At 64.5% G+C, this 56,601-nt stretch carries 53 protein-coding genes and 1 pseudogene (2 of these 54 cut by a window edge); 19 read left to right on the forward strand and 35 right to left on the reverse strand.

Annotated elements, in window-relative coordinates; genetic code table 11:
• The 3 genes and pseudogenes from AC56QQ_RS25405 to AC56QQ_RS25415 all read left to right on the forward strand — a co-directional run.
• A protein-coding gene (locus tag AC56QQ_RS25405; protein ID WP_497123809.1) for an ABC transporter ATP-binding protein crosses the window boundary here: on the forward strand, positions 1–937 show its 3' portion. It extends 812 nt beyond the left edge of the window; the window shows 937 of its 1,749 coding nt (coding positions 813–1,749); its start codon lies beyond the left edge, outside the window; the stop codon is at positions 935–937.
• A gap of 37 nt (positions 938–974) precedes the next feature.
• A pseudogene (locus AC56QQ_RS25410) lies at positions 975–1,979 on the forward strand (serine hydrolase domain-containing protein).
• A gap of 63 nt (positions 1,980–2,042) precedes the next feature.
• Entirely contained in the window at positions 2,043–3,158 is a 1,116-nt protein-coding gene (locus AC56QQ_RS25415; protein ID WP_091576630.1) for an anhydro-N-acetylmuramic acid kinase, read from the forward strand.
• 62 nt (positions 3,159–3,220) lie between these two features.
• Here the strand turns inward: AC56QQ_RS25415 and AC56QQ_RS25420 are convergent, their stop codons facing one another.
• From AC56QQ_RS25420 to AC56QQ_RS25435, 4 genes are all read right to left on the reverse strand, one after another.
• Positions 3,221–3,649 carry a GNAT family N-acetyltransferase gene (locus AC56QQ_RS25420; RefSeq protein ID WP_497123810.1) on the reverse strand — a complete coding sequence of 143 codons (429 nt, stop codon included), beginning with the start codon at positions 3,647–3,649 and terminating at the stop codon, positions 3,221–3,223.
• Positions 3,650–3,716: 67 nt separating this feature from the next.
• On the reverse strand, positions 3,717–5,108 hold the full coding sequence (locus AC56QQ_RS25425) for a sigma-54-dependent transcriptional regulator (protein WP_497123811.1): 1,392 nt from the start codon (positions 5,106–5,108) through the stop codon (positions 3,717–3,719).
• A complete protein-coding gene (locus AC56QQ_RS25430; protein WP_497123812.1) occupies positions 5,105–5,998 on the reverse strand; it encodes a sensor histidine kinase in 894 nt (297 codons plus the stop codon). The genes AC56QQ_RS25425 and AC56QQ_RS25430 overlap by 4 nt, the downstream gene beginning before the upstream one ends.
• Before the next feature lie 62 nt (positions 5,999–6,060).
• On the reverse strand, positions 6,061–6,909 hold the full coding sequence (locus AC56QQ_RS25435; protein WP_497123813.1) for a cache domain-containing protein: 849 nt from the start codon (positions 6,907–6,909) through the stop codon (positions 6,061–6,063).
• A gap of 323 nt (positions 6,910–7,232) precedes the next feature.
• Between AC56QQ_RS25435 and AC56QQ_RS25440 the strand changes: the two genes are divergently transcribed.
• Positions 7,233–8,561 carry a dicarboxylate/amino acid:cation symporter gene (locus tag AC56QQ_RS25440; protein WP_497123814.1) on the forward strand — a complete coding sequence of 443 codons (1,329 nt, stop codon included), beginning with the start codon at positions 7,233–7,235 and terminating at the stop codon, positions 8,559–8,561.
• Positions 8,562–8,734: 173 nt separating this feature from the next.
• On the opposite strand, the gene AC56QQ_RS25445 is transcribed toward AC56QQ_RS25440, so the two are convergent.
• From AC56QQ_RS25445 to AC56QQ_RS25500, 12 genes are all read right to left on the reverse strand, one after another.
• Complete coding sequence (locus AC56QQ_RS25445; RefSeq protein ID WP_497123815.1) at positions 8,735–9,757, reverse strand: ROK family protein; 1,023 nt, start codon at positions 9,755–9,757, stop codon at positions 8,735–8,737.
• On the reverse strand, positions 9,754–10,476 hold the full coding sequence (locus AC56QQ_RS25450) for a ribulose-phosphate 3-epimerase (RefSeq protein WP_497123816.1): 723 nt from the start codon (positions 10,474–10,476) through the stop codon (positions 9,754–9,756). The genes AC56QQ_RS25445 and AC56QQ_RS25450 overlap by 4 nt, the downstream gene beginning before the upstream one ends.
• Positions 10,473–11,306: an alpha/beta fold hydrolase gene (locus AC56QQ_RS25455; protein ID WP_497123817.1), complete on the reverse strand. Its 834-nt coding sequence runs from the start codon at positions 11,304–11,306 to the stop codon at positions 10,473–10,475. The genes AC56QQ_RS25450 and AC56QQ_RS25455 overlap by 4 nt, the downstream gene beginning before the upstream one ends.
• Positions 11,306–12,124 carry a sugar phosphate isomerase/epimerase family protein gene (locus tag AC56QQ_RS25460; RefSeq protein ID WP_497123818.1) on the reverse strand — a complete coding sequence of 273 codons (819 nt, stop codon included), beginning with the start codon at positions 12,122–12,124 and terminating at the stop codon, positions 11,306–11,308. The genes AC56QQ_RS25455 and AC56QQ_RS25460 overlap by 1 nt, the downstream gene beginning before the upstream one ends.
• Complete coding sequence (locus tag AC56QQ_RS25465) at positions 12,124–13,200, reverse strand: Gfo/Idh/MocA family protein (RefSeq protein WP_497123819.1); 1,077 nt, start codon at positions 13,198–13,200, stop codon at positions 12,124–12,126. Before AC56QQ_RS25465 ends, AC56QQ_RS25460 begins: the two co-directional genes overlap by 1 nt.
• A gap of 11 nt (positions 13,201–13,211) precedes the next feature.
• Positions 13,212–14,033 carry a sugar phosphate isomerase/epimerase family protein gene (locus AC56QQ_RS25470; protein WP_497123820.1) on the reverse strand — a complete coding sequence of 274 codons (822 nt, stop codon included), beginning with the start codon at positions 14,031–14,033 and terminating at the stop codon, positions 13,212–13,214.
• Between the two features lie 63 nt (positions 14,034–14,096).
• Positions 14,097–14,939, reverse strand: a complete 843-nt coding sequence (locus AC56QQ_RS25475; RefSeq protein WP_497123821.1) for a carbohydrate ABC transporter permease — start codon at positions 14,937–14,939, stop codon at positions 14,097–14,099.
• A gap of 5 nt (positions 14,940–14,944) precedes the next feature.
• Positions 14,945–15,841 carry a carbohydrate ABC transporter permease gene (locus AC56QQ_RS25480; RefSeq protein WP_013896871.1) on the reverse strand — a complete coding sequence of 299 codons (897 nt, stop codon included), beginning with the start codon at positions 15,839–15,841 and terminating at the stop codon, positions 14,945–14,947.
• A gap of 133 nt (positions 15,842–15,974) precedes the next feature.
• Positions 15,975–17,222, reverse strand: coding sequence for an ABC transporter substrate-binding protein (locus tag AC56QQ_RS25485; protein WP_497123822.1), 1,248 nt, complete (start codon positions 17,220–17,222; stop codon positions 15,975–15,977).
• Positions 17,223–17,344: 122 nt separating this feature from the next.
• Positions 17,345–18,490, reverse strand: coding sequence for an ABC transporter ATP-binding protein (locus AC56QQ_RS25490; RefSeq protein WP_497123823.1), 1,146 nt, complete (start codon positions 18,488–18,490; stop codon positions 17,345–17,347).
• 88 nt (positions 18,491–18,578) lie between these two features.
• The gene (locus tag AC56QQ_RS25495) at positions 18,579–19,529 is read right to left on the reverse strand and encodes a PfkB family carbohydrate kinase (protein ID WP_497123824.1); all 951 of its coding nucleotides are present in this window, start codon (positions 19,527–19,529) and stop codon (positions 18,579–18,581) included.
• 3 nt (positions 19,530–19,532) lie between these two features.
• Positions 19,533–20,333 carry a beta/alpha barrel domain-containing protein gene (locus AC56QQ_RS25500; protein ID WP_023756676.1) on the reverse strand — a complete coding sequence of 267 codons (801 nt, stop codon included), beginning with the start codon at positions 20,331–20,333 and terminating at the stop codon, positions 19,533–19,535.
• A 162-nt stretch (positions 20,334–20,495) separates the two neighbouring features.
• On the opposite strand from AC56QQ_RS25500, the gene AC56QQ_RS25505 reads away from it, so the two are divergent.
• The 3 genes from AC56QQ_RS25505 to AC56QQ_RS25515 all read left to right on the forward strand — a co-directional run bounded on the left by AC56QQ_RS25505 (position 20,496) and on the right by AC56QQ_RS25515 (position 23,653).
• Positions 20,496–21,257, forward strand: a complete 762-nt coding sequence (locus AC56QQ_RS25505) for a DeoR/GlpR family DNA-binding transcription regulator (RefSeq protein WP_091576910.1) — start codon at positions 20,496–20,498, stop codon at positions 21,255–21,257.
• Positions 21,258–21,525: 268 nt separating this feature from the next.
• Entirely contained in the window at positions 21,526–22,674 is a 1,149-nt protein-coding gene (locus AC56QQ_RS25510) for a Gfo/Idh/MocA family protein (protein ID WP_497123825.1), read from the forward strand.
• A 10-nt stretch (positions 22,675–22,684) separates the two neighbouring features.
• Complete coding sequence (locus AC56QQ_RS25515) at positions 22,685–23,653, forward strand: alpha/beta hydrolase (protein ID WP_497123826.1); 969 nt, start codon at positions 22,685–22,687, stop codon at positions 23,651–23,653.
• On the opposite strand, the gene AC56QQ_RS25520 is transcribed toward AC56QQ_RS25515, so the two are convergent.
• Complete coding sequence (locus AC56QQ_RS25520; protein WP_497123827.1) at positions 23,641–24,675, reverse strand: LacI family DNA-binding transcriptional regulator; 1,035 nt, start codon at positions 24,673–24,675, stop codon at positions 23,641–23,643. The two genes, AC56QQ_RS25515 and AC56QQ_RS25520, sit on opposite strands and share 13 nt — an antisense overlap.
• A gap of 269 nt (positions 24,676–24,944) precedes the next feature.
• Between AC56QQ_RS25520 and AC56QQ_RS25525 the strand changes: the two genes are divergently transcribed.
• Positions 24,945–25,898: a tagatose kinase gene (locus AC56QQ_RS25525; protein ID WP_497123828.1), complete on the forward strand. Its 954-nt coding sequence runs from the start codon at positions 24,945–24,947 to the stop codon at positions 25,896–25,898.
• On the forward strand, positions 25,895–27,178 hold the full coding sequence (locus tag AC56QQ_RS25530) for a D-tagatose-bisphosphate aldolase, class II, non-catalytic subunit (protein ID WP_497123829.1): 1,284 nt from the start codon (positions 25,895–25,897) through the stop codon (positions 27,176–27,178). The genes AC56QQ_RS25525 and AC56QQ_RS25530 overlap by 4 nt, the downstream gene beginning before the upstream one ends.
• An 8-nt stretch (positions 27,179–27,186) precedes the next feature.
• On the opposite strand, the gene AC56QQ_RS25535 is transcribed toward AC56QQ_RS25530, so the two are convergent.
• The 11 genes from AC56QQ_RS25535 to AC56QQ_RS25585 all read right to left on the reverse strand — a co-directional run bounded on the left by AC56QQ_RS25535 (position 27,187) and on the right by AC56QQ_RS25585 (position 41,170).
• Positions 27,187–28,707 carry an SRPBCC family protein gene (locus AC56QQ_RS25535; RefSeq protein ID WP_497123830.1) on the reverse strand — a complete coding sequence of 507 codons (1,521 nt, stop codon included), beginning with the start codon at positions 28,705–28,707 and terminating at the stop codon, positions 27,187–27,189.
• Between the two features lie 9 nt (positions 28,708–28,716).
• The gene (locus AC56QQ_RS25540; protein ID WP_497123831.1) at positions 28,717–29,154 is read right to left on the reverse strand and encodes an SRPBCC family protein; all 438 of its coding nucleotides are present in this window, start codon (positions 29,152–29,154) and stop codon (positions 28,717–28,719) included.
• A 306-nt stretch (positions 29,155–29,460) separates the two neighbouring features.
• Positions 29,461–31,647, reverse strand: coding sequence for a flotillin domain-containing protein (locus AC56QQ_RS25545; protein ID WP_497123832.1), 2,187 nt, complete (start codon positions 31,645–31,647; stop codon positions 29,461–29,463).
• A gap of 89 nt (positions 31,648–31,736) precedes the next feature.
• The gene (locus AC56QQ_RS25550; RefSeq protein WP_497123833.1) at positions 31,737–33,962 is read right to left on the reverse strand and encodes an ABC transporter permease; all 2,226 of its coding nucleotides are present in this window, start codon (positions 33,960–33,962) and stop codon (positions 31,737–31,739) included.
• Complete coding sequence (locus AC56QQ_RS25555; protein ID WP_091576667.1) at positions 33,955–34,740, reverse strand: ABC transporter ATP-binding protein; 786 nt, start codon at positions 34,738–34,740, stop codon at positions 33,955–33,957. Before AC56QQ_RS25555 ends, AC56QQ_RS25550 begins: the two co-directional genes overlap by 8 nt.
• Before the next feature lie 24 nt (positions 34,741–34,764).
• Positions 34,765–36,012, reverse strand: coding sequence for an ABC transporter substrate-binding protein (locus AC56QQ_RS25560; protein ID WP_497123834.1), 1,248 nt, complete (start codon positions 36,010–36,012; stop codon positions 34,765–34,767).
• Between the two features lie 51 nt (positions 36,013–36,063).
• Positions 36,064–37,092 (reverse strand): branched-chain amino acid ABC transporter permease, encoded by a 1,029-nt coding sequence (locus AC56QQ_RS25565; RefSeq protein ID WP_497123835.1) that lies wholly within the window; start codon positions 37,090–37,092, stop codon positions 36,064–36,066.
• A complete protein-coding gene (locus AC56QQ_RS25570) occupies positions 37,089–38,138 on the reverse strand; it encodes a branched-chain amino acid ABC transporter permease (protein ID WP_489860229.1) in 1,050 nt (349 codons plus the stop codon). Before AC56QQ_RS25570 ends, AC56QQ_RS25565 begins: the two co-directional genes overlap by 4 nt.
• Positions 38,135–39,463, reverse strand: coding sequence for a metal-dependent hydrolase family protein (locus tag AC56QQ_RS25575; protein WP_091576674.1), 1,329 nt, complete (start codon positions 39,461–39,463; stop codon positions 38,135–38,137). The genes AC56QQ_RS25570 and AC56QQ_RS25575 overlap by 4 nt, the downstream gene beginning before the upstream one ends.
• A gap of 52 nt (positions 39,464–39,515) precedes the next feature.
• Entirely contained in the window at positions 39,516–40,295 is a 780-nt protein-coding gene (locus AC56QQ_RS25580; RefSeq protein ID WP_497123836.1) for an alpha/beta fold hydrolase, read from the reverse strand.
• The gene (locus tag AC56QQ_RS25585) at positions 40,292–41,170 is read right to left on the reverse strand and encodes a fumarylacetoacetate hydrolase family protein (RefSeq protein WP_497123837.1); all 879 of its coding nucleotides are present in this window, start codon (positions 41,168–41,170) and stop codon (positions 40,292–40,294) included. Before AC56QQ_RS25585 ends, AC56QQ_RS25580 begins: the two co-directional genes overlap by 4 nt.
• A gap of 206 nt (positions 41,171–41,376) precedes the next feature.
• Here AC56QQ_RS25585 and AC56QQ_RS25590 point away from each other — a divergent pair, with 206 nt between their 5' ends.
• Entirely contained in the window at positions 41,377–42,048 is a 672-nt protein-coding gene (locus AC56QQ_RS25590) for a FadR/GntR family transcriptional regulator (RefSeq protein ID WP_497123838.1), read from the forward strand.
• 23 nt (positions 42,049–42,071) lie between these two features.
• On the opposite strand, the gene pobA is transcribed toward AC56QQ_RS25590, so the two are convergent.
• From pobA to pcaD, 6 genes are read right to left on the reverse strand one after another with little or no spacing between them, the layout of a single operon-like run.
• Entirely contained in the window at positions 42,072–43,244 is a 1,173-nt protein-coding gene (pobA, locus tag AC56QQ_RS25595; protein WP_497123839.1) for a 4-hydroxybenzoate 3-monooxygenase, read from the reverse strand.
• Positions 43,244–44,296: a 3-carboxy-cis,cis-muconate cycloisomerase gene (locus AC56QQ_RS25600; protein WP_497123840.1), complete on the reverse strand. Its 1,053-nt coding sequence runs from the start codon at positions 44,294–44,296 to the stop codon at positions 43,244–43,246. The genes pobA and AC56QQ_RS25600 overlap by 1 nt, the downstream gene beginning before the upstream one ends.
• Before the next feature lie 19 nt (positions 44,297–44,315).
• Complete coding sequence (gene pcaG / locus AC56QQ_RS25605) at positions 44,316–44,930, reverse strand: protocatechuate 3,4-dioxygenase subunit alpha (protein ID WP_497123841.1); 615 nt, start codon at positions 44,928–44,930, stop codon at positions 44,316–44,318.
• A complete protein-coding gene (pcaH, locus tag AC56QQ_RS25610) occupies positions 44,930–45,685 on the reverse strand; it encodes a protocatechuate 3,4-dioxygenase subunit beta (protein ID WP_497123842.1) in 756 nt (251 codons plus the stop codon). Before pcaH ends, pcaG begins: the two co-directional genes overlap by 1 nt.
• On the reverse strand, positions 45,675–46,082 hold the full coding sequence (gene pcaC, locus AC56QQ_RS25615; protein WP_489860221.1) for a 4-carboxymuconolactone decarboxylase: 408 nt from the start codon (positions 46,080–46,082) through the stop codon (positions 45,675–45,677). Before pcaC ends, pcaH begins: the two co-directional genes overlap by 11 nt.
• Complete coding sequence (pcaD, locus tag AC56QQ_RS25620) at positions 46,075–46,884, reverse strand: 3-oxoadipate enol-lactonase (protein ID WP_497123843.1); 810 nt, start codon at positions 46,882–46,884, stop codon at positions 46,075–46,077. Before pcaD ends, pcaC begins: the two co-directional genes overlap by 8 nt.
• 93 nt (positions 46,885–46,977) lie before the next feature.
• Here pcaD and pcaQ point away from each other — a divergent pair, with 93 nt between their 5' ends.
• The 8 genes from pcaQ to AC56QQ_RS25660 all read left to right on the forward strand — a co-directional run bounded on the left by pcaQ (position 46,978) and on the right by AC56QQ_RS25660 (position 55,078).
• The gene (gene pcaQ, locus AC56QQ_RS25625; protein ID WP_256749974.1) at positions 46,978–47,895 is read left to right on the forward strand and encodes a pca operon transcription factor PcaQ; all 918 of its coding nucleotides are present in this window, start codon (positions 46,978–46,980) and stop codon (positions 47,893–47,895) included.
• Positions 47,896–48,037: 142 nt separating this feature from the next.
• Positions 48,038–49,354, forward strand: a complete 1,317-nt coding sequence (locus tag AC56QQ_RS25630) for an ABC transporter substrate-binding protein (protein WP_497123844.1) — start codon at positions 48,038–48,040, stop codon at positions 49,352–49,354.
• A gap of 117 nt (positions 49,355–49,471) precedes the next feature.
• Positions 49,472–50,119 carry an ABC transporter ATP-binding protein gene (locus AC56QQ_RS25635; RefSeq protein WP_497129116.1) on the forward strand — a complete coding sequence of 216 codons (648 nt, stop codon included), beginning with the start codon at positions 49,472–49,474 and terminating at the stop codon, positions 50,117–50,119.
• Positions 50,116–50,844, forward strand: coding sequence for an ABC transporter ATP-binding protein (locus tag AC56QQ_RS25640; protein WP_497123845.1), 729 nt, complete (start codon positions 50,116–50,118; stop codon positions 50,842–50,844). Before AC56QQ_RS25635 ends, AC56QQ_RS25640 begins: the two co-directional genes overlap by 4 nt.
• A complete protein-coding gene (locus AC56QQ_RS25645) occupies positions 50,841–51,737 on the forward strand; it encodes a branched-chain amino acid ABC transporter permease (RefSeq protein WP_497123846.1) in 897 nt (298 codons plus the stop codon). Before AC56QQ_RS25640 ends, AC56QQ_RS25645 begins: the two co-directional genes overlap by 4 nt.
• Positions 51,734–52,804: a branched-chain amino acid ABC transporter permease gene (locus tag AC56QQ_RS25650; RefSeq protein ID WP_497123847.1), complete on the forward strand. Its 1,071-nt coding sequence runs from the start codon at positions 51,734–51,736 to the stop codon at positions 52,802–52,804. The genes AC56QQ_RS25645 and AC56QQ_RS25650 overlap by 4 nt, the downstream gene beginning before the upstream one ends.
• A 2-nt stretch (positions 52,805–52,806) precedes the next feature.
• Positions 52,807–53,592 carry a coniferyl-alcohol dehydrogenase gene (locus AC56QQ_RS25655; RefSeq protein WP_497129118.1) on the forward strand — a complete coding sequence of 262 codons (786 nt, stop codon included), beginning with the start codon at positions 52,807–52,809 and terminating at the stop codon, positions 53,590–53,592.
• Between the two features lie 40 nt (positions 53,593–53,632).
• Positions 53,633–55,078: an aldehyde dehydrogenase gene (locus AC56QQ_RS25660; protein ID WP_497123848.1), complete on the forward strand. Its 1,446-nt coding sequence runs from the start codon at positions 53,633–53,635 to the stop codon at positions 55,076–55,078.
• A gap of 34 nt (positions 55,079–55,112) precedes the next feature.
• Here AC56QQ_RS25660 and AC56QQ_RS25665 read toward each other — a convergent pair whose 3' ends face one another.
• The gene (locus AC56QQ_RS25665; RefSeq protein ID WP_497123849.1) at positions 55,113–56,042 is read right to left on the reverse strand and encodes an aldose 1-epimerase; all 930 of its coding nucleotides are present in this window, start codon (positions 56,040–56,042) and stop codon (positions 55,113–55,115) included.
• A gap of 52 nt (positions 56,043–56,094) precedes the next feature.
• On the opposite strand from AC56QQ_RS25665, the gene AC56QQ_RS25670 reads away from it, so the two are divergent.
• Positions 56,095–56,601: the 5' portion of a FadR/GntR family transcriptional regulator gene (locus AC56QQ_RS25670; protein WP_497123850.1), read on the forward strand. The gene runs 294 nt beyond the window's last position; the window shows 507 of its 801 coding nt (coding positions 1–507); its start codon is at positions 56,095–56,097; its stop codon lies beyond the right edge, outside the window.

Consider the following 56,601-nt stretch of genomic DNA (forward strand, 5'->3'; position numbering starts at 1 on the left):
CGCGACGCGCGTCGACGGACGGCGCGACAAGGGCGCAAGCACGGAACCAGCCTTGAAAGTCGATGGCCTGGTGGTGCGGTTTCCGCTCAAGAGCAGTTTCTTCAGCCGCGCCACGGGCGCGGTGCATGCCGTCGACGGCGTCGACTTCGACCTGATGCCAGGCGAGACGCTGGCCATCGTCGGTGAGAGCGGCTCGGGCAAATCGACCACCGCGCGCGCGGTGCTGGGGCTGGTGCGATCGACGCGCGGCAGCTTCACGGTCGGTGCGCGAAAGGCTTCGGCGGCGCAAAGCGCCCTGCCCGTTCAGATGGTGTTCCAGAACCCCTACGCCTCGCTCAACCCGAGGCTCACCATCGAAAGCATTCTGGCTGAGCCGGTGATCGCCACCGGCGGCCGCGTGGATGCCGGAACACGGGCGAGAATGGCGAGCCTGCTCGAACGCGTCGGCCTGCCAAGAAACAGCCTGGAACGCTACCCGCACGAATTCTCGGGCGGCCAGCGGCAAAGGCTGTGCATCGCGCGGGCGCTGATGCTCAACCCATCCGTCGTTGTTCTCGATGAAGCGGTTTCGGCGCTCGATGTGTCGGTGCAGGCCAAGGTGCTGGAGCTGCTGGTCGACCTGCAGCGCGAGTTCGGGCTGGCCTATCTCTTCATCTCGCACGATATGGCTGTCGTCGAGCGGATCGCCCACCGGATCGCCGTCATCTATGCCGGCCAGATCGTCGAAATCGGCGACGCGACCTCGGTGCTGTCGAAGCCGAAGCATTCCTATACGAACAAACTCATTGCAGCCGTTCCGACCATCGACCGTCGTCATGAGCATTTCGAGCTCGACACGCGCCAGGTTCCCTCGCTTGTACGCCCGCAGGGATTTGAGCCGGCTGCGGCCAGATGGGAGCAGTTTGGGCCGGACCATCGAGCGAGGGTGGAGGCGTGATGCTTGTCATCAGGGCATTTCCAGACGGAGGCGGGCATTGAGCAACCTCGCTCCGCTCCTCGATCGCGCGTTCCAACCGCTAGCAGCGGCGGTTGCCTCGGCGCGCATTCCCGGCGGCGTGCTCGGCATTGTGAACAAAAAGGGCGAACGCATCGTCAGGTCGATCGGCTCGGCCCAGCTGGTGCCGAAGTCGCGACCGATGCAGGACGAGACGTGGTTCGACCTCGGCGTCGCTGACCAAGGTCATCTTCACGACGCCGCGCATCCTGGCACTGGCCGAAGACGGCGTCATCGATCTCGACGCGCCCCTGATCTCGGTGCTGCCGGACCTTCGCCAGTATGATGCGGAGGCCTGGGAGCGGAAGGTGACGTTCCGCCAGTGCCTCGGCCACCAGACACCGTTTCCGGCCGTCGAGCCCATCTACACCTACGGGCGCGATCCCGAGCTGCTGCGCGCCTTCATCCTGCAGCGCGAATGGCGGGCACGGGAACCAGTCTACTCCCACATCAACTTCATACTGCTCGGCTTTGCACTTGAGCGGCTGTCCGCAAAGACCATCAGGGACATGGATCCCGGCCCTGGCTTTGCTTTCTCGGCGGAGCCGGATGCGTCGGCCGCCACCGAGGACTGCACCGGCGCCACCGCGTGCTGTCCGGCGAGGTCCACGACGACAATTGCTCGGCGCTGCAAGGCTCGGGGCACGCCGGCCTGTTTGGAACGGCCGCTTCCGTACTCGATTTCGCGCAAGGGCTGCTGGATGGCACGGGTGCATCCGAGCGTTCGATCGCACTGATGCGGACCCCCTTGTCCGCCACCCGCACCCATGGCTGGGAGCGTCCCTATGACGGCTGGTCCGGCGGGTCCTTGTGCAGTCCGGGAACCATCGGCCATACCGGCTTTACCGGCACCGGACTGTGGATCAACTTCGACAGAGGCAGGGCATGGACCTTGCTCACCAACCGGATCCATCCGACACGTCATTTCGACAGCGGAATCGTTTCGCTTCGGCAGGCGGTCGGCGATCTCGTCAACGGAGCATGATCCCCAAAGGTGGACCAGGTTTGGGATAGGATCATGCTCAAGGCAAAGAGGCAGAGCTCAACAATGAAACCAATCTGGGCCGTCGGCCTGATGACCGGCACCGTGCTTGACGGCAACATCGATGTCGCGCTGATCAAGACGGATGGCGAGCGGATCGACGATTTCGGCACCTACCGGCTGATGCCCTACCCGCAATCGATCCGCTCGCTGCTGGAAGAGACGCTGAAGGAGGCAAGGGCCTGGAATTTTGTCGGGCCGGAGCCGGTGATATTCCGCAAGGCGGAGGAAGCCCTGACGCGTGCCCAGTCGGCGGCGGTCAAGGAACTCGTCGAAGGCTACGGGATGACGATGGCCGATATCGGCGTCGTCGGCTTTCACGGCCAGACCGTGCTGCATCGCGCGCCACAGGTCGGCCGGCTTGGCCAGACCCGGCAGCTCGGTGACGGCGAACTGATGCATGCGATCCTCGGCACCAAGGTCGCCTACGATTTCCGCTCGGCCGACATGCGCGCCGGCGGGCAAGGCGCGCCATTGGCGGCCGCCTATCACACCGCGCTGATGCGCAGTGCCGGCGCCAGTGGCGAGGTGGCCGTTCTCAATCTCGGCGGCGTCGCCAACATCACCTGGTGGGATGGCGCCGACAATGTCATTGCCTTCGACACCGGCCCTGCCAACGCGCCGCTCAACGATTTCATCAAATCGAAAGGGCTCGGCGAAATGGACCGCGACGGCGCGCTTGGCCGCGCGGGAACGGTCGACGAGGCAAGGCTCGCCAAGCTGCTGCAGCACCCCTATCTGACCAAGCCCTATCCCAAATCGCTGGACCGTTTCGATTTTGGCGCCGCCATGGCGGACGGTTTGAACGCCGAGGATGGTGCGGCCCTGCTCACCGCCTTCACCGCCGCCGCGGTCGGCAAGGCACTCGACCTTCTGCCGCGTCGGCCCAGGAAACTGGTGGTCAGCGGTGGCGGCCGCCACAACCCGACGATGATGGCGATGCTGGCCAGCCGCGCCGGTGTCGAGGTGGTGCAGGCCGAGACCCTTGGCTGGAGCGGCGACGCGGTGGAGGCGGAGTGCTTTGCCTTCCTCGCGGTTCGCGTGCTGCGCGGCCTGCCTATCAGCTTCCCGAGCACGACCGGCGCGCCGCAGCCTATGCGCGGCGGAAAGCTCGCCGGATAGACTCTTGTCTTGACGCAATTTCCAAGGGGAAGCGCCTCACACTTTTGCTGGAATTGCCCTGATCAAGCCGGCGACAGTTTCTTCTGCAGGAAGATGCGGCTGCGGCCGATGGGGAAATCGGCAAGCGTTCCGAAGGTCTGATAACCCTGGCGCTGGTAGACCTTGGCCGCGTTTGGATTGAAGGTGTCGATCCAGGCGCCTTGGCAGCCGCGCGCCATGGCTTCCTGTTCGGCCGCGTCCAGCATCCTGCCGGCCATATGCTGGCCGCGCAGCCTTTCATCGACCCACAGCCATTGCACGTAAAGCCAGCCCCAGGCGGTGTAGCCCGAAATGCCAGCGACGACCGCGCCGTCGTCGTCACGCACGAACACCGCCAGGGCCTTCCTCTCGGAAGCGCCGACATCGCCGTCGTTGAACGCCGTCAGGCGCTCGCCGAGAAAGGCGAGTTCTTCCGGCAAGGGATCGGCGGTCGTTTCAAGTGTCGTGTTCATGGTTCTTTCCGACATGCGCTCAGGATACGAATGCAGCGTTACGAAGGGCGGCGCACTCGCGCAACTTCTATATCTGGCCTCGAACAGGTTGCGCATCCGCATCGCCGCCATTGCGAAATTCGGACGCGACAATGCCGTAGCGCTTGAGCTTGTCGTAGAACGTCTTGCGCGGCACGCCGAGCGCGTCGATGGCGCCGCGCACATCGCCGCCATGATCGCGCAACGCGTCGCGGATGAGTTGCGCCTCGTAGTGGCCAACCCGTTCGGGCAGTGTCGCCTCGGGCTTTGGCAAACGCGCGGGAGCCACTTTCGTCTCGTCGTCTGGGCCGAGACCGAGCGCGACGCGATCGGCGAAATGCGCGAGCTCGCGCACATTGCCCGGCCAGGCATGCGACTGGAGATGGTCGCTCACCGCTACGTTCACCTTGGCGACAGGCCGGCCGAAACGCTCCGCCGCCTTGCCGAGGAAATGCCCGAACAGCATCGGGATGTCGCCGCGCCGCTCGCGCAAGGGCGGGATGCGCAGCGTCACCACGTTGAGGCGAAAATAGAGATCCTCGCGAAAATCGCCGCGCTGGTCCGGCTGGCCGAGATCCACCTTCGTCGCCGCGACCACCCTGAGGTCGATGCGCCGGATCTCGTTCGAGCCAAGCGGCGTGAGGCTGCGCGTCTCGAGCACCCGCAGCAGCTTGACCTGGAGGGCCGGCGGCATGGATTCGATCTCGTCGAGGAAGAGCGTGCCGCCGCTGGCATGCTCTATGCGGCCGATGCGGCGCCGCTGCGCGCCGGTGAAGGCGCCTGCCTCGTGGCCGAACAGCTCGCTTTCGATGACGGTCTCCGGCAGCGCGCCGCAATTCAGCGCCACGAAGGGTTTCGCGCGCCTCCGCCCCCATCTGTGCAGGAGGTCCGCCACCACTTCCTTGCCGGTTCCCGTCTCCCCTTCCACCAGCACGTCGACATCCATGTCGGCGATCTGGCGCAAGGTCTCGCGCAGCCGTCGGATGGCGGGCGCCTCGCCGATCAGCGGCAGGCCGTCGGCGGCTAGCGCCGCGGCCTCGCGCAGCCGCCGGTTCTCCATCACCAGCCGCCGCTTCTCGCTCGCCCGTTTCAATGCCTCGACAAGGCGATCGCTGGCATAGGGCTTCGGGATGAAATCGTAGACGCCGTCCTTGAGCGCGGCCACGGCAAGATCGACATCGCCATGCCCGGTGACCAGGATCACCGGTATGTCGGGGTCGATCGCCTTGACGCGATCGAACAGCTGCAGCCCGTTCATGCCAGGCATGCGGATGTCGCTGACGACCACGCCCTCGAAATTCCTGTCGATGATGGCGAGCGCGCCCTCGGCTGCGTCGAGCGCGCTCACGCTGAAGCCGGCAAGCTCGAGCAATTGCGTGGTGGCGTGAAGTAGGTCCGCATCGTCGTCGACGAGCGCCACCAACCCTGATCCCTGCGTCATTCAATTCGCCTCAAATCGATGGTGAAGGACGCGCCACTGACGACGTCGGGATCGAGCCGCAGCGTGCCGCCCAGTTCCTGGGCGATCTCCTGCGAGATCACCAGCCCGAGGCCAAGCCCCTTCTCCTTGGTGGTCTGGAACGGCATGAACAAATTGCCGGCCGCTTCCGGACCGAGGCCGGGGCCATTGTCCCGCACCGAAATCAGCACCCGGTCGTCGCGCTCGGCAATTTCGATCTCGATGCGAGGATGGGGCTGGTCCTTCATGGCGTCCAGCGCGTTCTGCAACAGGTTGACGAGGATCTGCTCGAGCCGGATGCGGCTCGCCATGACTGTCGGCGACGCGTTGCCGCGCGGCTTGACGATGGTCACGCCGGAATCGCGGATGCGGCCGGACAGAAGCGACAGCGCGCCGTCGATCGCCTCGCGCACTGGCAGTGGCGAGGCGGCAACGCCGGGCCGGCGGGCGAAGGTGCGCAAGGTGCTGGTGATCGCGCCGATGCGTTCGGTCATCGAAACGATCGATGTCAGATTGCCGCTGACTGGTTCGGTCCTGCCGTCGGCGAGAAAGCGGCCGGCATTCTCGGCATAAGTGCGGATCGCGGCGACCGGCTGGTTGATCTCATGCGCCACGCCTGCCGCGATCTGCCCGAGAATGGAAAGCCGGTTGGCCTGGGCGAGATCGTCACGTAGCCGGCGGACCTTGGCTTCGGCATTCTCACGCTCGGCGATTTCGCCGGCAAGGGCGGTATTGGAGCGCGTCAGCTCGGCCGTTCGCGTGCTGACCCGGCTCTCCAGTTCGACATTCATGCGCGCCAGCGCCTCCTGCCTCAGCCGGCGCGCGCGCTGGCGTCGGGTGAGCACGAAGGCCAGCAAGCCGGTGAGCAACAACCCGAGCAGCGTGGTCAGGCGCGCCGTGTTGGCGGCGGACGACAGAGCAGTGTCGGCGGGCGTCAGCAGCCAGAGACGCCAGCCGGGAACCGCACCGGCAGATCCTGCACCACTTCGACGAACTGGCGCGACTTGCCGAGGCCATCGATGATGGCCAGACCGTCCCCGGCACCGCGTCGTATCGGCAAGGGTTCGAAGGCGGCGTCCGTCAGCTGCAGTTGCTCATGGGCGGCGGCGGCATCCTGGGCGGAGAGCGGCGCCAGCGCATGAAACCGCCATTCGGGCTCACTGGTAGCCAGCACGACGCCGCGTTCGTCGGTGACGAAAACGAGGAAGCCGCTGGAGCGCCAATTAGCTTCGACGCCGTCGAGTTCGACCTTCAGCACCGCAACGCCCAGCGGTTTGCCGTTGTCATCGACGCGGCTCGAAAGATAGAGTCCCGGCCGGCCGCTGATCGTGCCGAGGCCATACTGACTGGCAGAGCCTTTCGCCATCGCCTCATTGAAGTAATGGCGAAAATTGTAGTCGATGCCGACAAAGCTCGTCGGCTCGCCGGCATTGCTGGCGGCGATTGCGATGCCGGCCGTATCGATGACATAGATGGCGGACGCCGAGGCATCGCCGGCAATCGCCCTGAGCTTGTCGTTGAGGGCCGCTTCCTGCATCTTTCCGGCCCGGCGCAGCGCCCCGCGCACCGCATCGTCGCGGGCCAGCACCAAGGGAACCAGGCGCTGCTTTTCGATTTCGCCAGTCAGCGTTCCCGCCGCCAGCGGCAAGGCGGCAAGCGCCCCGTCGCGCAGATTGTCGGCCGCCTGGCTGGAGGCGATGCGCCCGGCAATGGCGATCGCGCCCGCCAGAACCGCGAGGGCGATGAGGGCGACAAGCCAGCGGCCATCGCGCAGCCGGACCACCGCCTCGCGCAGCAGATCCCGGCCGGCAATCCCTATTGACCTGCTATCGGTGCCTGCTTGTGGCGTCCGCCTCTTCCTTCTTCCTCGCGCCTAATGACCAGTCTAATGCGAAATTCCGCCCAGGCAAACGTTGCGTGTGCGGAAATCCGCACAGATATCCGCCGAAGGATGCTGGACAACCCCCGGAATCCGGGGATTCCGGCCTTTCCCCAATCTGGCACAGCGCTTGCAAAAGTTCCTGCAGCGGCGTGCGACCGGAGCGCCGCGACGGGAGAAGTCACGCAGGGCGGTGCATTTCCGCCCCATCCGGCAGGGAGAGTTCGATGCACATCGCAGACCAATCAGGCGCGCCTTCCGCGCAGCGCAAGCCTTTCTATGCCCAACTCTACGTGCAGGTGCTCGTCGCGATCACCGTCGGTATCCTGCTCGGCCACTATTATCCGTCGATCGGCGAAAGCATGAAGCCGCTCGGCGACGCCTTTATCAAGCTGGTCAAGATGATCATCGCCCCGGTCATCTTCCTGACCGTAGCGACAGGCATCGCCGGCATGAGCGACCTGCAGAAGGTCGGCCGTGTCGCCGGCAAGGCGATGCTCTATTTCCTCACCTTCTCCACGCTCGCCCTCATCATCGGCCTCGTCGTGGCCAATGTCGTGCAGCCGGGCGCCGGCTTCAACATCGACCCGGCGACGCTCGATGCGTCCACCGTCAGCACCTACGCCGCCAAGGCGCACGACCAGTCGGTCACCGGCTTCCTGATGAACATCATCCCGACGACCATCGTCGGCGCCTTCGCCGATGGCGACATCCTGCAGGTTCTGTTCTTCTCGGTGCTGTTCGGCATTGCGCTGGCGCTGGTCGGCGACAGGGGCACGCCCGTCCTCAATTTCCTGCATGCGCTGATGGCGCCGATGTTCAAGCTGGTCAGCGTGCTTATGAAGGCCGCGCCCATCGGCGCCTTCGGCGCCATGGCCTTCACCATCGGCAAATACGGTATCGGCTCGGTCATCAACCTCGCGATGCTGGTCGGCACCTTCTACGTGACGTCGCTGCTGTTCGTGTTCGTCGTGCTCGGCGCCGTCTGCCGCTACAACGGGTTCTCCATCCTGGCGCTGATCCGTTACATCAAGGAGGAGTTGCTGCTGGTGCTGGGCACCTCCTCGTCGGAAGCCGCCCTGCCCTCGCTGATGGAAAAGATGGAGAAGGCCGGCGCCAAGCGCTCGGTGGTCGGACTGGTGATTCCGACCGGCTATTCCTTCAACCTCGACGGCACCAACATCTACATGACGCTGGCGGCGCTGTTCATCGCGCAGGCGACAAACATCCATCTGTCGATCGGTGACCAGATCCTGCTGCTGCTGGTTGCCATGCTTTCCTCGAAGGGCGCCGCCGGTATCACCGGGGCCGGATTCATCACCCTTGCCGCCACGCTTTCGGTCGTTCCATCGGTGCCGGTCGCCGGCATGGCGCTGATCCTCGGCGTCGACCGCTTCATGTCGGAGTGCCGGGCGCTGACCAATTTCGTCGGCAACGCCGTCGCCACGCTGGTCGTCGCCCGCTGGGAAGGCGAACTCGACGAGGCCAAGCTGGCCAGCGCTCTGGCGGGCACGGCGGACGACAGCCTGCCGGCGGACGTCGTTCCCGCCGAGTAATCGGCGCGCTTTGATGCCAATCAACGGCCGGAGGCCTACAGCCTCTGGCCGTTGCCGTACAAAGATCGTAGTGATGTCAGACGGTACCGGTCTTGCTGAGCGACGCCAGCGCCTTGACACCTTTGATCACCTCCACGCCGCCGTAGGACTTGCGCACACCGCGCATCTTGAGCTCAGCCATTGAAGTCCCTCCTCGCGTCAGGATACGTGCTTGGGCCGACAGGCATGCGTGCTGCCAAAGTGCCGACGTCGTCGAACAGAACGAGGCTGGCGGCGCCGACGAGCCCGGCGTGGCGGCCGAGCTGCGCCTGGACGACCGGCACGTCGCGATAGGCGCGCATGGCCCGCTGCTTGATGGTCGCCTCGATGACAGGCAGCATCAGGTCGAGCCCATTGGCGATGCCGCCGCCGACGACCAGCACATCGGGCGAATAGAGATGCAGCAGATTGGTGAAGCCGACGCCCAGCCAGCGCGCTTCCTCCTCAAGCAGGGCCAAAGCGAGGTGGTCCTGCAGCCGTGCCGCGTCGACCACGTGACGACCTGTCACTTCCGCGTTCGCCGACAGGCGCCGCAAAGTCGAGCCGTCACCAGCGGCCGTGGCGGCAGTCGCACGACGGCCAAGTGCTGTTCCCGAGGCGATGGCCTCGAAGCAGCCGACGACGCCGCACACGCAACGCTCGCCTTCATTGGTGATGGTCATATGGCCGATCTCGGCGGCAAGGCCGCGGCGACCGTGCAGGATGCGCCCATCGACCACGACGCCGCCGCCAATGCCGGTGGAAACCGTGACGAAGACCAGCGAGCGCGCGCCGTGGCCGGCACCGAAACGCCATTCGCCTAGCGCGGCGGCGTTGGCGTCGTTCTCCAGCCGCACCGGCAGGCCAAGCCGCCGTTCGAGGATATCGGCGAGCGGCACATCCAGCCAGCCGGCGAGCGTCGGCGGCCCGACCGCGATACCGGCGAGCGGATCGAGTGGTCCCGGCGCACCGACGCCGACGCCGACGACGGCGAGCCCCGGTGCCTCGGCATGAACGGTCGCGGCCAACGCCTCGATCTGGCCGATCACCACGTCGGGGCCGGCCTGCGCCTGCGTCGGCACCGCCGCGAATGCCAGGATCTTGCCGTCGCGGTCGACCAGGGCGGCGCGAAGCTCGGTGCCGCCGAGATCGATCGCGAGGGCGGCTTCAGTGCTCATGCCGCTACCTTCAGGCCGTGCAGCCAGCCAATGCGGCCGGCCAGATCCTTGTCGCCAAAGGCGAGCGAACCGAGAACCACCGTCTCGGCGCCGGCGGCACGCAGCAACGGCACGGTCTCGTGGCGGATACCGCCGTCGGCGGCCAGAACCACGGCCGCCTCGCGGCCGGCCTTTCTCAGGATGGCGCGGGCGGTGCCCAGCCTGTCACAAGCTTTTTCCGACAGGCTCTGCCCCTTGACGCCGATTGCCGTGCCAAGAAGCGTGACGAAAGCGACCTCGGAGACGAAAGGCGTCACCTCTTCGACCGGCGTCTCCAGCCTCAGCACGACACCGGCTTCGGCGCCGAGCTCGCGGACCAGCCGAACGGCGCGCAATCCCGCCTCGCCATTCTCGGCATGGACGCTGATCATGTCGGCGCCGGCCTCGATGAACTGGCGCGTCTGCGCCTCGACTATGTCGGCATCGACCATCAGGTGGACATGAATCGGTTTCGCCGTGAGCTTCGCGATGCGGGCGACGAGGTCGGGGAAGAACAGGAAGGATGGGGCAAAATGCCCATCCGCCACATCGATGTGATGAAGGTCGACATAGGGCTCGATGCGCTTCAGGTCGCTCTCGAAATTGACGAGGTCGGCGGACCACAGCGAGAATTCTGCGATCATGCGATCGCGTGGCAATGCGGCGATGGCGGCCGGGCCTGAGACTGGTTTCGAGATCATGGCTGGTCCTGTTTGTTGAAACGATCGTCGAGGAAGCGGGTGATGGCGGCGCGGACCTCCGTGAAATGGCGATCCTTGTCGGTGGCCTTCGGCGTCACCTCGACAAAGGCGGCGTTGGGAATGGCGTCTACGAGGCTGCGAGCGATCGCCAGCGGATGAACGAGGTCAATGCCGCTGCCGATGACCAGCGTGGGGATTGCGAGGCCGGAAGCAGCCGCCCGCGTGACGCCAGGCCCATCGTTTGCGATCGCCTGCATGACCTCGGCGAAAACTGTCGCATTTTCACGCGCGAAGAAGCCGAGCAAGGACGCGAGATTGTCCGGGGCTTCAGCGCGAAAGCGGGCGGCGGTGGCGGATGCCGCGAAGGCGTCGCGCGCTTCATCCAGCGGACGGCTGCGGATGAGCTCCGCCACTTCCACGTAAGGGCGCATGTTCGGAGGCGCTGCGTCGAAGGCCCAGGCAGGGCGCACGAGTACCAGGCCAATGACGCGTTCCGGGTAACGGCTCGCCAGGTTCAGCGCGATTGCCGCGCCCATCGAGATGCCGCCGGCGACCAATCGGTCGAGGCCGGCCGCATCGGCGGCGGCCAGCACGTCGTCGGCAAACATGGCGATCGAAAAAGGGCGACGGCCGCCGGAGCCGGAGCCGCCTTGCGCGCGGCATTCGACGGTGAGCCGCCGGCGTGACGGGCTGTCGGGAAAGTTCTGCGCCACCTGCGCTGCATCGCCGCCGAGACCATGCTGGAAGACGACGGAAACACTGCCCTGCCCGGTGTCGAAGACACGAAGTGCTGCATCGTCGCGAAGCATGATCGCCGGCGCGGTATCCATCAGAGGAGCCTCCGCAGGAAGGCGGCAACAGCGGGGGCTTCGTCGGCGGACAGGCCGTGGGTGACGAGCGGCCCGTCGAAACCCGCAGCCTTCAGCCGCGCGACGAAATTCGGAAAATCGACGATGCCTTGTCCTGATGTGGCAAAGCGGCCGTCACCATGGCGGTCCTTGGCATGTGCCATGGCGATGTGACCGGCCGCCTCGTCGATCGCGGCGGCGACGATGGCGCGCGCCTTGTCCGGCGTGGCGTGCTCGAACAGGTTTGCCGGGTCGAGCACGATCTTCAGATGCTTTGATCCCATCTCGCGGATCAGCTTTGTCGCATCCTTCGCCGAGGTGACGATGTTGGCCTGCTCGGGCTCGATGCCGAGATCGACGCCGGCGGCTTCGGCCAGCGTCAGCGCCTTCTCCATCTCGGCGGCCATGTCGGACCAGGCTGCCGGTGTGGCGTTGTCCGGATGGTGCGCCCATTGATCGGCGGCATTGCGCGAGCCGGTGCAGAGCGTGACCAGCGGAATGTCGAGGGCGGCCGCGGTCTCGATAACGACCGCAAGACGGCGAAGACCGTCGTCGCGGACGGCCTTGTCGGGATGCGCCATGTTGTAGGTGCCCGATAGCGCGGCGAGCGAAACACCGGTCGACCGTGCGGCGGCGCGGATCGCCGCGACGGCATCCGCCGACACCGCGTCCGGCATCGATGGCAGGCCGGCGCAAGCGAGATTGAACTGCGTCGCCTCATAGCCCGCCTGTCGCACCGCCATCAGCACCGCGGCCGGTTCGATACCAGGAAAGGTCTTGGCGAAAATGCCGAGACGCATCAGACCGCTCCCGAAACCGAGGCGAGCTCGACCCGCTCGCCGGTCTCCACAGACCGGGCAATCGCGACCATGGCCCGGATCGACGCGATGCCGTCCTCGACATTGGCGCCGCGCATCGGCGCGCCCTCCAGCACGGTTTGGGCAAGCCCCTCCAGCTGCCGGCGGAAGAAATGGCCGTCGGCGCCGAGTGGCTTGTGGGCCGTGGCGGTCTTCTCGTGAAATATCTCGACTTCGCTGGCGCGGAAATACCAGGGGTTGAAGGTCTTGGCGATGATGGAACCGTTCTCGCCATAGAGCTGAAAGCCTTCGTGCCAGTCCATGCGTACGGCGACGGTGAGATCGAGATGGCCGAGCGCGCCGCTGGCGAACTCGGTTTCGACGAACCAGCAATAGGCGCCGAAGCGTTCGTTGAGGCGGGCGCGCACGGCGACGATATCACCGCACAGGAAGCGTGCCGTGTCGACGAGGTGCGAGCCGTGGGCCAGCATGAAGTATTGCCTGAGATCAGCCTTGGGATTGCCCGCCGGCTTCCGCGCGAGCTTGCTGGTGACGGGCAGCGGCTGCACGGCATCGGTGTTGGTGTAGCGATGGGTGGAATCGCAGTACCATGCCTTCAGCGCCAGAACGTCGCCCATCTCGTCGCGGACAAAGTCGCGCGCGGCCTCCAGCGCCGGATCGAAGCGCTTCATGTGCCCGACCTGCAGGACCTTGCCGGAACGCCTGACCGCCTCCGCCAGCGCCTCGCCTTCCTCCACCGAGGTGCCGATCGGCTTTTCGCACAGCACATGCTTGCCGGCATCGAGCGCCTTGATCGACATCGGCACGTGATAGGCGTCCGACGTGGCGACGATCACCGCCTCCAGTTCGGGATCGGCGAGCATGGCATCGTAGTCGGCATACATTTTCTGCGGTTCGTAGGTCGCGCCCATGCGGACGAGCAAATCGGGCGCCGCATCGCAGATGGCGTAGAGATCGGCATTGGCGGCCTTCGTGCAGGATTGCAGATGCGCGAACTGCGCGATCGGGCCGCAGCCGAGCACACCGACCCTGAGGCGTCTGTCTTGTTTCTTGATCATCGTCTCGTTCTTCAGGCGCCGTAGCTGCGCATTGTCTGGCGGTTTGTCTTCACCGCGCCGGCGGGGTCGGCGGCGGCCGTGTCGGATTCCTCTTCGAGCACCAGCCAGCCGTTGAAGCGCGGCGCGGTGTTCGCGATCTCGATGACCGCAGGCGTATCGCAGACGCCTTGGCTCAGCATCGCCCAGGTGCCGTTGGCATCGACGTCCTTCAAATGGATGTAGCGGATGCGGTCGCGATAGGTGCGCAGCGTGTCGGCCATGTCCTTGTGGCCGCGCAGGATATGGCCGGTGTCCGGCACCCAACCGACCAGATCGGGGTCGAGCAAGGCAAAGATCCTGTCGTAGTCGGCGCGGTCGAACAACAGCGTGTTGTGGTGCGAGCTCGGATGCACCGCCACCTGGACGCCGGCCTTGCGCCCGAGCGCGCCGGCCTTGTTGTAAACCTCTGCGGCGATGGCGAACTTGTCGTCGCGCGGCCCGTCGGAGACCACCGTCGCCGAGCCCATCGACACCAGCGCGCCCGGAAAGGCGGCGGCGAAATCGATCCAGCGCTGCGCGGTCTCGAGGTCGGCGCCGACCTGCTCCTTCAGCGTGAAGCCGCTCTTCGAGCCGAAGGCGAAGGAGACGAGCGTCAGCCCGGATGCCTTCAGCGCGGTCGCGAACTCCGCCGGCTTATCGGCATAACGGCCGATCATGGTGTCGGTGATCTCGATGCCGGAATAGCCGCCATCGGCGATCGCCTTCAACAGATCATCGGGGCCGCCAGCAAAACGGTCTCCCAGCATTTCCCAGGTGAAGGTCTGGCAGCCGACTTTGAGGTCTTTCACGTTCATCCTTTCAATCCTTGATACCGCTTATTGCTTGATGCCATTCTGCGTCGCCCTGGGAAGGACATCCTACTTGACCGAGCCGGCGGTCATGCCGGCGAGGAAGTATCTCTGGGCAACGAGGTAGATGAGCAAGAGCGGTAGCGAGCCGAGCACGCTCATCGCCATCATCTGGTTCCATTCGAAGGCGTGCTGCCCCATCAACAGCTGGATGCCGATCGGGACGGTGCGCATGGACGTTGACTTCGTCAGCGTCAGCGCAAAAAGAAATTCGTTCCAGCACAACAGGAAGGTGTAGACCGACGTCGCCACGATACCGGGCAGTGAAATCGGGACGACAACCCGCCAAAGCGCTGTCCAACTGGTGCCGCCATCTACAAGCACGGCTTCATCGAGATCGCGGGGCAAGGTGTTCAGATATCCCGTCATCAGCAGGATCGCGTAGGGCAGCGTGAATACCAGGTAAGTCAGGATCAGTGCGACGTAGGTGTCGAAGATGCCATATGAGACGACAAGCCCGAAGAAAGGGATCAAAAGTGTGATTGGCGGGATCGTCTGCGTGCTGATGATGAGTGTGTTCAGGCTGCCCTTGCCGCGGAAGTTGAAGCGGCTGAACCCGTAGGCCGCCAGCAAGGCGATCAGCACCGTCAGCACGGTCACCGCTCCCGCCACGAAATAGCTGTTGAAGAAGAAGCGCAGCTTTACCGGGTCGCCAAGGATGGCTGCATACGCTTCCAGCGTGAAGGCCTTTGGCAGGATGGTTGGTGGCAGGGCAAAGATTTCGGTGTTCGACTTGAACGAGCTGCTCAGCATCCAGTAGATCGGGAAGGCCGCGAAGAACAGTCCAACCGCAAGAGCAACATGCAGCGCGACGGTGATCAGCTTGTCTTTGCCAGAGTTTCGTTTCCTCATGGTGACTACCGAGCCTTCTGATAACGGATGTAGAACAGCGTCAGGCCGAGGGAGATCAGCAGGATGACCACGGCGCTCGCCGACGCCTGTGACAGGTTGTAGCTCGAAAACGCCAGCTTGTAGGTGTAGGTGCTGAGGACCTCGGTCGAGTAGATCGGGCCGCCGCCCGTCGTTATCCAGATCAACGGGAAGACCTGCATGGTCCAGATGAAGTCGAGCAGCGAGATGCTGATGATGATCGGCATCAGCTGCGGGATGGTGATGAAAATCAGCTTCTGGTAGGCTTTTGCTCCGTCGATATCGGCGGCCTCGTAGAAATCCTTGGGAATGCCCTGCAAACCCGCGAGCAGGCTGACCATGAAGAGCGGATAGCCCGCCCAGATGTTGGCGAAGGTGACGGCGTGCAGCGCGGTCTCGGGCGAGGAAAACCACTCGACCTTGGAACCGATGATGCCCAATTGCATGAGAATGCTGTTCACGACGCCGTTCGGCTCTAGCAGGAGGCGCCAGATCACGGCGATGATCACCGCGGTGAACAGCCAGGGCAGTATGTAGAGCACGCGCAGAATATTGCGCAGTGTCGGATTGATGCGGTCGCTGTTCAGCATGAGCGCAAACACCATGCCGATGGTCATGTGGAAAATGACACTCATGCATGTGAAGTAGAGCGTGTGCCACAGTGAAGCCCAGAAGACCGGGTCGTCGAAGATCGCTTGGTAATGTTTCAGCCCGGCAAAGGATGGGTCACGACGCAGCACCGCGCTGTTCTGGAACGAGTAGGCAATCACCGTCACCATCGGCAGCAGCATCAGAAGCCCGATTATGAGCAGCGATGGCGACAGATAGAGGTAAGGTGCGACCGCTCGTTTCAGCTTGTGGTGGGAGCGCTTTTGCCGGGTCATGTGCCAACCTTGGGATACGCCTTCATGAGAAGGTAAGCTTCAAAAACAGGTCCATCTCAAATTGCCGATCCGTTGTTGCCGGGTGGCCTGCCCGAAGTCAGGCCACCCGGTCGAAAAAACGGGAACAGGCCGATCAGAATTTCGCCATCCAGCCCTTCTGAGCGGCGGCGGCGGCTTGTTCCGGAGACTGCTCGCCGGCGAGCATCTTCTGGGCTTGCACGTCGAACTGGGTCATCAGGTCTTCAGCCACCGGCAGGCCCGTGAACTCGTTGGCGAGATAACCGGTCTTGAAGATTTCAAAAGCCTTGCCGAAAGCCTTGTCCGAGGTCACGAAATCGGGCTTGGCGTTGACGTTACCCGGGAAGGCGTTTGCAAGCGACACGAGCTTGGCGTTCACCTTTTCACTCATCAGATATTGGACGAGTTTCCAGGCCTCCTCCTGATGTTTCGAGGCAGCGGAGATGCCGATGCCCCAGGAGGCATAGGGAAGGCCGCGCTTGCCGGTATAATTTTCCACGACCGGGACCGGGATGAGGTCGAAGTTCAGCTTGGGATTGCGCTTGCGGATGAGGTTCACATGCGCGAGCGAGTCGATCATCATCCCGACGCGGTCGTTGACGAATTCCTCGACCTTTTCCTGCTCGGTCTTGGTGGCGATGCCGGGCGAGATGGTGCCGGCGTCGTTGAGTGATTTGACGAAGGTGAGCATATCCACCACCGGTTTGCCCTCAAGGTCCGGCTTGTCGTTCGCCATCATCGACTGACCCGAAGCCCAAACCCACGACATCATGTCGTTCTGGACGCCGGATGGTGTTTGCAGCGACAGGGGCAGCACCCAGCCATACTGGTTCTTGTCGGCGTGCGTCATCTTCTTGGCGGCTTCGAGAAACTCCGCACGGGTCGACGGCAATTTGGTTACGCCAGCCTGGGCGGCGAGGTCCAAATTCACGAAGACCGGATAGACGAAGGAAGCGACGGGAAACATCACCGCCTTGCCGTCCACCTTGATGATGTCCGCGACTTGGGCTTTGTCGAATTTGCTCGCATCCATCATCGGGTTCATGTCGGCGAGCGCACCCTGCGCATTCAGATTGTTCACCCAGGCGCCGTCGAGCCCGACGACGTCGCTGAGCGTTCCGGTTGCAGCACCAACCGAGATCTGGTCTCGCGTGGTCGCATAGGGGCCGCTGACCAGCGTCACCTTGATGCCGGGATTCGCGGCCTCGAAATCGTCCATGATTTTCCGCAAGGAGCCAGCGGGCAGTTCAGGCTCCCACCATTGGGTGAATTCCAGCGTGGTGTCCGCCATGGCCGCGGTTGCGCCAAGCAACCATGCTGCCGCGGCTATTTTCAGCATCGCGGGCTTTATCCGAAACGTCATTTCTTCTCCTCCTTCTTTGGGATCGACCGCACAATGCAGCCGATCGTCTGCTTCATTCAGAAGTCTTCTTACGAGTACTTCGCCGGCGCCTCACCCTCGCCTGCGGGCTCTGCCACAATTCTTCAGATCGCCAAATGCGTCTCGGGATCGAAGAAATGGAGCTTGGTATCATCCAGGGCCAACCGGATTTCCGAACCGGAGCGGACTGTGCTGTCCGGTTCGAATCTCGCCACCGCATTCGACGTCAGGCCGAAATCCTGCACCGCGTCGGGGTCGCCGGAGTCCACCCTGACCGCGTCGATGTTCAGATGGACGATATGTTCCGACCCGAGTTCTTCGATCGAGGTCACCTTTGCCGGTATCGTCTGATACTTGCGGCCGGATTCGAGGCTGCTGTCATAGAGATCCTCCGGTCGTATCCCGAACACGACCTTGCGCTCCGCATACGACTTCAAACCCGGCCTGCGCACGAAAGCTGCATCCTGCAGCCGAATCGCAAAGGCGCCGGACATCAGTTCGCCGCCCGTCATGGTCGCCTCGAAAAGGTTCATCGAGGGAGAACCGATAAAGCCGGCAACGAAGGCGTTCACCGGCGATTCGTAGAGCCTCTTGGGTGTGTCGACCTGCTGCAGCACGCCGCCCTTCAGCACGGCGACCCTGTCCCCCATCGTCATCGCTTCGGTCTGGTCGTGGGTCACGTAAATGGTCGTCACGCCGAGCTGCTTTTGCAGGCGGGTGATTTCGGCGCGCATCTGCACGCGCAGTTTCGCGTCCAGATTGGAAAGGGGTTCGTCCATGAGAAAGGCTGCCGGCTCGCGCACCATGGCGCGGCCCATGGCAACCCTTTGACGCTGTCCGCCTGAAAGGTTCGCGGGTTTGCTGTCCAGCAGAGACGTCAGTTGAAGGGTCTTGGCGATCTCGTCCACGCGCTTCTTGCGCTCGGCCTTCGGCTTGCCTGCCAGCCGCATCGAAAAGCCGATGTTTTCGAACACCGTCATATGCGGGTAGAGGGCGTAGCTCTGGAAGACCATCGCGATGTCGCGGTCCTTGGGCGGCATGTCGACGACGTCGACTCCGCCGATCCGAAGGCTGCCACTGGTGACGTCCTCCAATCCCGCGATCATCCGCAACGCGGTGGATTTGCCACAGCCGGACGGCCCGACGAGAATCAAGAACTCGCCGTCCTCGACCGACAGGTTCAATTGGTCGATTGCGTGAAAATTGTTCCCGTATGTCTTGCAGATATTCTCAAGAACGACTTCTGCCATATTCCTCCCTCCACAAGTCTAAGCCACTGATTTTTATGATTGTCCTCGGCTTATCTTCACCTGCGAAATACTTCCTCGGATAGTTCGACTATGTTCCGGTATCGAGTTGCGCATATTTCAGTTCGACTGCCGACGGCGCGTTCGTCGATGCCAGGAGTTCCGTTACCTGGTCGTCGGTCGGAAGCGCCTCGCGCCCGCCCCGCCCCGTTATCGAAAGGGCCGCCGCCGCGGCAGCGAATGCCACCCGGCCGGCGGTGTCGGCACCGCGCGTCAATGCATGGGCATAGGCGCCATGAAAGCAGTCACCGGCACCGGTCGAGTCGACGACGGCAACCCGGTGTGGAGGCAGGTGCCAGAACCCTGTCGCATCGCGTCCGCGATAGTAAACGCCCCTGCCACCATCGGTCAGAACCACGGCGGACCGTGACGGCAACCACAATGCATCGAGCATCTCGGCGGGCGATCGGCACCCCGTGGCGGTCCGCGCAAAGCCGAGTGGCAGAATGAGATGGTCGCAGAGCGCGATCAGCCGCTCCGTGGCCGGGCCGCTGCTCCATTCGATATCGCCGAGGATCGCAAGGCCGAGATCGCGAGCCCGAGCCACGACATCCAGCGACCGGATCGCATAGCTATCGACGATCAGGACGGTCGCGCGGCTGAGAACCTCGTCCGGAAAGTCCGGCGCGGTGCCCAGCATCGCTTCGTCGTCATACGCGATGAACCGCTCCCCATCCGAACCGACGGTGATCCGCGAGCGCACCGGGCGCGCGTCCGGGTGGCGCGGCGCGAACGCGGTTTCAACGCCGCTCGCAACGAGATCGCACAACACGGCGTCGTCGGCGGCATTGCCCAGCCATCCGACGAACCCGGCGCTTCCGCCGAGCCGTGCGACGGTGGCAAGCGCCGTCGCGACATTTCCCCCGAACGCCCGGGCACTTTCAAGAACCTTCCCTTTGCCTGCCGACAACGGCTGATCGACATAGACGATGTCGTCGATCGCAATGGCTCCGAAGCCGAGGATTGAAGGGACGGTGGGCATCGATCAGGCACCCGCCTTCGCCAGGGCGTCTTGCGCCGAAAGGCCGTCATGGATGACGCCCCGAAAGGCAATCGCTGCCTTTTCCGGATCGCCATGCCCCCAGAGATTGCGGCCCACCACGGCACCGCGCGCGCCGGCCCGGATGGCGTCCGCCGTCTGCTGAAGCGCGCCGAGCAGCGTATCCGTCTTCGGACCACCCGCGATCACGACCGGCACCGGGCAGGTCCGAACGGTCTCTCGGAACGACTCGAAATCGCCCGTGTAGCCGATCTTGATCACGTCGACGCCGGACTCGTAGCCGATGCGCGCCGCATAGGCGATCTCGTCGGGGGTGAAGACGATTTTTGCCCCGTCGGTGAAATCGCGAGGGTAGATATGCGCCACCACCGGCATGCCATAACGGGCCGCCGCATTCACCGAATCGGTCAGCCAACGTATGTATTTGCCCTCGGTCGCGCCGCGCACCGGAATGGCCACGGCCAACGCATCGGCGCCAGCGCGCACCGCATCCTCGGGCGTCGCAATCAGTTCACTGATGCGATCGTCTGGGGTGAAGCAGCCGGCCTGGATCACCAGGGAAGCCTTGCCCGCGTATTGCGGCCACAGATGGCGTGCGGTGCCAGGCTGGATGCTGACGTAATCGGGTTTGCCCACCATGACGCGTGCAAGCGCGCCCGGCAGGTCGGCAAGACCTCCTTTGCGCACGTCGCCATAGCCGACAAAGTGATCGACCGCGCCGCCAAAAAGATTGCCCGATGGATGTGAGAAGAGGCGCGCCAGGCGCACCTTGGTTCCGAGGCTCATGAGTCCAAAACTTTCCAATCGATTGATTTCAAAATCCCGGACCCAGTGTTTGCGAAAGAAAGGATAAATGCAATCTTTCGAAAGCTTTCGAATTCGCGTATTTTTGGTAGAGTGAACCGAGGCCAGGGCGATCGCCTGGTGCATGGAGGCAAGGACAGGGAAATGTTGTCAGAGCAGAGACGCCAATCGATCCTGGGTGAAGTGCAACGCAGCGGACAGGTTCGCATCAAGGACCTGTCAGACGATTTTGGCGTGTCGGAAGTCACGGTGCGCTCCGACCTCGAGATACTGGACCGCAAGGGACTGCTGACCAAGACCCGTGGAGGGGCGGTGACCCGGACCACGGATTCGACCACGGCCGCGTTCGCCCGGCGGATGCAAACGAACCTCGATGCAAAGAAACGTATCGCCCGGGCAGCGATAGAACTGTTCGAGGACAACCAGTCGGTCATCTTCGACGGCGGCTCGACATTGATGCAGGTTGCCATGCTGTTACCGCCGCTCAGCAATGTCGTGGTCGCGGCCACGGCGATGAATATCGTGCAGCATCTGATGCATCGGCCCGGGCTCGACGTTCACATGATCGGTGGCCGGGTCTATCCAGACACGGTGAGCACGCTGATCACCGATGCCGACACGGCTCTCGGCGGCTTGGTAGCGCATCAGGTCTTTGTTGGAGCGCATGCGATTGACTCATCACTGGATGTGGTCGACGTGAACGAAGACATGGCGCGAACGAAGCGAAACCTCGTGCGCATGGCCCGGCGCGTTGTCCTCCTTGCGGATTCGAGCAAATGGGGCGTCAGCGGGACCTCCAAGGCATTTTCGCTGTCGAGCGTCGATGTCGTGATCACCGACGATGGCCTGTCCGGCCCGATACGCAGCCAGCTTGATAGGACCGGGGTCAAGGTGATCTATGCCTGACCCCGTCGAGATCCGTGGCCGCGACGGCAATATCCAATGCGCGCATGACCCACGGGATTCGCATCGGCGCCCGGCCGTTTTTCAGGTCAGTCATTTTCTCCTCCCAGGGCTGGCAGCCTCCCGATAACGCGCCAGCATTTTCGCATGTTGTATAAAAATTTTACGCGCGTCAATATTTAAAATGTTGTATAGCGCTTTTCGAAGGCGATCCGTTGCCGCCACAATGGATTCGGCAGACCATGACCGCATTGGGGAGGTACGATCAAAAATGCACGGAAGATCAAAGACGAAGCTCGGGATCGGCGTCATCGGATGCGGCAATATCTCGATGACTTATCTGCGCAATGCCGCGCTCTTCGGCGGGATCGAGTTGCGCGCCTGCGCCGATATCTCGGCCGACATGGCGGCGGTGCGGGCGAAGGAATATGGCATCCAGGCGCTCGGCGTCGATGCGCTGCTGGCCGACCCCGAGATCGATCTTGTCCTCAACCTGACCATTCCGGCGGCGCATTTCGACATTTCGTTTTCGGCACTTTCGGCCGGCAAGCACGTCTTCACCGAAAAGCCGTTGGCAACTTCGGCCAGCGACGGACGCCGCCTGGTGGCGGAGGCGGCAAAGCGCGGCCTGCTGCTCGGCTCGGCGCCCGACACCTTCCTTGGCGCCGCCGGACGCCGTGCGCGCCGGCTGATGGACGACGGCGCCATAGGCCGTCCGGTCACCGGCACGGCCTTCATGATGGGCCGCGGCATGGAGCACTGGCACCCCAACCCGCAGTTCTACTACCAGCCGGGCGGCGGGCCGGTGTTCGACATGGGCCCCTACTATCTGACCATGCTGGTCAATCTGCTCGGTCCGGTCGAGCGGGTCATGGCGATGGCGACGCGCGGCCAAGAGGAACGGCTGATCACCGCCGAGGGACCATTCAAGAACACCACATTCAAGGTCGGCACGCCCACCAACGTCTTGTCACTGCTTGAATTCCGTTCCGGCGCGACCGTCACCTTCGGCGCCTCCTGGGATGTCTTTCGCCACTCCAACCACCCGATCGAGTTGCACGGCAAGGAAGGCTCGCTGCGGCTGCCCGACCCCGACACATTCGGCGGCACCGTCTCGCTCTCCGAACGCGGCGCCGAGTGGAAGGATTTCGCCAGCGAAGGCGAACTCTATGGCGCCCGCAACTGGCCTTATGCGGCGCCCGATCGCGCCAACTACCGCATGCTCGGCGTCGCCGATCTGGTGCGCTCGCTCCAAACCGGGAACACGCCCCGCGCCTCTGGCAATCTGGCGCTGCACGTGCTGGAAATCATGGAGGCGATCCTGCGTTCTGGTGAAACACAGGGCTCGGTCGCCGTCGCGGGCGATGTCATCCAGCCGGCCCTGCTGACCGAGGACGAGGCAAGCAGCTTGCTGGCCTGAGGATATGACGATGACACTCGACCCGGATGCGCTGCGCGTCCTCGAAATCGGCCGCACGGCCGGCGGTGAGCCATTCGAGAATGGCAGCGTGGCGGCGGCGCGCGCCGCCTACAACGCTTCGTTCCCGACGCTGCAGGGCGAGCACGAGTCGGTCGCAACGACCTTGGAGCAGCAGATCGACGGGCCGAGCGGTCCTGTCACGATCCGCATCCATCGCGGCATCGGCGCGCCACGAAGCGGGGCGCCGGCGCTGCTCTATCTGCATGGCGGCGACTGGGTCATCGGCCATCTGGATTCGCATGACGAGATCTGCCGCTGGCTGGCCAACCTCGGCGGCGCCGTTGTTGTCTGTCCCGATTATCGCCTGGCGCCGGAACACAAATTTCCCGCCGGGCTGGAGGATGCCCGGGCAACGCTCCGCTTCATGGTGGAGAACGCCGCCGAACTCGGCATCGACCGGACTCGCATCGGCGTTGCCGGCGACAGCGCCGGCGGCAATCTGGCCGCCGTGTTGGCGCTACTCGCCCGCGACGGGCTGGCGCCATCGCTTGCCGCGCAGATCCTGATCTATCCCAACACCGATGCGCGGCAGACGGCCGACAGTTACCGGCGTTTCGGCGACGGCTTCGGGCTTACGGCCGCCACCATGGCATGGTTTCGCGACCACTATGTACGAACGCCCGACGACATCATGGACTGGCGCGTCTCGCCACTGCTGGCGCCTGATCTCGCCGGCGTCGCGCCGGCTTTCGTGGCGCTTGCCGGCTGCGATATCCTTGCCGACGAAGGGGCAGCCTATGGCAAGCGCCTGCAGGCCGCCGGCGTTCCGGTGATCCTGCGGCAATGGCCGGGACAGATCCATGGCTTCGTCTCGATGGGACGCCATATCCCTGCCGCGCGGCAAGTGGTGGCCGAAGGCGTGGCTGCCTGGCGCCGATTCGAACGGGATTCGCTGGCGTCGGCTGCTCAAGCCGACTGACGCATCACCAGGGTGGCATCGAGCTTGACCGTGCGTTCGATGCCTTGCCTTGGCAGGTTGGCTTCGTCCAGAAGCGCCAGCAGTATCTCGACGCTACGGCCAGCCATGGCGGCGAAATCCTGCGCCATGGTGGTCAGCGCCGGACAGGTGTAGCGGCTCAACGGATGATCGTCATGCGCGGCAACGCGCAGATCGCAGTCGGGCCTGCGGCCGATCTTCAGGCCGCGCGAGAACGCCGCCGACATCACGCCGAAGGCCAGACGATCGTTGGCGCATAGGATGGTGCGGCCGGGCAAGGTGCCGGTCTCCAGCATCGCTTCCATCTGCTCGTAGCCCACGCGCTCGAAGTCCCAGGTGTAATCGCGCGCCGCCTCGATGACGACCGGCTCGAACCCGGCCGTCTCCATCGCGATGATGTAGCTTTCCTGCCGTTCGCCGGAGTTGTGGTTGACATGTGGAATGTCGAGATAGGCCGGCGGCTCGCCCGACCGGCACAGATAGTCGACGATGGTCGACACGCTCTGCCGGTTGTCGTTGCCGACGAATGGCGTATCGCCCTCGATATAGGTGTCGAAATAGACGATCGGAATGTCCTGTCCGAGCTTGTCGAAAACGCTGCGGTCGGAGGCCAGGCCCAGCGGCGCGATGATCGCGCCGGCGACCTTCAGTGACAGCAGCGTCCTGACCGATTCCGCTTCCAGCTTCGGCGAGCCGTGCGAGGAGATGACGATCGGCCAATAGCCTTCGTCGCGGCAGCGAAATTCGATGCGGCTGACCATCTCGGCATAGAACGGATCGGTGATCGTCGGCACGACGATGCCGATGTTGCGGGTGCGCTTGCGGTTGAGGTTGCGGGCAAAAAGGTTCGGCTGGTAGTCCGAGGAACGCAGGGCGGCTTCGATGCGCGCCCGCGTCGCCGGCTTCACGCTCGCCGGATCGTCAAAGTACTTCGACAGCGTCGGGCGCGACACGCCACAGGCCTGGGCGAAGTCATCCATCGTGCGGTGCGTCTTCTCCGCCATCGATCTTTCACGTCCTCTTGCCACAATCACCGACCGGAACGATCCGGCCGTCACCAGTCATGCGGCCGTTGCCCGGAAGCGGCAATGCTTGACCGAACTTATTCAGTCAAATTTTCACGTTTCCCAATACAGCGTAAAAACATTACGTGCGTCAAATTATTTATTGACGCTCTAAAACTGACGGCATAGGCTTTCAGACAGCGACAAGACGCAACATGACGCTTCGCATCCGGCCGCCGGCCCGATGCCATCCGGCGAATGGTGAGGACATGAAGAAACTGGTTTGCGCCGGCGAGATCCTGGTCGAGATCATGGCCGAGCGGATCGGCCAGAGTTTCCTTGCTCCCGGGCCACTCGTCGGCCCGTTTCCGTCCGGCGCACCGGCCATTTTCATCGACCAGGCAGCGCGGCTCGGCCAGCCGGCTGGCCTGATCGCCGCGGTCGGCGATGACGATTTCGGCCATTTGAACATCGAGCGCCTGCGCGCCGACGGCGCCGACATCTCGGCCATCAAGGTGCATCGCGGCGCCGCCACCGGAACCGCCTTCGTTACCTACGAGACGGATGGCAGCCGGCATTTCGTCTACAACATCAAGCAAAGTGCTGCCGGCCTGATCGAGATCGGCACCGAGGCGCGCGCGCTGCTGGTCAGCGCCGACCATTTTCACGTCATGGGCACCTCGCTGTTCTCGCCGGAGACGATCGCGGTGGCGCGCACCGGGATCGAAACCGTCAAGGCGCGCGGCGGCACGGTCTCCTTCGACCCCAACATCCGCAAGGAAATGCTCGATTTGCCGGGCCTGCGCGAAGCCTTGCATTTCGTGCTCTCGAAGACGGATCTGTTCCTGCCGAGCGGGCCGGAACTGTTCATCTTCGCCAGGGCGACCGACGAGGAAGGCGCGGTGCGCGAAATGCTGGAACGCGGCATCTCGACGGTGGTCATCAAGAAGGGGGCACAAGGCGCCGTTCACTACGACCAGGCCGGACGCACCGCGTCGCCCGGATTCGTCGTCGACGAAATCGACCCGACCGGCGCCGGCGACTGTTTTGCCGCCGCCTTTGTCTCCTTCTGGCTGCGCGGGGCGACGCCCGAGAAGGCGCTCAGAATCGCCAATGGCTGCGGCGCACTGGCGGTCACGAAGAAGGGGCCGATGGAGGGCATAGCCTCCCTTGCCGCCGTCGAGGCCTTCATCGAGACGGCCGAGACCGGAGAGACGGCGTGAGCCAGGCGACGGACAGGCTGGCTGCCATCGCGACGCGACGCGCGGCCGGCGAGCGCCGCGGCATCGCCTCGATCTGCTCGGCCCATCCGCTCGTCATCGAGGCGGCGCTACGCCACGGCAAGGCGCGCGACGCCGACGTGCTGATCGAGGCCACCTGCAACCAGGTGAACCACGAGGGCGGCTATACCGGCATGACGCCCGGGGACTTCCGGCGTTTCGTCGAGGCGATCGCCGGCAAGGTCGCCTTTCCCCTGGACAGGCTCGTGCTTGGCGGCGACCATCTCGGGCCCAATCCCTGGAAGCACCTGCCCGCGCCGGAGGCCATGCAGAAGGCCTCGGCCATGGTCGAGGCCTATGCGGAAGCCGGCTTCACCAAGATCCATCTCGACGCCAGCATGGGCTGCGCCGGCGAGGGTGCCGCACCGCCCGACGCGACGATTGCGGCGCGCGCGGCGGAACTGGCCGCGATGGCCGAGGCCGCGACCGAACGAGCGGGCGGCGCCAAACCTGTCTACGTCATCGGCACGGAAGTGCCGGTGCACGGCGGTGCCTTCGAGGCGCTGGACCATCTGGCGGTGACGACGCCGGAGGCGGCCCTGGAGACGGTACGCATCCACCGGCAGGCTTTCAGCCGCCGTGGCCTCGACCAGGCTTTTTCGCGCGCGATCGGCGTCGTCGTGCAGCCGGGCGTCGAATTCGGCAATGCCGAGGTGATCGCCTACCGGCCGGAACGCGCCGGCGCCCTGGCCGGAACGCTTCGGGACCTGCCGCAATTCGTCTTCGAGGCTCACTCGACGGACTACCAGCCGGTCGCGGCGCTGACCGCGCTGGTCGACAATGGCTTTGCCATCCTCAAGGTCGGGCCGTGGCTAACCTTCGCCCTGCGCGAGGCGCTCTATGGTCTGAGCCACATCGCCGATATCCTCGCTCCCGATGCGACGCGCGAAAGCCTGCCGGCGGCCATGGAGCGCGCCATGCAGGCTGCGCCCGCCAACTGGAAGAATTATTACCACGGCTCCGAGGCCGAGCAGCGGATAGAACGCCATTTCTCCTACAGCGACCGCATCCGCTACTACTGGCCGGCACCGGCGGCGAAGCAAGCCACGGATGCGCTGATGCAGGCGCTCGGCGACCGCGACATCCCCTCACCCCTCATCAGCCAGTACCTTGGCCATCTCGACCGCGCGGTGGCGAACGGCTCCGTCGCACCAAGGGCCAGGGATCTGCTGATCTGCAGCGTGACACAAGTGCTAGATATCTACGCCAGCGCAATGGGCTGACCCGCCAACTACGGCAGCAAGACCAGGGCCCCCGTCGTGCGGCGGGATTCCAGATCGCGGTGCGCGTCGGCGGCGTTGGCAAGATCGTACCGCGTCGGCGCCTCGACCCTGACGACGCCTTGGCGAAGGGCCTGGAAAAACCTGGCGACATGCGGCGCGAGCTTCTCCGGCGTGTCGGTATAGTGGGCGTAGTTGGGCCGCGAGATGGTGAGCGACCTGGAGGCGAAGCGGCCGATATCCCAATTGCCGACCGGCCCCGAAGCCTGGCCGAAACTGACGAGATGGCCACGCACGGCGAGGGCCGCGAGCGAACCGGCGAAGGTGTCCTTGCCGACCGCGTCATAAGCGACATTGGCGCCCATGCCTGCGGTCAGCCGCATGACGGCCTCGGCGAAATTCTCGCGGGAGTAGACGATGACATGGTGCGCGCCGAGACGCTCGACGATCCGCGCCTTGTCATCGCTCGACACCGTGGCAATCACCGTCGCGCCGAGGTGGCGGGCCCATTGCACCAGCAACTGGCCGATGCCGCCGGCCGCCGCATGGACGAGGACGATGTCGCCGCGCTTCACGACATGGACATCGTGCAGCAGGAAACTCGCGGCAACGCCCTTGAGCAGGCCGGCAGCGGCAATTTCATCTGGAATATCGTCCGAGAGATGAACCAGCAGCTCGGGCGCCATGTTGCGCCGCTCCGCATACGCGCCAACCGGTGGGCAGGCATAGGCGACGCGATCGCCGACCGAAAAGCCCGACACCGCCGAGCCAACCGCCTCGATGACGCCTGCGGCCTCCATGCCCGGCACGCCAGGCGGCTGCAACAGGTCGAAAAAGCCGGTGCGGCAATAGACGTCGATGAAGTTGACGCCGATCACCGTATGACGGATCCGCACCTCGTTCAGCCCCAGTGGCGGCAATCCGATTTCTTTCAGCTGCAACTCCTCCGGTCCGCCATAACGCTCGACCAGGATTGCCTTGGTCGTCGCGGCCTGACCCGGAGCAATCGTTGACACCGCGCGTGGCACGCTTGCGGATGGCATCGGGGCTGCAGCCGCCCGCGATTGTCTCGCGTCGATCGGCGCGCCCACGCTTCCGCGTCGCAAGAGGTTGCGCACGGCCGTGAAGCCGGCCTGATAGATACCTTCGGTGACCAGCTTGACCAGTTCGTCGCGGCGATGCGCCGGCGGGTGGAATTCGGAACGCCATTCCCAAAAGGTCGCGTTGCCATCGGTCACCGGCTTCAGCCGCACCGAGGCGACATAGCCCATCAACGGCAGCGGCGCTTCGAGCAGGCAATAGCTCAACCGATGATCCTTGTCCGACAGCGCCAGCAGTTGCTCGCGCAACTCACCACCGTCGGCGAGCCGGAAATGGCGCACCGCGCCGACCGCATCGACAGGCTCACCACCTTCGATTTCACTAAACGAGATCGCCGGGTGCCAGCGGTCATGACCGTTGAAATCACGCAGGATCGCCCAGACCTCGTCGATCGGCGCATCGATGATCGTGCTCTGGCGAACCTGGACCATCGGCTGATGTCAGCGCCCGAACCGGTGTTTCAACGCGGTCAAGGCGGTCTGGAACACGCCATTGCCGATCTGATGCATCAGGGCAGCTTCGCGGTCGGCGGCGCAGTCGAACTCGGCCTGCCATTCGGCGAGCGTCAAATTGCCGTCGGTGATCGGTGTCAGCGACAGGGTGGCGACATAATTCTCCACCGCCATCGGGCTTTCGAGAATCGCGTAGCTGCAGGATAGATCATAGTCGGACAGCGCCAGCAGCCTTTCACGAATCCGCCCGCCGTCCTTCAGCGTGAAACTTCTGATGCAACCGATCTGGTCGGCCTGCGCGTTCTGCTCGGTGCGGCTCTCGGCGACGAACGGCGCCCAGCCCGGCAAACCATTGAAGTTGCGCACAAGCTTCCAGACTTCCGCCGCCGGAGCGGGGATGACCGAGGACACATAGACCTTGGTCATGCTTGAAAGCCGGCTATGGGCATGGAAGTCCGCGCATACATTGTCTCGCGCCGCGCCAGATCGACCCCCACTCCGTCGAGCTTCGCTCGACACCTCTCCCCCGATCGACGGGGGAGAGGAAGGGCGCGAACCGTCCGCGGCGGGCTCTCTTCCTCGCCCTCCGGACGGGGGAGAGGTGGCGCTGCGAAGCAGCGACGGAGTGGGGGAACCACTTGGCAATCATCGCAAACCGACGCAGCACGGCAATCAGGCGCAAGACATCGTCCCGCACGGCCCAACGAAGCGTAGTGAAACACCGCCCTCACCTCAGTGATCGCGGTCGTCATCGTCGTCCTTGGCGGGCTTGCCCTTGCCCTTCTTGTCGCGGGTCAGGCTTGAAATGTCCTTGGCGTCGCGCAGCACGTCGGTCATGCGGCCGAGCGAGCCGCCTTCGATGCCGATCTCCTTCATCAGATTGTCGATCATCGGCGCCTGCACACGGTAACGCAGCGCCGAGTCGATGACCTCGTCGGTGACGTTGCGGTTGCCGCCGGTGCCACCGTTGATGCCGTCGACATGCAGGATCTTGATGCCCTCGATCTTCTCCATCGGCTTGACGCTCTCGCGGATGATGCCTTCCATGTGGTCGAGCAGCTTGCCACGCAGGCGCCCTGCCCGCGCCTCGTTCGAGAGCAGGTTCTCGGCCTCGTTGAGCTGGCGATGGCCGGCGGCATCGACTTCGTAGCGCTGGGCGGCGGCAAGGGCGTGGATCTTCTCCGATTCCGCGGCCGCTACGGCGGCGATCTTCTGCGCTTCGGCAAGGCTCTTTGCCGCCTTCATCTCCGCATCCGCGGCAGAGACTATGCGCAAGGCGTCACGCTCGGCTTCGCGTTGCGCGCCGATCAGGTCGGTCAGCTTGCGGCGCTCGGCGATCTCGCGCTCGCGGGCGGTGAAGGCCTGTTCCTCGGCCTGGATGGCCTTGGCGCGGACGGCTTCCGAAGCGGCTATGGCCGAGGACCGCTCCTGCGTCTTCTTGGCGATATCGATTGCCTTCTGGATTTCGGCGATCTCGATCTTCTGGTCGCGGTCGACGCCAAGCTGCCTGATATCGCGATCCTTGATCAGCCGGGCCTCCTCGATGCCGCGCTCGGTGGTGATGCGGGCACGCTCGACCTCTTCGCCGGCCGAGATCTCGGCTTCCTCGAAAGCCTGACGCTTGGCGATCTGCAGCGCTTCGAGGTGACGCTCCCTTGCGATCCTGACCTCGTCGATGGCGCGATCCTGCGCGATCCGCGCCGTCTCGGTTGCCTGGTTCTCGACGATCTCGGCGCGGCGCTTTTCCGCCTCGGCCTTCGTCACTTCCAGCGCCTTTTCAGCCAGCGCGATCTGACGCTCCAGCTCCGCGACCTCGAGCAGTTTCCTGCGCTCGATCTCGAGCTGGCTCTGCGTGCCCTCCCGCTCGATGCGGGCCTTTTCCAGCGACAGTTCAAGCGCAATCTGCTCGCGCTCGGTCAGTTCACGCATCTTCATCTCGGTCTCGTCGAGCGAACGGCGCCGCGCAATCTCGCGACGCTGCGTGTCTTCCTCGCTCTTGATGCGCTCCTCGGTGATGTTTCGCTCCTGGTTGAGGCGCGACTTCTCGACGGCTTCGCGCGACGAAAGCTGCGCCTGCTCGGATTGCTGGTCGCGCAGCGCGCGCTCGATGGCGAGTTCCGAACGTTGCGCGGCACGGCGGATCTCGACCTCGCGTTCCTGTTCAAGGCGGGCATATTCGCTGTCGCGGTCGATCTCCAGCACCTTGCGCTGGGTGTCGAGGTTCTGGTTGCGGATATCGACCAGCGTGCGCTGCTCGATCTCGTTGCGCATCCGGCGGCGGGTCTCGATCGATTCCGTCAGCTGCGTCAGGCCCTCGGCGTCGAAGGCGTTGGACGGGTCGAAATATTCGAGGCTGGTCTGGTCGAGATCGACGATGGCGACGCTTTCCAGCTCGAGCCCGTTGGCGGCGAGCGATTCCGAAGCAAGGCTGCGCACCTTGGCGGCGTAGTCGCCGCGCAGTTCGTGCATCTCTTCGAGCGTCATCTGGGCCGCGACCGTGCGCAGGGCGCCGGCGAACTTGCCTTCCAGCAATTCGCGCAGGCTGTCGGGCTGCAGCGTGCGGCGGCCAAGCGTCTGCGCGGCGGCGGCCACCAGGTCACGGTTGGCGCCGACGCGGACGAAGAACTCGGCGATCAGGTCGACGCGCATGCGGTTTTTGGTGATCAGCGCAAAACCATCCTCGCGGCGCACCTCGATGCGCAACACATTCATGTTGACCGGGGTGATCTCGTGCAGCACCGGAATGACGAAGGCGCCGCCATTCACCACCACCTTCTCGCCCATGAAGCCGGTGCGCACGAACGCCGTCTCCTTGGTCGAGCGGCGATAGAGCCAGCGCAAGATGTAGACGGCGATCACCACGACGATCGCGGCAATGATCAGCCACAACAGGAAAGCGCCAAAGGTTTGCGCGTCCATGATCTATCCTCCCCAAGACAATACGGTCGGCACGGGGCGACCGGCGATACTCTCAAACATCCACCCGCACGGTGGCGAAGTCCAATTCTTCATGCCCGCCTCTGCAGCTTCGGCGTAATCGCGTGGAACGCGTTGATCGCCGCGTCGACGAAAGGCGTTTCGTTGATGTTTGCCCGCACCCGCTCGACATGGCGCAACGGGGTCTGGCGAACGGTTTTCTCGATCGCCTCGAACAGGGCGTTGTCGGCTTCCGGATCGTGAAAGGCTTGACCGGGCGCATCGAGCATCGACACGCCGCCTTCCGGCAGCAGGAACCGCACCGGGCCGTTCATGGCGTTGAGCCGCGCGCCGATCCATTCGCCGAAGGCGCGGTTCTCGTCGCGCGTGGTGCGCATCAGGGTGACGTTCGGATTGTGGATGACGAATTTGCGGCTGCGGAATTTCTCCGGCACGCTGTCGCGCGGGCCGAAATTGACCATGTCGAGCGCGCCGGTAGAGCCCACATAAGGCAATCCGGTGCGGATCGCCGCGCCGAAACGATCCTCGGTCGCCGGGAAGACGCCGCCGACGATCATGTCGGCCACTTCGGTGGTAGTCAGGTCGAGGAAGGCCGACAGCAGGCGAGAGTCGCCGAGATTTTCCATGGCCCGTCCACCGATGCCGGTGGCATGGAAGACAAGGCAGTCATAGTCGGCTTCGAGACGTCTGGTCACCGCCTGCACCGCCGGTGTGGTGACGCCGAACATGGTGATGCCGACAGCAGGCCGCGCCAGTTTGCGCCTGGCTTCCCACGCCTCGGCATTGGGCAGTTGCGCGACCATGCCGGCCATGGCGTGCGCGGCGTTGGACAGCACCTGTTCGGTGATCGAGTTCAGCCCCTGCACATCGGCGACCGAATGGAACATCATGATGTCGGCGCCGCCGACATATTTGGCGACATCGCCGGCCGCCACCGTCGACACCATCAGCTTGGGTATGCCGACAGGCAGGACACGCATGCCCGCCGTTGCCAACGTGGTGCCACCGGAGCCACCAGCCGATATGACGCCGCCGATGCGCGACTCGCGCTCGATCCAGCGCGCGAAGGCTTCCGCCATGGCACTGACCGATCCGCCGCGATCATTGGTGAAGACGGCTGACGAACCGCGCGCGTGCATGCCGGCCACCTGCATGGCGGGCACGTCGGCGCTGGTCGGCTTTCCCGACGTCGAGAGATCGACCGTGCGTACCGGAATGCCCAGCGACTTCAGCCGGTCGGCGACGAAGCGCAGTTCCTTGCCCTTGGTGTCGAAGGTGCCGGCGACCAGCACGGTCCGGCCGATACGCTCGGCAAAGGGGATGGCGAAGACCTTTTTCAGATCGTCCTGCGGCGCGGTTCTGTCGACCGCCGCCTGCCGCATTTCCGTCACCGGCACGTTCCAGCGGTTGGGCAAGTCGGTGACCGGACGATAGACGCCATTGCGCGGTATCGGTTCGGCCGAGCCGGCGCCGGTGCGGTCGACGCGATAGACTTCCGCCAGTTGTTCCTTTGCTTGTGCGGCTTCCGCCGGCGTGACGGGCGCTTCCTCGGCATGGCGTCCAACGCCAAGCAGCCGCTGCTGCAACTCGCGGTCGGAGGCGAGTGCCTTTGCATCCATCAGCCGGTTGATGCGGCCATTGACCATGATGGCGACCTGGTTCGACACCGCGGTCGCCACGCCGATATTCTGCTCGATGACCAGCACCGCCATCTCGCCCTCGGCGGCAAGGTTGACCAGCATCTGCTCGACCTGGTCGACGATGATCGGTGCCAGGCCTTCGGTCGGCTCGTCCATGACCAGCAGCTTCGGGTCACTGAGCAGCGCGCGCGAAATCGCCAGCATCTGCTGTTCGCCGCCCGACAGCTGAGAGCCGCCATTTGTCCGACGCTCAGCCAGGCGCGGAAAGGTCTGGTAGACGCGCTCGACCGTCCAGCTGGCATCGCGCCGGTTGCCGGCGGCGAGGCGCAGATGTTCATCGACCGTCAGGCTCGGCCAGACGCGGCGCCCTTGCGGCACATAGCCGACGCCGAGACGGTGGATCTCGTGCGGCTCGAGCGCCGATATCTCGCGGCCATCGACGCGGATCGAACCGGAGCGCGCGCGCTTCAGGCCGACGATGGTGTTGCAGAGCGTCGACTTGCCCATGCCGTTGCGGCCGACCACCGACAGCACGCCGCTTTCCAGCGTCAGCGAAACGCCTTGCAGCGCATGGCTTTCGCCATAGAAGACCTGCAGGTCGTCTATCCGGAGGATGGCCCTGGTCGGCTTGCCGGAAGAGGTTGGGCGCTCAGCCATGCTTGCCCCCGAGATAGATCTCCTGGACCTCGGGATCGGCTTCGATCTCCTGCGGCGTGCCTTCCTTGAACAGGCGGCCATTGTGCATCATCGAGACATATTCCGACACGCGCAGGGCGACATCGAGATCGTGCTCGATGATGATGTAGCCGATGTGCTTCGGCAGCGCGTTGAGAATGGCCACGAGATCGCGGCGCTCGGTCGGCGAAAGGCCGGCCGCCGGCTCGTCGAACAGGATGAAGCGCGGCGCGCCGGCGAGCGCCAGCGCGATCTCCAACTGGCGCTGCTGACCGTGGCTCAGCGTCGCCACCAGCGTGTCGCGATAGGCTTCGAGATGCACGGCGTGGAGGATCGACTCCGCCTGCACCATGTTGACGTCGCTGGCCGCCGGACGCAGCAGCGAAAACCGCCGGCGCGAGACACCCCGGCAGGCGAGAAAGATGGAGTCGAGGACCGACAGGCCCTTGAACAGTTGCGAAATCTGATAGGTGCGCCGCAGGCCGCGCCGGATGCGCTCATGCGGCGGCAGGTCGGTGATGTCCTCGCCGAAGAAGCGGATGCGCCCTGATGTCGGCAGGAAGTCGCCGGTGACGGCATTGAACAGGGTCGTCTTGCCGGCGCCGTTGGAGCCGAGGACCGCGCGCCGTTCGCCGGCCGCGATCCTCATATTGATGCCCGAGAGCGCCACCAGCGCCCCGAAATGCCGCGCCACGCCATCGAGCTCCAACGCATAGGCGCCGGTGCTCTGGAGACGGTTTGCTGCGAAGCTTTCGGTCACTGGCGGCTACACTCGATGTCGCTGTTACGGACAGCTCGGATTGTCGCGGTTGACCGCGCCGAGCTTCATGAACTCGTCTTCGGGAATGCCGAGCGTCTGGTTGACCTGCGGCACCACCTTGACCAGCTTGTTCATGAGATTGCCGTCGGCGCCTTCGGTGACCTCGGTCAGGAAGATGTCGGCGATCGCGTTGCGGTTCTTGTCCAGCGACACCTTGCCGGTCGGCGTGTCGAAGGACAGTTTCGACAGCGCATCGCGCAGCTTCTTGCCACCATCGGAGACATCGCCGCCGACCTGGTCGAGACCGAGCAGCGTCGCCTTCATGTCGACATAGTAGCCATGGGCGAAGAGCGACGGCGAGGGAAAGGCGCCCGGCTGCTTCTTGTAGGCCTCGACGAAGGCCTTCCATGCCGGCGCATCATTGGTGTCGGCGGTCGGCCCGGCCGAGGGCGTGCCCTTCAGCACGTCGCGCAGCTTGCCTTTCGAGGTCAGCACCGTCTGGTCGACGGTGATCGAGCCGCCGATCAGAGGTGCGGATCCGCCGCCCTGCTGGTACTGGGTCAGGAAGTTGACCGCATCGGCGCCGCCGAGCGCGACGTAGATCGCGTCAACGTCTTCGGGGATGGCGGCGATGACCGAAGAAAAGTCCTTGTTGCCGATCGGCACCCAGGATTTCGACGGCACATGGCCGCCCGCCTTGCAGAACTCGGCCATGAAGCCGAACACCTGCGTGTAGGGGAAGGAATAGTCCTCGGCGACCGTGGCGACCTTCTTGTAGCCCTTGTCCTTGAAGGCATAGGTGCCGAGGCCAGCCATCCACTGGGCGCCGTCGGTCGAGAAGCGGAAGAAGTTTTCCGCCGGGTCGCGCAGCGTGGTGTCCTGTGCGGCCGAGGTGCCGTTGATGAAGGTCACGCTTGGCTGCGTCTTGGCGTAGTCCTTGACGGCCAGGCCTTCGTCGCCCGAAAGCGGACCGACCAGCACCTTGACGCCGTCCTGCTCGACCAGCTTGCGCGCGGCGCGCACGGCGCTGTCGGGCGAGGCGTCGGACGAGCCCTTGACGATTTCGATCTTCTTGCCGGCGACGGTGCCGTTCATCTCGGCGACAGCGGTCATCGCACCGCGCTCGCCGTCCTCGCCCAGCACCGTGAACGGTCCCTCGAAGGTGGCGAGCAGGCCGATCTTGATGGTGTCGTCGGCAGCCAGCGCCATCGAAGGCGCGGTCAGCCCGGTGAACACCGCCAAGGCCAGCAATGTACGTCTATGCATCCTCATGACTTTCCTCCCGTTGATTTCGTTTTGCAGTGGTTCATTCCATCCCGGCCGCTACGAGCCGGGACGCAAGGACTCCTGGGCAAGATGTGGCTTGATCCTCCCCCACAACCCAAGAATTCCATCCGGTGAGACGAAAACGATCACCAGAAACACCAGCCCGATCAGAGTGTTGAAGCGCTCGGCGCCGACGATGTCGATGGCGAAGGTCTGCATCAGAATGACGACGACCGCGCCGAGAAATGGCCCGATCGGATGGCGAAGGCCACCGATGACGGCGATGATCAGCACATCGATCGCCGCATCGACGCCGATGGTGCCGGGCGAGACACGGCCGTTGAACCAGACCAGCAGCACGCCGGCCAATCCGGCGATGACGCCGGCCAGCAGCCAGGCGAAGACCTTGTGCGCGGTGACGTGGTAGCCGAGCGCGCGCATGCGGCGCGGATTGTCGCGGATCGCCTGCAAGGTCATGCCGAAGGTCGAGCGCGAGCCGTAGAGCACCGCCGCGTAGGACAGCACGGCCAGGCCAAGGCAGAGATAATAGAAGGGCTTCGGATCACGCCAGCTGATGCCCCAGAAGGCCGGGGCGCGGATGCCGGCATAGCCGGAATGGCCGTTGAAGATGGCGTAGTTCTGCTGGGCGAAATAGTAGGTCGCGGTGGCGATCGCCAACGTGATCATGATCGTGTAGATGCCCTCGGTGCGCACCGAGATCCAGCCGATCAGCGCCGACGCCAGTGCCGCCGCGAGAACCGCGAACGGCACCGCGAGCCACCACGGCCAGCCGAAGCCGAGGATGTTTGAATTGTTGTTGCCAAGGATGGCGATGGCATAAGCGGCGATGCCGGCGACCGTGATCTGCGCCAGGCTGACCATGCCGCCATAGCCGGCGAGCAGCATCAGCGACAGGCCCATCATGCCGAAGATCAGCGAGTAGCCGCCGATCTGCGTCAGGAAGAAATCCGACGCCACCAGCGGATAGAGCACCAGCACCACGGCAAAGATGATGTGGCCGGCGCCCAGCCTCTCCAGCCAGTTCTGCCGCGGTGTCGTGCCGTTCGTGGCGATGGCCAGGCTCATCGGGCTTTCCCCATGATGCCTTGTGGCCGGACCGCCAGCGTCACCACCATGATGACGAAGGTCAGCACGATACCGTAGGTCGGGAAATAGACGAGGCCGATCTGTTCGGCGAGGCCGATCAGCAGCGCGCCGATGGCGGCACCCGTGATCGAGCCCATGCCGCCGACGATGACCACGACCAGCGACGCCAGGAGGTAGCGGACATCCTCGCCGGGCGCGACGGACAGCGCCGAACCGCCGACGACACCGGCAAAGCCGGCGAGCCCGGCACCAACCGCAAAGACGATGGCAAACACCGCGTGCACGTTGACGCCGGAAGCCTGCAGCATGGCACGATCGTCGACGCCGGCACGGATCATCATGCCGACGCGGGTCCGGTGCAGCATCAGCCAAAGCCCGACGCCGATGACGATCGCCGCCGCCAGCACGACCACGCGGTAGAGCGGATAGGTGAGGAAGACCGAGGCGCCGTTGGAGCGCACCGCGGTGATGATTGGCAAGGTCAAGGCGCCGTCGAGCCATTCCGGTGTCGCGATCTGATAGGTGCCGCCCGCCCAGACCGCCAGCATCAGGTCGGCGGCGACGATCGAGATGCCGATGCTGACCAGGGTCTGGCGCAGGTCATCGCCTTCGAGGCGACGGAAAACGAAGACCTGCATGACGACGCCGACGATGGCCAGCACGGCGAAACCGGCAGCGACGCCGAGCAGCCAGTAGCCGGTGCGGCTGGTGACCTCGTAGCCGATATAAGCGCCGAGCAGATAGAGCGAGCCATGCGCCAGATTGACGTTGCGCATCAGGCCGAAGATCAGCGTGAAGCCACTCGCAACCAGGAAATACAGGCCGGCCAGCGTGATGCCGTTGAGGATGGCGCTGACGAACGCCTTCTTCGAGATCAGGATCGCGTTCAGCCAATCCGGCCAGACGGCAAAGACCAGCCATGCGATGACGGCGGCGGCAAGCAGGCCGACGAGGCCCCAGGCCTGCCGGCGTGTCATGCCGCCGCCCGAAAGCGACGGCGAGGATGGCTGGTCGAGCAGGCTCATGCAGTCAGCCGCCGACGCTGCTCGTTCATGCGCGGCGCCTTGTGGAACTTGCCGTCCTTCATGATGGCGAGGATGCGGTTCTTGTCCTGCAGGATGCGCACGTCGGAAATCGGATCGCCGTCGATCAGCAGGATATCGGCGAGGTAGCCTTCCTTGATCAGGCCGAGTTCGTCGCCCATGTTCATGATCTGGCCGCCATATTTGGTGCCGGCCTGGATGGCTTCCATCGGCGAGAAGCCGAGCATTTCGACGAAGGTCTGGATGTCCTTGGCGTTGGTGCCTTGCGGCGTCCAGGCAAAGCCGTAGTCGCCGCCGATGCAGACGCGAATGCCGCGCCGGTGCATCTTCTTCATCGTCTCGATACACATTTCGAGCTCGCGCTCATATTCGAGCGACAGCGGCGAACCCGGCTTGATGCCCCATTGCTCGGCATGGCGCGCGGTGTTGATCAGCCAGGCGATGCCAGGCGCGACGAAGTGCTTGTCCTTGACCGCCTCGAGCATGTCGAGCGCTTCCTCGTCGGCGAAGGAGGCGTGGTAGATGTTCTGGATGCCGTGGCGTATGCACTGCTTGACCGAACCGGACGAGCGCGCATGCGCCGACAGCACCTTGTTGCGGCAGCGCGCCTCGGAAGCCGCCATCGCGACCTCCTCCTCCGACATCGGTGTTTCCTCGGCGCCCATGCCGGTGATGCTCTCGCCCGACAGGTTAAGCTTGATGGAATCGACGCCGTATTTGATCAGCTGGCGCACGGTACGGCGGATTTCCTCGGGGCCGGAAACGACGATGCCGAGGTTCAGCCCTTCATGCGGAATGTGTGAAGGCGCGGAATCGCCGAGACCGCCGACCGTGGTGATTTCCGGACCGGCGGCCAGGTAGCGCGGTCCCGGAAACCGCCCCTGGTTGATGAACTTCTTGGCGACGACGTCGAGACGCGGCTTGGCGGCCGCCGCCCCCCGGCCGGCGGTGAAGCCGGCGTCGAGCACCAGCTTGGCCATCTCCATGGTGACCAGCATGTGCTCCTCGATCTCCATCATCTGGATGGGGTCGATGCCGGGTGCGTTGTTCCACGACAGATGCAGATGCGCGTCGATCATGCCGGGCATCAGCGTCGCGCCCATGCCGTCGATGACGGTTGCGCCACCACTGTAGGAAGATGAAGAGGACGAGCCGAAGCGCGACGAGCCCTTGGTGATCTGCTTGATGCGGTTTCCCTGCACCAGCACCTCACCGGTATATGGATATTCACCTGTCGCGTCGAGCACGCGCACATTGGTGAACAGCGTGCTGCTCGAGCCGTTCCCGTTCCAGCTGTCGTCTGCCATCACAAGCCTCCCAACTTGCCGAGCGCGTAGTTCTACGCCCGATCAGAATTCCTCACCTATCAACCCGTCTCAAAAAATCGGCGAGCTTCTGGCTGCTCTCGCGCGGGCTTTCCACCGTGGCCCAGTGCCCGCACCGATCCAGAGACGAGAATATGGCTCCCTTGATCTTGTCGGCAAGCGCCTGCCCGACACCAGCCGGATTGACCGTGTCGGCGTCGCCAGTGACAAGCAAGGTCGGCACGGAAATCCGCCGCGCGTCGACCGCGGTTGCCTTGGCCAGCGCCTCACAAGTGCGGGCATAGGATTCCGGATCCTGGCGGGTGATCGATTCACGCACGAAGGCGACGGCGGCGGGCGAGGTTTCCCTGGTGTGCGCCGAGATCGCATTGGCGACGATCTGGTCGGCGATATCGGCAATGCCGCCCGAGCGCGCCAGCCGGGCGCGATTGGCAAGCCCCTGCCTGGTCGCTTCCGCCGGTTCCGCCAGCGCGCCGAACAGCGCCAGCGACGCAACCAGCGAGGGCTGCGTTGCGGCAATCTGCTGGCAGATGATGGTGCCCATCGAGTGGCCGACGAAATGCGCTGACGTGACGCCCATGCCGGCCATGGCGCGGATCACCGCCTCGCTCATCAATTCGATGGTCAGCGGCTCGATCGGGCGCGGCGAGCGCCCGGAGCCCGGCAGGTCGAGCCGGATCACGCGATAGCTGGAAAGTGCCGCCATCTGTGGCTGGAACATGTTCGAGGTGCCGCCGAGGCCATGGATCATCACCACGGCCGCACCCTCGCCGACAACCTCCGCGACGACCTGGCCAACCGTCACGGTCGTCATTGCGCATACTCCACGAAGCGGTTTTCCAGCGTGCCGATGCCGTCGATCTCGATGCGCACGACGTCACCGGCCTTGAGATATTTCGGCGGATCAAAGCCGATGCCGACGCCGACCGGCGTGCCGGTGGCGATGATGTCGCCGGGCTTCAGCGTGATGCCTTGCGAGAGCGTCGCGATGATGGTCGGGATGTCGAAGATCAACAGCGATATGCGCGAATCCTGGCGCAGATCCTCGTTGACGAAACAGCGGATGCCGGCGGTCGCCAGGTCGAGTTCATCCTTCGTCACCGCCCAGGGACCCATCGGGCAGAACGTGTCCTGCGATTTGCCGATCAGCCACTGGCTGTATTTGCCTTGCAGGTCGCGGGCGGTGACATCGTTGACGATCGTGTAGCCCCACACATGGTCGAGCGCGTTTTCCTTGGCTATGCCGCGCCCGCCCTTGCCGATGATGACGGCAAGCTCCGCCTCGTAGTCGATGGCCGTCGAGACCGAGGAATCGATCAGCACGCTGGCATGGTTGGCGACGACCGATTCAGGCACCTTGGAAAAGATAATCGGGTGTTTTGGGATCGCGCCGGCGCCGGCGCTGGAATCGAAGCCGCTGCGGGCAAACTCGTGCGCGTGCTCGTGATAGTTCTTACCGACGCAGAAGATGTTGCGGCGCGGCTGCGGGATCGGCGCCTCGATTTCCACCTGCGCCAGCGGGATCGGTGAAAGGGTGCGCGGCAGGCCGGCGCCGTTGCGCTCGATCAGTGCCAGAATGCCGGCCTTGGCCTGATCGACGGCAAAATCGAAAGGAGCGATGGTCTGGGCATCGAGATCGACGATACCCACGCGACGTTCGCCGGCGATCGAAAATGTCGCGACCCGCATCCGATTCCTCCCTGAACCTTTTATGAACCAATACTGGCTCTTTCGTTACACGCTATCGCTGATTGGTTCAGGCTTCAAGAGGGTTTCGGCTCACAAATCAACAAAATAAGTGCCTGCGGTGCCTGTTCTTCGTTTGGACACTGGACCAACCGGCAATCGCTTGATAATATTGGTTCAACATTGGATCAGATAAAAGTTCTCAACGAATGCCGAAGCTCGTCGCCAACGATATCGCCACAATGCTCAAGAAGCGGATTTCCTCGGGCGAGTGGCTTGAGGACGGCCGCATGCCGCCCGAGCGCGACCTCGCGGTCGAGTTCGGCGTCGCGCGCAATACCGTGCGCCGTGCCGTCGGCTTCCTCGAGAACGACGGAACTGTCGTCCGGCATGTCGGGCGCGGCACCTTCCTGACCGCGACCAACCCGACGTCGATCACATCGATGGTCGCGCGGATGGAGGGCACCAGCCCCGCCGACATGATGGAGATCAGGCAGTTGCTCGAACCGGCGGCGGCGGCCTTTGCCGCGACCAATGCCAGCGCGACCGAACTGAACGCGGTTCGCGAAGCGCACCAGACCGCATGCGAAGCCAAGGACATGCCGGATTTCGAGCATTGGGACGCCGAATTCCATCACCGGGTGTTCGCATGCTGCCGCAATGACTTCCTGAAAGAGATCCACAATCTCATGCGCGCCATTCGCAACCAGTCACCCTGGTTCGAAATGAAGAAGCGTTCGTTCTCGGAGGAACGTCGCCAGACCTACTGCGATGAGCACCAGGCGATCCTGGATTGCCTGTTTCACCGCGATCCGGAAGGCGCGAAAAACGCGATGCTGGCGCATCTGAGAACCGTCGAACGCAATCTCCTGGGTCGATAGACCCGCGTAGCGTTTGCCGCCCGTCAGTAAGGCAAGCCGACATAGTTCTCGGCAAGCGCCGTCGATGCCGCCTTGGAATGCACGAGATAGTCGAGCTCGGCCTCCTGGATGCGTTGGCCGAATTCGCCAGTGTCGGGAAAGCGGTGCAACATCGTCGTCATCCACCAGGAAAAGCGCACCGCCTTCCAGACCCGCGCCAGCGCCTTTTGCGAATAGGCATCGATGCCGGCTTGCGATTTCTCGGCATAGAAGTCGCGCAAGCCAGCAAAGAGATAACGCACGTCGCTGGCGGCAAGGTTGAGACCCTTGGCCCCTGTCGGCGGCACGATGTGGGCGGCATCGCCGACCAGGAAAAGCCGGCCGAAACGCATCGGCTCGGCAACGAAGGAGCGCAGCGGCGCGATCGACTTCTCGAAGGATGGCCCGGTGACGACACTTGCTGCCGTCTGCTCCGGCAAGCGGCGGCGCAACTCGTCCCAGAAACGGTCGTCCGACCATGCCTCGACGCGGTCGCCCTCGGGGCACTGCACATAGTAGCGGCTGCGGTGCGTCGAGCGCATCGAGCACAGCGCAAAACCCCTCTCATGATTGGCGTAGACCAGTTCATGATCGGCCGGCGGCACTTCGGCCAGCACGCCGAGCCAGCCAAACGGATACTGCCGCTCGAAGGTTTTTAGCGCGCCCTCCGGCACCGATTTGCGGCTGACACCGTGATAGCCGTCGCAGCCGGCGATGAAGTCGCAGTCGATGCGATGGCTGACGCCATCCTTGTCATAGGTGGCGAAAGGCTCCTCGCTGTCGAAATCGTGCAGTGTGACGTTTGCCGCCTCGTAGACCGTGGTAAGTTCTGCCGCATCGCGCTTGTCCATCAGATCGTGCGTCACTTCGGTCTGGCCATAGACGGTGACATGCCTGCCGCCGGTCAGCGCTGCCAGATCGATGCGATGCAAACGGCCATCGAAGGCAAGTGAGATGCCCGAATGGGGAAGCCCCTCGGCATGCAGCCTGGTGGCAGCGCCGGCCTCATCCAGCAACTCGACGGTGCCTTGTTCGAGCACGCCGGCGCGCACGCGGCCAAGCACGTGATCGCGGCTGGCGCGTTCCAGAATGACCGTCTCGACGCCGATGCCGTGGAGCAATTGTCCGAGCAGCAGACCGGACGGTCCCGAACCGATGATAACAACCTGAGTGCGCATCAGTGCCCGAGACTTTCGATCTGCCCGGCCAGCTCGGCGGCAAGGCGCAGCGACGCGGCGGTGGCGACAGCCATCTGCGGCAGCAGCAGCCACTCCAGCGTCCAGGCGGCGCCGGAACGCTCCTGCTCATGCACGAGCGCCTGATGCATGCCGGAAAGCTGCGTGGCGTTGAAGCGGGCAAGCGCCACCAGCGCCTCCGCCTTCACCGGGTTCTGCTTGTGCGGCATGGCCGACGAACCGCCGCCGCCCGAGAGTTCGATCTCGGTTCCGCCCAGCGCCATCAGAGCGATATCCTGGCCGAACTTGCCGAGGCTGCCGGTCACCAGCGACAGCCAGCCGCTGAAATCGGCGAGCGTATCGCGCTGGCTCTGCCATTGCGGCGCATCGGCAAGGCCGAGCCCGGCGGCAAGGGCCGCGCGCACCGCCGGCCCCTTGTCGCCGAGCTTTTCGAGCGTACCGGCGGCACCGCCGAACTGCACGACCAGCAGGCGGCCCGACTGTTCCGGCAATCTTTCCTGGTGCCGTTGCAGCGGCGCCCGCCACGCACGGACGCGATCCGCCACTTTGATCGGGATCGCAGGTTGCATGCGCGTCACCCCAGCCAGCGCGCTGCCCCCGAAGCGCTCATCGAGCGAAGTGAGCCGTATGATGGTCTCGGTCAGCAGCAGGCCGAGATGCTCGACGACGGATTTCAGCCGAAGCATCAGGCCGGTGTCGATGACATCCTGGCTGGTCGCGCCGAAATGCACTTTCTGGCCATGCGGCTCGCCGACCGCCATCCTGATCTGGCGCACGAGTTCCGGCACCATGATCCCGTCCCCGGCAACCGCGACCCGCAGCAAGGCGGTGTCCGGCCGGAACGAGGACAGGCCCGAGACGATCGCTGCCGCCGCATCCTTGGCGATGATGCCGTTTTCGGCCTGCGCTTGCGCCAGCGCGCCTTCAAATGCCAGCGCCGCCTCGATTTCGGCTTCGACGGAAAAAAGCCGGCGCGCCTCCTCGTCGCCGAGAAGAGCGGAGAGCAGCGGATGGTCGAAGGGCGATACGGTCATGTCCTGCTCCTCCTGGCCATCAGCTGTCGAAGAAGACCGTTTCCTTCTCCCCCTGGAGATGGACATCGAAGACGTAGGTGTCGCCCTTGCGCTCGGCGATCAGGGTCGGCACGCGAACGCGGTGCTCGATGCGCGCCAGGATCGGATCCTCGGCATTGGCCTTTTCCTCGTCGGAAAAATAGAGCCGCGTGTGCAGGCCGAGATTGATGCCGCGGGCGACGATCCAGAGCGTGACATGCGGCGCCATCAGGCGGCCATCCCTGAACGGCACCCGTCCCGGCTTGATCGTCTCGAATGCGCACAGGCCGGTTTCCATGTCAGTCGGGCAACGCCCCCAGCCGGGGAAATTCGGATCGGCGGCACCGCGCATCTCCGCCGGCGAATTGTAGAGCCCGTCCGCATCCGCCTGCCAGATTTCGATCAGAGCGTCCTTGAGCGTCGTGCCGGTGCCGTCGAGCACCCGGATGCGCAGGCCGATGCGTTCGCCTTTGGTCTTCTCGTTGACCATGGTCGCCCCCAGGTCAGTCGCGTAGACGCCGCCGATGCCGCAGAAATTTGGGGTGAGCCCGATATGGACGTAGGGTCCGGCGGTCTGCGAAGGACTTTCCTTCAGCCGGTCGAGCGACTGGACCATCAATTGCCCTCCAGCCTGTTTTCGAACAGCGATGAGCGGCGCCCGCGCAGCACGATGTCGAACTTGTAGGCGCGTGCGTCGAAGGGGATCGTCGCCTGCATGTCGAGCGCGGCGATCAGCGTCTCAACGGCGGCCTTGTCGGGGATGCCGCGCGCGATCGGGCAGTGCCAGATCAACGGGTCACCCTCGAAATACATCTGCGTGATCAGCCGCTGCGCGAAGCCATGGCCGAAGACCGAGAAATGGATGTGCGAAGGCCGCCAGTCATTCGGCCCGTTCGGCCAGGGATAGGGACCGGGCTTGACGGTGCGAAAGGCATAGCCGCCATCCTCGCCGGTGATGGCGCGGCCGCAGCCGCCGAAATTCGGGTCGAGCGGCGCCAGATAGCCGTCCTTCTTGTGGCGATAGCGGCCGCCGGCATTGGCCTGCCAGAATTCGAGCAGCACGCCGGGCACGCCAGCGCCGCGTTCGTCCAGCACGCGGCCATGGACGATGATGCGCTCGCCGAGCGCGCTCTCGCCGGGCCTGGCGAAATTGTGGATCAGGTCGGCGTCGAGTTCGCCCAGCATGGCGTGACCGAAGACCGGGCCTGCAATCTCCGACAGCGTGTTGTCGAAGGCGAGCAGCGCTTTCTGCGGTGAGCGCAGGACGGATGTCTTGTAGTTCGGCGTCAGCGCCGGCGGATGCCATGTCCGGTCGCGCTGGAAAAAGGCGCCGGTCTCAGGCCTCCGGTTCGAGCCGGATTCAGCGGGCATTCTTGGCTCCGTCCATTTCCGAAAACACGTCCTTGGCGATCTTGAAGGCACGGTTGGCGGCCGGCACGCCGGCATAGATGGCGACATGCAGAAACGCCTCGCAGATATCGTCGCGGGTGGCACCGGTGTTGGCGGTGGCGCGCACATGCATGGCGACCTCCTCATCATGGCCGAGCGCGGCCAGCAGCGCCAGCGTGACGATCGAACGTTCGCGCCTGGTGAAGCCGGGCCGTGCCCACACGGTTCCCCAGGCGGCCTCGGTGATCAGCTCCTGGAACGGTTGATCGAAATCGGTGGCGGCAACTTCGGCCCGGTCGACATGGCGGTCGCCGAGGACGGAGCGCCGCACCGCGAGGCCGGCGCGATATCTGGCTGCGTTGCCGGGGACTTCATCCATGGGTTTCTGCTCCAGAGGGAAGCGATGCGATAAACTCGCGGATCAGCGCGACCAGCGCTTCAGGCTGTTCGACGCACGGAATGTGCCCGGCGTCGCGGATGATCTCGAAGCGCGCGCCGGGAATGAGAGCGGCCAGCGAGCGGACGAGATCGGGAGGCGTCGAGCCGTCCTGATCACCAACGACGCAAAGCGTCGGCACCGCGATGCGGCGCGCCGCGTCGGTGAAATCCGCGTCGCGAACCGCTGCGCAAGTCCCAATGTAACCGGCAAGCGCTTGCCGGGTCATCATGTTCCAATAGCCGTCCAGCTCTGGCAAGCGCGCCGCGTGGAAGGCAGGGGTGAACCACACTTTGAGCACGCCATCGGCAATGGCCTGGATGCCCTTGCTTTCGACCGTCGCGATGCGTGTGTTCCAGCTGTCCGTGGTGCCGATCTTGTGTGCCGTGTCGCAGAGGATCAGCGCTTCGACGTCCGCGGGGCGCCTGGCATAGAACCCCTGCGCAATCAGACCACCGACCGACAGGCCGCACAACACCACCTTGCCAAGACCGAAGTGATCGATAAGGCCGCAGAGGTCGTCGACATGATCGTCGATAGACCTGATATCGCCGATGTCGGAGAGCCCGTGGCCGCGCTTGTCGTAGACCAGCAGGGGCATTTCAGCATCAAACGCCGAGACGACATCGTCCCAGATCCGGAAGTCGGTGCCGAGCGAATTGATGAACACTATCGGGCGTGCCTTGCTGTTCGCTTCGACGCGACGATGGTGCAGCGTGATGCCGCCGATGGTGACGAATGGCACGATTTCGATCCTCCATCTCCACATTGCACAAGGCATTTGGTTCGGTAAAATGATATTTTGCGCCATTTCATTAACTCAGAGGTTATCGAATTCATGTCCGAAGGCCGCATCCGATTCCGTCACCTGCAGGCATTCCTTGAAGTTGCGCGGCAGGGAAGCGTGGCGAGAGCGGCCGACTTCCTGCATGTCAGCCCGCCGGCGGTGACCAAGACGTTGCGCGAACTGGAAGAGGCGCTCGGCGTGGCGGTCGTCGAACGCGATGGCCGCGGCATCCGGCTGACGCGCATCGGCGAGATCTTCCTTCGCCATGCCGGCACGGCCATCACGGCGCTGAAGCAAGGCGTCGATTCCGTCAGGCAGGATGGCGCGGTCAACCGGCACCCGATCCGCATCGGCGCGTTGCCGACGGTTTCGGCGCGCGTGATGCCGCTCGCCATGAGCCTGTTCCTCAAGGAGAGCACCGGCGCTGCGATCAAGATCGTAACCGGCGAGAATGCGGTGCTGCTCGAGCAGTTGCGTGTCGGAGCGCTCGATCTCGTTGTCGGACGGCTGGCGGCGCCGGAGAACATGACCGGCTTCTTCTTCGAGCACCTCTATTCCGAACAGGTGCTGTTCGTGGTGCGCGCGGGCCATCCGCTGCTCGAAGCCGGACAGGACGTGTTCGCGCGGCTCGACGAATTCCCGGCGCTGATGCCGACGCGGGAATCGGTCATCCGCCCCTTCGTCGACCGGCTGTTCATCACCAACGGCATGACGGCGCCGGCAACCGAGATCGAAACTGTCTCGGACTCCTTCGGCCGCGCCTTCCTGCGGCAAAGCAATGCCGTCTGGATCATTTCGGCGGGCGTCGTTGCCAATGAACTCGGCAGCGGCGCCTTCGTCGCCCTGCCGGTCAACACAGAGGAAACCAAGGGACCGGTCGGCCTGACGATGCGAACCGACACGGCGCCCTCGCCTGCTTTCTCCATCCTGCTGCAGACCATCCGCGAAGCGGCAAGGCAAGGCGGCTGACGCTTCGACACATCCGAACAAGCTGTTGTCGTGACCTGAGATTTCCTAACCCATGGGTTAATGAAACACCGCAAAATATCATTTTACCGAACCAAATGCGTGGTGCACTGTGGTGATGGAGGAGCCACAGAGGGAGGAACACATGACCCACGTACTCGGCAGCAGATCCACGATTCCAGGCATTTCGCGACGCCAGTTCATTGCCACCTCGATCGCCGGCGGCACGGCGCTAGCACTTGGCGGCCGCAACGCCTTTGCCCAGGCAGGCAACACGCTCAAGGTCGGCTTCGTCAGCCCACGCACCGGGCCGCTGGCCGGCTTCGGCCAGACCGACGGCTACGTGCTCGACCTGGCCCGCAAGGCGCTGGCCGGCGGCCTCGACATCGGCGGCAAGAAATACAGCGTCGAAATCCTCGACCAGGATACGCAATCGGATCCGTCCCGCGCGGGCCAGTTGGCCAAGGACCTGATCAACAACCAGGCGATCGACCTGATGCTGGCGGTCTCGACGCCCGAGGTGATCAATCCGGTGGCCGACGCCTGTGAAGCCGCCGGCGTGCCTTGCCTCTCCACGGTGATGCCTTGGGAAGCCTGGTATTTCGGCCGTGGCGCCAAGCCCGGCGCGCCCTCGCCGTTCAAATGGACCTATCATTTCGGCTTCGGCGTCGGCGAGTTCTTCAAGACCTACATCTCGCAATGGAACCTGATCGAGACCAACAAGAAGGTCGGCGTCATGTATCCGAACGATGCCGACGGCAACGCGATCCGCGCCAATCTGGCGCCGCTGCTGGCCAAGCAAGGTTTCACCATCGTCGATCCCGGCGCCTATGAAACCGGCACCACCGACTATTCCTCGCAGATCGCGCTGTTCAAGCAGGAAGGCGTCGAGATCTTCAACTCCTTCCCGATCCCGCCGGATTTCGCCGCCTTCTGGCGCCGGGCGGCGCAACAGGGCCTGATCAAGCAGATCAAGATCTGCCAGGTTGCCAAGACCGGCCTGTTCCCTTCGGACATCGAGGCGCTCGGCGATCTCGGCATGAAGATTTCGAGCGCCGCCTATTGGCACAAGGCCTTCCCCTACAAGTCGCCACTGACGGGCGTTTCAGGCACCGAGCTGGCCGACGGCTATGAGGCGACGAGCGGCAAGCAGTGGACGCAGCAGCTCGGCGCCTCGATGTCGTTGCTCGACGCCGGCTTCGAAGCGCTGAAGGCAAGCACCGACGCCAAGGACAAGGCAGCGGTCGCCAAGGCGCTGAGCACGCTCAAGACCGAGACGATGATCGGCAAGGTCGACTTCACCAGCGGCCCAGTGGCCAATGTCTCGCCCGGACCGATCATCGGCACGCAATGGGTGGCCGCCAAGGAAGGCAGCAAATTCCCGCTCGACTATCTGGTGACCGAGAACGCCACCGACCCCAAGGTGCCCGTCGAAGCCAAGCTTCTGCCTTACAACGGTTGATGGACCGCTGACGAGGATCGCCTGGTGACCCATCCGCAACAACAGGCGATCCTCGCGGCCGCCGGTATCCACAAGCGCTTCGGTGCGCTTGTGGTGCTGGACGCCGTCGACTTCACCATGGAAGCCGACGAGGCGGTCGGCATTGTCGGCCCGAACGGCGCCGGCAAGACCACCCTGCTCAGCGTGCTTTCAGGCGCCTTTCCGCCGAGTTTGGGCACGGTGAGTTTCAAGGGCGGTGACGTGACGAGCCTGACGGCGACGCAGCGCTGCCGGCTCGGCCTGGTGCGTACGCATCAGGTGCCGAAACCGTTCAGCGGCATGACCACTTTCGAGAACGTCTTCGTCGCCGCGTCGCATGGCGCCGGCCTCGGCCGCGACGAGGCCTATGAGGAGGCGCTCGGCTCGCTGAAACTGTGCGGCATGCTCAGCGTCGCCAACCGGCGCGCCGAGACGCTCGGGCTGCTCGACCGCAAGCGGCTGGAACTGGCCCGGGCGCTCGCCGCAAGACCGACGCTGCTTCTCCTGGACGAGATCGGCGGCGGCTTGACCGATGGCGAAGCCGGCGAGCTTGTCGACACGATCAAGGAATTGCGGCGACGCAAGATCGGCATCGTCTGGATCGAACACATTGTCCACATTCTGCTGCAGGTGGCCGAGCGGCTGATCTGCATGGACGCCGGCAGGATCATCGCCGACGGCGACCCGCAAACGGTGATGGCTGACCCGCAAGTGATCCACGCCTATCTCGGCGGAGGCCCGAAATGAGCCTGCTTTCGGTCGAAGACCTGGTTGTCCGGCACGGCCTGCTGCAGGCGGTGCGCGGCGTCAGCTTCACAATCGAACGCGGTGAGACGCTGGCGCTGGTCGGCGCCAACGGCGCCGGCAAAACGACGCTGCTCAGGGCAATCGCCGGCGCGCATCAGCCGGCGGCCGGCCGCGTGCTGCTGGACGGGGCCGATCTCACCACTGTGCCATCGCACAAACGCGTCGGCATGGGCATCGCGCTGGTGCCGGAGGGGCGAAAGCTGTTCGTGCAGATGACGGTCGAGGAGAACCTTCTGCTTGGCAAGACCGCCGGCCGACCGGGCGACTGGAGCGTCGACAAGGTGCTCGAGATGTTCCCCAATCTGAAGCCGCGCCGCCATGCCAGGACGGGCCATCTGTCTGGCGGCGAGCAGCAAGCGACCGCGATCGGCCGGGCGCTGATGAGCAATCCGGACGTGCTGCTGCTGGACGAGGTTTCGCTTGGCCTGTCGCCGCTGATCGTCGACCGTGTCTATGCCGCACTGCAGGGCCTGATCAGCTCGGGTACGACGATCATCCTGGTCGAGCAGGACCTCAACCGGGCGCTCGCGGTATCCGACAGGGTCATCTGCATGCTCGAAGGCCGCGTTGCGCTTGAAGGATCGACCAGGGACATCTCGCGCGAGGATGTGACCAAGGCCTACTTTGGCCTGCACAGGAAAAGCCCCGGGAGCGTTCCCGCATGAGCAACCAGATCATCCAGGGCATTCTGCTTGGCGGCTACTATGCGCTGATCGCTTGCGGCCTGTCCTTCATGTTTTCGGTGATGCGCATCATCAACCTCGCCCATGGCAGCCTGGCCGTGTTCGCCGCCCATGCGCTGTGGTGGCTTGCCTCGCGGTTCCATGTCTCGCCATTTGTCGGCCTGCTCATCGTGCTGCCATTGATGGCGGTGATCGGCTGGACGCTGCAGCGCTTCCTGCTCGAACGCAGCGCGCGCGGCGGCGCACTGCTGCCGATCCTGACCACGTTCGGCCTCGCCATCGTCATCGACAATTTGCTGTTCGAGCAGTTTGGCGCCGATACGCGTTCGCTGGCGCCCTATATTGGCAGCCTCTCCTATGATTCCTGGGAGTGGCCGGGCAGCATCTATGTCGGCAAGCTCGCCGTTATCATGTTCGCCACCGCCGTGGTCCTGCTTGGCGGGCTGCAGCTATTCCTGACCCACACCCGGCTCGGGCGCTCGATCCGCGCCACTTCGGAGGATCCCGATACAGCCGGCCTGGTCGGCGTCGACGCGCGCCGCGCCAACGCCATCGCCGCGGCAATAGCCATGGTGACGGTCGGCCTTGCCGGCGCCTTCCTCGGCATGCGCGCCACCTTCGATACCTATGCCGGCGCGCCACAATTGCTGTTCGCCTTCGAAGCCGCGGTGATCGGTGGCGCCGGTTCGTTGTGGGGAACGCTGATCGGCGGCATCGTGCTGGCGCTTGCGCAGATGCTTGGCGCACAGGTGCATCCGCAAGGTTTTCTGATCGGTGGCCATGCGGTGTTCCTTGTCGTGCTGTTCGTGCGGCTTTCGACATCCGGCCTTGGCCTGCGCGGCCTGCTGCGCCTGCCCTCCCGGAGCGCGTCATGAGCGCCTCGACTTCGCCTGTCATCGAGCGCGGCACAGCGACATCGCGGATCGCCGCGGTGGCGGTCGCCGTCATCATCGCGCTGCTGGCAATCGCGCCGCAATTCCTGTCGGCCGGCGCGGTCGACCGGATGACCGCGCTGTTCATCTATGTGATCCTGGCGGCGATGTGGAACGCGCTGGCCGGCTTTGGCGGGCTGGTGTCTGTCGGCCAGCAGGTGTTCTTCGGGCTCGGCGCCTACTTCGCCATCCGGCTGGCCGATGCCGGCCTCAACCCCTTCGCCTCGCTTTTCGTTTCGGCGATCGTCGTCGGCGTGGTCTCGGTACCGCTGTCGCTGTTCATGCTGCGGCTGAGAAACGGCGAATTCGCCATCGGCATGTGGGTGATCGCGGCGTTGACGCATCTCTTGGTCAATCTCGACCGGCTGGTGCAGGGCGAAACCGGCACCTCGCTGATCTCGCTCAACGTCTACGATGCCGGCACCAGACGGATGACGATCTACTGGCTGGCGTTGGCGTCGATGACCGCCCTGCTCGCCATCCTGTTCGGCCTGCTGCGCGGCAGCACCGGTGCCGCGATCCGCGCGATCCGCGACAATGAGGATGCCGCCGCGTCGGTCGGCGTGCGTGTCACCGGCACCAAGCGGCTGCTGTTCGTGCTTGCCGCCTTCGGTATCGGCATCGCCGGTGCGTTGTGGCTGGCGACCTCCATCACCTTCCAGCCGAAAACCTATTTCAACGTCCAGTGGACCGCCTACATGATCTTCATGGTGCTGGTCGGCGGCATCGGCACCTTCGAAGGCGCCATTCTAGGCGCGCTGGTGTTCTTCCTCATCGAGACCTGGTTCGGCGGCACCGGCGTCTGGTACCTGATCGGGCTTGGCGCCACCGCCGTGCTGTTCTCGCTTTTCCTGCCGCGCGGCCTGTGGGGGACGGTCGAGGAGCGTTTTGCCCTACGCCTGCTGCCGGTCGGCTACCGCGTCAGGCTGCCGGGCAATCCGACAGCTCCGGCCGACGATGGCACCGCGCCCTCGTCGCGGCAAACCACACAGCATCAGGAGAAGGCATGACCATGCTTTTCGGCAAGACGATCCTCATCACCGGTGCCGCCTCCGGCATCGGCGCCCGCACGGCGGAACTCGCCGGCCAGCTCGGTGCCGACGTGATCGGTGTCGATGTCCGTGAGCCGGCCGCGCCGGTCGGCAGCTTCGTCAAGGCCGACATCTCGTCGAAGGCCGGTGTCGACGATCTCGTCGCAAGCCTGCCGCAACGCATCGACGCGCTCTGCAATGTCGCCGGCCTCTCCGGCAACACCGGGGCGGCGTCGACGCTGGCCGTCAACTTCTTCGGGCTGCGGGCGCTATCGGAAGGCCTGGCGCCAAAGCTTCGCGAAGGCGGCGCCATCGTCAATGTCGCCTCGATCGCCGGCTATGGCTGGCGCGCCAATCTCAATCGCGCCGCTTCCATGGCCGGCATCGAGGGTTTCCCTGATATCGCCAAGGTGGTCGCCGACCACTCGGTCAAGAACGAGGAAGGCTATCCGGTCTCGAAGGAACTGCTGCTGCTTTGGACTTTCCGTGCCGCGCATCAGGACCTGTTCAAGAACCGTGGCATCCGCGTGAATGCGGTCAGCCCGGGGCCGGTCGAAACGCCGATCCTGAAACAGTTCCGCAGCGTGCTCGGCGACGCCCGCGTCGACAGCGACATTGCAAGGGTCGGGCGCGCCGGCACCTCGGGCGATATCGCACCGGTGGTGCTGTTCCTGTGCTCGGACGGCGCGCGCTGGGTCAATGGCGCAAACGTGCCGGTCGATGGCGGCCTCGAGGCCTCGATCAACGCCGAAGTGCTTGGTTTCTAGAACACGAATGAAGACGCTCGCGAGAGCAATGGAGACAATCATGGATATCGGACTTCTGATCGACGGCGATAAAAGGGATGCGTCCGGTGCGGCCTCCTACGAGCGCATGGACCCATTCACCGGCAGGCTGGCGACACGCGCCGCCGCGGCCAGCGTCGCCGATGCCAATGCCGCGGTCGAAGCCGCGGCGGCGGCCTTTCCGGCATGGTCAAAGACCGGGCCCGGCGAGCGCCGCGCCTTGCTGTCCAAGGCCGCAGACGTGATGGCCTCGAAGGTCGGCGAGTTCACCAGGCTGATGATGGAAGAGACCGGGGCTACCGGCCCCTGGGCCGGCTTCAACGTCATGCTGGCGGCCAACATGCTGCGCGAGGCGGCGGCGATGACGACGCAGATTTCGGGCGAGATCATCCCCTCCGACAAGCCCGGCACGCTGGCCATGGCGATTCGTCAGCCGGCCGGCGTGTGCCTCGGCATCGCACCATGGAACGCACCCGTCATTCTCGGCACCCGCGCCGTCGCGATGCCGATCGCCTGCGGCAACACCGTCGTGCTCAAAGCATCCGAGATGTGCCCCGGCACACACCGGCTGATCGGCCAGGTGCTGGTCGAGGCCGGACTGCCCAAGGGCGTCATCAATGTCGTCACCAACGATCCCAAGGACGCCGCCGGCATCGTCGAGGCGCTGGTCGCGCATCCCTCGGTCAAACGCGTCAACTTCACCGGCTCGACGAAGGTCGGCAGGATCATCGCCGAACTCGCCGGGCGGCACCTGAAGCCGGCATTGCTGGAACTCGGCGGCAAGGCGCCATTGCTGGTGCTGGATGATGCCGACATCGACGCGGCGGTGAATGCCGCGACCTTCGGCGCCTTCATGCATCAAGGCCAGATCTGCATGTCGACCGAGCGCCTAATCGTCGATGAAAAGATCGCCGACGAATTCGTTTCCAAGCTGGCTGCGCGCGCATCAAAACTGCCGGCAGGCGACCCGCGCGGCCATGTCGTGCTGGGCTCGCTGATCAGCAGCCAGGCCGCCGACAAGATGGAGGAACTCATCACTGATGCGGTCAGCAAGGGCGCGAAGCTTGTCGCGGGCGGCAAGCGCAGCGGCACCGTCGTCGAAGCGACATTGCTCGACCACGTCACGCCGGCGATGCGCGTCTACGCCGAAGAGTCCTTCGGGCCGGTCAAGCCGGTAATCCGGGTGAAGGGCGAGGATGAAGCCGTTCGGGTCGCCAACGACACCGAGTACGGCCTGTCGTCAGCCGTGTTCAGCCGCGACATCAAGCGCGCCATGGCGGTGGCCGCGCGCATCGAGGCCGGCATCTGCCACATCAACGGCCCGACCGTCGGCGACGAGGCACAGATGCCGTTCGGTGGCGTCAAGGGTTCGGGCTACGGCCGCTTCGGCGGCAAGGCGTCGATCGCCGAATTCACCGACCTGCGCTGGGTGACGATCGAGGATCCGGGCCAGCATTACCCGTTCTGACCCGGCCTGGCATTGGACGGTTCGCCACGGGCGATCAGATTGCCTGTGAAGGCGTGAAGCGAACACTTGCCGATCGCATCTGCCCAGGCGCGAGCACAATGCCGCCGGTGTTGATGCCAGCGTCATCCGTTCGGTTGAACGCATCGGTGATGTTGCTGACCGGCTCGGCACAAAAGAATGGCTCGCCGGGCGGCGTGTAGAGCACGAGGAAATCGAGCGGTGCCTCAGCCTCGATGTCCAGCTGCCGTCCATGCTCAGGCCAACTGATCAGGGCGCGACCCGTCCATCCGGTGAAGACCGTGTCGAAATCCACCTCTGAGACGTCGAAGCCGGTGGTCGGATCGGCTCCCGCCGGCGGTGGCACGTGGCGGGTTGGCAAGACCTCCGCGTCGGTCTCCCACATGCCGGACACCCGCGCCTGGACATGCGTCCACGGCGTCGACGGGAAATAGGGGTGGAGCCCGAAGCCGGCTGGCATCGGCGTGTCCGACAGGTTGCGCACCGAAATGGCAATCACCAGCCTGCCATCGATCAGCGAGATCACTTGCCGGGCCTCATAGCTCCACGGCCAGGAATCGGCGATGTGGTGATAGCGCAGGACGATGGTGCCGGCTTCGCACCGCATGACTGTCCATGGCCTGCGCCAGCCGTGGCCATGCTCATGGTGCGGATCCTCCGGCCGGCTGGGCAACTCGACGGTGCGGCCCGCGAATTCGAAGCGGCCGCCCCTTATGCGATTGGAATAGGGGACGAGCGGGAAGCAGGCCATCGCGCCTGCATCGCGACGACCGATCGCCGCCTGATCGGCCGGGCGTAGCCAATCGACGGCGGACCCGTTCTGCCACCAGCGATACGACGCCACGGCGCCGCCGGCAGCCGGAGCAACGTCAACAGTCGCGATCCCGTCGCTGATTGAGATCAGCTCTGGATGCTGCTCGGCAACGGCAGCGGAATTCTTTGTCACCGGCATTCCCCTATCCCTTGACTTCAATCGCGGTGCCTTTAAGACATATCATATGAATAGTATGAAGAATAAGAAATCTTTCAGCACGGCGCGTACCTCGCGCGTCGCCGTCGCGGTGTCCAGCGGCTCCACCGCGCTGCACGCGACAGTGGTCGAGCAGATCGGCCTGCGCATCGTGCAAGGCGATTTCCTGCCCGGCGAAGCACTGCCCAATGCCGACGATTCCAGCGAGATGCTGGGGGTCAGCCGCACCGTGCTGCGCGAGGCGATCAAGGTGCTGGCGGGCAAGGGGCTCGTCGAATCGCGGCCGAAGACCGGCACACGGGTGCGTCCCCGCTCCGACTGGAATTTCCTCGATCCGGACGTCCTGTCGTGGCGCTACGCCAGCGGTGTCAGCGCCGACGATGTCAGGGCGCTGTTCGAGCTGCGGCGGGCCATCGAGCCGATGTCGGCAGCGCTTGCCGCGCAGCGCGCCACACCGGCGCAGATTGCCGAGATCAATGCCGCGCTGGCCGAAATGGAAGCGGTGAGCGATGACGGCGACCGCTTCGCCAAGCCC

This window comes from Mesorhizobium sp. RCAM 05099 (assembly GCF_059683685.1).

Coding starts and splice junctions, on each gene's coding strand:
- AC56QQ_RS25415 (WP_091576630.1), top strand. CDS start 2,043: ATGAAACCAATCTGGGCCGTCGGCCTGATGACCGGCACCGTGCTTGAC.
- AC56QQ_RS25420 (WP_497123810.1), bottom strand. CDS start 3,649: ATGAACACGACACTTGAAACGACCGCCGATCCCTTGCCGGAAGAACTC.
- AC56QQ_RS25425 (WP_497123811.1), bottom strand. CDS start 5,108: ATGACGCAGGGATCAGGGTTGGTGGCGCTCGTCGACGACGATGCGGAC.
- AC56QQ_RS25440 (WP_497123814.1), top strand. CDS start 7,233: ATGCACATCGCAGACCAATCAGGCGCGCCTTCCGCGCAGCGCAAGCCT.
- AC56QQ_RS25445 (WP_497123815.1), bottom strand. CDS start 9,757: ATGAGCACTGAAGCCGCCCTCGCGATCGATCTCGGCGGCACCGAGCTT.
- AC56QQ_RS25450 (WP_497123816.1), bottom strand. CDS start 10,476: ATGATCTCGAAACCAGTCTCAGGCCCGGCCGCCATCGCCGCATTGCCA.
- AC56QQ_RS25455 (WP_497123817.1), bottom strand. CDS start 11,306: ATGGATACCGCGCCGGCGATCATGCTTCGCGACGATGCAGCACTTCGT.
- AC56QQ_RS25460 (WP_497123818.1), bottom strand. CDS start 12,124: ATGCGTCTCGGCATTTTCGCCAAGACCTTTCCTGGTATCGAACCGGCC.
- AC56QQ_RS25465 (WP_497123819.1), bottom strand. CDS start 13,200: ATGATCAAGAAACAAGACAGACGCCTCAGGGTCGGTGTGCTCGGCTGC.
- AC56QQ_RS25470 (WP_497123820.1), bottom strand. CDS start 14,033: ATGAACGTGAAAGACCTCAAAGTCGGCTGCCAGACCTTCACCTGGGAA.
- AC56QQ_RS25475 (WP_497123821.1), bottom strand. CDS start 14,939: ATGAGGAAACGAAACTCTGGCAAAGACAAGCTGATCACCGTCGCGCTG.
- AC56QQ_RS25480 (WP_013896871.1), bottom strand. CDS start 15,841: ATGACCCGGCAAAAGCGCTCCCACCACAAGCTGAAACGAGCGGTCGCA.
- AC56QQ_RS25485 (WP_497123822.1), bottom strand. CDS start 17,222: ATGACGTTTCGGATAAAGCCCGCGATGCTGAAAATAGCCGCGGCAGCA.
- AC56QQ_RS25490 (WP_497123823.1), bottom strand. CDS start 18,490: ATGGCAGAAGTCGTTCTTGAGAATATCTGCAAGACATACGGGAACAAT.
- AC56QQ_RS25495 (WP_497123824.1), bottom strand. CDS start 19,529: ATGCCCACCGTCCCTTCAATCCTCGGCTTCGGAGCCATTGCGATCGAC.
- AC56QQ_RS25500 (WP_023756676.1), bottom strand. CDS start 20,333: ATGAGCCTCGGAACCAAGGTGCGCCTGGCGCGCCTCTTCTCACATCCA.
- AC56QQ_RS25505 (WP_091576910.1), top strand. CDS start 20,496: ATGTTGTCAGAGCAGAGACGCCAATCGATCCTGGGTGAAGTGCAACGC.
- AC56QQ_RS25510 (WP_497123825.1), top strand. CDS start 21,526: ATGCACGGAAGATCAAAGACGAAGCTCGGGATCGGCGTCATCGGATGC.
- AC56QQ_RS25515 (WP_497123826.1), top strand. CDS start 22,685: ATGACACTCGACCCGGATGCGCTGCGCGTCCTCGAAATCGGCCGCACG.
- AC56QQ_RS25520 (WP_497123827.1), bottom strand. CDS start 24,675: ATGGCGGAGAAGACGCACCGCACGATGGATGACTTCGCCCAGGCCTGT.
- AC56QQ_RS25525 (WP_497123828.1), top strand. CDS start 24,945: ATGAAGAAACTGGTTTGCGCCGGCGAGATCCTGGTCGAGATCATGGCC.
- AC56QQ_RS25535 (WP_497123830.1), bottom strand. CDS start 28,707: ATGGTCCAGGTTCGCCAGAGCACGATCATCGATGCGCCGATCGACGAG.
- AC56QQ_RS25540 (WP_497123831.1), bottom strand. CDS start 29,154: ATGACCAAGGTCTATGTGTCCTCGGTCATCCCCGCTCCGGCGGCGGAA.
- AC56QQ_RS25545 (WP_497123832.1), bottom strand. CDS start 31,647: ATGGACGCGCAAACCTTTGGCGCTTTCCTGTTGTGGCTGATCATTGCC.
- AC56QQ_RS25550 (WP_497123833.1), bottom strand. CDS start 33,962: ATGGCTGAGCGCCCAACCTCTTCCGGCAAGCCGACCAGGGCCATCCTC.
- AC56QQ_RS25560 (WP_497123834.1), bottom strand. CDS start 36,012: ATGAGGATGCATAGACGTACATTGCTGGCCTTGGCGGTGTTCACCGGG.
- AC56QQ_RS25565 (WP_497123835.1), bottom strand. CDS start 37,092: ATGAGCCTGGCCATCGCCACGAACGGCACGACACCGCGGCAGAACTGG.
- AC56QQ_RS25570 (WP_489860229.1), bottom strand. CDS start 38,138: ATGAGCCTGCTCGACCAGCCATCCTCGCCGTCGCTTTCGGGCGGCGGC.
- AC56QQ_RS25575 (WP_091576674.1), bottom strand. CDS start 39,463: ATGGCAGACGACAGCTGGAACGGGAACGGCTCGAGCAGCACGCTGTTC.
- AC56QQ_RS25580 (WP_497123836.1), bottom strand. CDS start 40,295: ATGACGACCGTGACGGTTGGCCAGGTCGTCGCGGAGGTTGTCGGCGAG.
- AC56QQ_RS25585 (WP_497123837.1), bottom strand. CDS start 41,170: ATGCGGGTCGCGACATTTTCGATCGCCGGCGAACGTCGCGTGGGTATC.
- AC56QQ_RS25590 (WP_497123838.1), top strand. CDS start 41,377: ATGCCGAAGCTCGTCGCCAACGATATCGCCACAATGCTCAAGAAGCGG.
- pobA (WP_497123839.1), bottom strand. CDS start 43,244: ATGCGCACTCAGGTTGTTATCATCGGTTCGGGACCGTCCGGTCTGCTG.
- AC56QQ_RS25600 (WP_497123840.1), bottom strand. CDS start 44,296: ATGACCGTATCGCCCTTCGACCATCCGCTGCTCTCCGCTCTTCTCGGC.
- pcaG (WP_497123841.1), bottom strand. CDS start 44,930: ATGGTCCAGTCGCTCGACCGGCTGAAGGAAAGTCCTTCGCAGACCGCC.
- pcaH (WP_497123842.1), bottom strand. CDS start 45,685: ATGCCCGCTGAATCCGGCTCGAACCGGAGGCCTGAGACCGGCGCCTTT.
- pcaC (WP_489860221.1), bottom strand. CDS start 46,082: ATGGATGAAGTCCCCGGCAACGCAGCCAGATATCGCGCCGGCCTCGCG.
- pcaQ (WP_256749974.1), top strand. CDS start 46,978: ATGTCCGAAGGCCGCATCCGATTCCGTCACCTGCAGGCATTCCTTGAA.
- AC56QQ_RS25630 (WP_497123844.1), top strand. CDS start 48,038: ATGACCCACGTACTCGGCAGCAGATCCACGATTCCAGGCATTTCGCGA.
- AC56QQ_RS25635 (WP_497129116.1), top strand. CDS start 49,472: ATGGAAGCCGACGAGGCGGTCGGCATTGTCGGCCCGAACGGCGCCGGC.
- AC56QQ_RS25640 (WP_497123845.1), top strand. CDS start 50,116: ATGAGCCTGCTTTCGGTCGAAGACCTGGTTGTCCGGCACGGCCTGCTG.
- AC56QQ_RS25645 (WP_497123846.1), top strand. CDS start 50,841: ATGAGCAACCAGATCATCCAGGGCATTCTGCTTGGCGGCTACTATGCG.
- AC56QQ_RS25650 (WP_497123847.1), top strand. CDS start 51,734: ATGAGCGCCTCGACTTCGCCTGTCATCGAGCGCGGCACAGCGACATCG.
- AC56QQ_RS25655 (WP_497129118.1), top strand. CDS start 52,807: ATGCTTTTCGGCAAGACGATCCTCATCACCGGTGCCGCCTCCGGCATC.
- AC56QQ_RS25660 (WP_497123848.1), top strand. CDS start 53,633: ATGGATATCGGACTTCTGATCGACGGCGATAAAAGGGATGCGTCCGGT.